The sequence below is a fragment of the Nocardia carnea genome, from assembly GCF_029868325.1.
GTDB classification, from domain to species: Bacteria; Actinomycetota; Actinomycetes; order Mycobacteriales; family Mycobacteriaceae; genus Nocardia; species Nocardia carnea_C.
In genome coordinates this window covers 1-50,709 of record NZ_JARWNW010000206.1, presented here as the reverse complement: position 1 = coordinate 50,709, position 50,709 = coordinate 1, and the positions used below count along the sequence as shown (strand labels likewise).

General features: G+C 66.4%; 46 protein-coding genes. 31 read left to right on the top strand and 15 right to left on the bottom strand.

Going from position 1 to position 50,709, the window contains the following annotated elements; all coding sequences use genetic code 11:
* From QH196_RS17355 to QH196_RS17335, 5 genes are all read right to left on the bottom strand, one after another.
* The coding region (locus QH196_RS17355; protein WP_280416839.1) for a Rieske 2Fe-2S domain-containing protein at positions 1-310 on the bottom strand (310 nt) is incomplete at its 3' end.
* Between the two features lie 260 nt (positions 311-570).
* Positions 571-1,716: an amidohydrolase family protein gene (locus QH196_RS17350; RefSeq protein WP_280416838.1), complete on the bottom strand. Its 1,146-nt coding sequence runs from the start codon at positions 1,714-1,716 to the stop codon at positions 571-573.
* A gap of 64 nt (positions 1,717-1,780) precedes the next feature.
* A complete protein-coding gene (locus tag QH196_RS17345; protein WP_280416844.1) occupies positions 1,781-2,872 on the bottom strand; it encodes an amidohydrolase family protein in 1,092 nt (363 codons plus the stop codon).
* Positions 2,873-2,937: 65 nt separating this feature from the next.
* Positions 2,938-4,302, bottom strand: coding sequence for a cytochrome P450 (locus tag QH196_RS17340; RefSeq protein WP_280416837.1), 1,365 nt, complete (start codon positions 4,300-4,302; stop codon positions 2,938-2,940).
* A gap of 168 nt (positions 4,303-4,470) precedes the next feature.
* On the bottom strand, positions 4,471-5,331 hold the full coding sequence (locus QH196_RS17335; protein ID WP_195058230.1) for a mycofactocin-coupled SDR family oxidoreductase: 861 nt from the start codon (positions 5,329-5,331) through the stop codon (positions 4,471-4,473).
* 485 nt (positions 5,332-5,816) lie between these two features.
* Here QH196_RS17335 and QH196_RS17330 point away from each other — a divergent pair, with 485 nt between their 5' ends.
* The 15 genes from QH196_RS17330 to QH196_RS17260 all read left to right on the top strand — a co-directional run bounded on the left by QH196_RS17330 (position 5,817) and on the right by QH196_RS17260 (position 23,037).
* A complete protein-coding gene (locus QH196_RS17330; RefSeq protein WP_280416836.1) occupies positions 5,817-7,364 on the top strand; it encodes an AMP-binding protein in 1,548 nt (515 codons plus the stop codon).
* A 114-nt stretch (positions 7,365-7,478) separates the two neighbouring features.
* Positions 7,479-9,128 carry an FAD-dependent oxidoreductase gene (locus tag QH196_RS17325; protein WP_432279504.1) on the top strand — a complete coding sequence of 550 codons (1,650 nt, stop codon included), beginning with the start codon at positions 7,479-7,481 and terminating at the stop codon, positions 9,126-9,128.
* Positions 9,129-9,197: 69 nt separating this feature from the next.
* Complete coding sequence (locus tag QH196_RS17320) at positions 9,198-10,061, top strand: alpha/beta fold hydrolase (protein ID WP_280416835.1); 864 nt, start codon at positions 9,198-9,200, stop codon at positions 10,059-10,061.
* A gap of 1 nt (position 10,062) precedes the next feature.
* The gene (locus QH196_RS17315; protein WP_280416834.1) at positions 10,063-11,733 is read left to right on the top strand and encodes a bifunctional 3-(3-hydroxy-phenyl)propionate/3-hydroxycinnamic acid hydroxylase; all 1,671 of its coding nucleotides are present in this window, start codon (positions 10,063-10,065) and stop codon (positions 11,731-11,733) included.
* Positions 11,690-12,637 (top strand): 3-carboxyethylcatechol 2,3-dioxygenase, encoded by a 948-nt coding sequence (locus QH196_RS17310; RefSeq protein ID WP_280416833.1) that lies wholly within the window; start codon positions 11,690-11,692, stop codon positions 12,635-12,637. The genes QH196_RS17315 and QH196_RS17310 overlap by 44 nt, the downstream gene beginning before the upstream one ends.
* 48 nt (positions 12,638-12,685) lie before the next feature.
* A complete protein-coding gene (locus QH196_RS17305; protein ID WP_280416832.1) occupies positions 12,686-14,467 on the top strand; it encodes an FAD-binding protein in 1,782 nt (593 codons plus the stop codon).
* Positions 14,464-15,765 carry an LLM class flavin-dependent oxidoreductase gene (locus QH196_RS17300; protein WP_280416831.1) on the top strand — a complete coding sequence of 434 codons (1,302 nt, stop codon included), beginning with the start codon at positions 14,464-14,466 and terminating at the stop codon, positions 15,763-15,765. Before QH196_RS17305 ends, QH196_RS17300 begins: the two co-directional genes overlap by 4 nt.
* 36 nt (positions 15,766-15,801) lie before the next feature.
* The gene (locus tag QH196_RS17295; RefSeq protein ID WP_280416842.1) at positions 15,802-16,677 is read left to right on the top strand and encodes a coniferyl-alcohol dehydrogenase; all 876 of its coding nucleotides are present in this window, start codon (positions 15,802-15,804) and stop codon (positions 16,675-16,677) included.
* Positions 16,678-16,699: 22 nt separating this feature from the next.
* A complete protein-coding gene (locus QH196_RS17290) occupies positions 16,700-17,689 on the top strand; it encodes a cyclase family protein (RefSeq protein WP_280416830.1) in 990 nt (329 codons plus the stop codon).
* 61 nt (positions 17,690-17,750) lie between these two features.
* Positions 17,751-18,362, top strand: coding sequence for an NADPH-dependent FMN reductase (locus QH196_RS17285; protein ID WP_280416829.1), 612 nt, complete (start codon positions 17,751-17,753; stop codon positions 18,360-18,362).
* A 184-nt stretch (positions 18,363-18,546) separates the two neighbouring features.
* Positions 18,547-19,437, top strand: a complete 891-nt coding sequence (locus tag QH196_RS17280; protein WP_280416828.1) for an alpha/beta fold hydrolase — start codon at positions 18,547-18,549, stop codon at positions 19,435-19,437.
* 36 nt (positions 19,438-19,473) lie between these two features.
* On the top strand, positions 19,474-20,313 hold the full coding sequence (locus tag QH196_RS17275; protein WP_280416827.1) for an SDR family NAD(P)-dependent oxidoreductase: 840 nt from the start codon (positions 19,474-19,476) through the stop codon (positions 20,311-20,313).
* A 43-nt stretch (positions 20,314-20,356) separates the two neighbouring features.
* Positions 20,357-20,554 carry a ferredoxin gene (locus tag QH196_RS17270; RefSeq protein ID WP_280416826.1) on the top strand — a complete coding sequence of 66 codons (198 nt, stop codon included), beginning with the start codon at positions 20,357-20,359 and terminating at the stop codon, positions 20,552-20,554.
* A 68-nt stretch (positions 20,555-20,622) separates the two neighbouring features.
* Positions 20,623-21,804: a cytochrome P450 gene (locus QH196_RS17265; RefSeq protein WP_280416841.1), complete on the top strand. Its 1,182-nt coding sequence runs from the start codon at positions 20,623-20,625 to the stop codon at positions 21,802-21,804.
* A gap of 33 nt (positions 21,805-21,837) precedes the next feature.
* Positions 21,838-23,037, top strand: coding sequence for a cytochrome P450 (locus QH196_RS17260; RefSeq protein WP_280416825.1), 1,200 nt, complete (start codon positions 21,838-21,840; stop codon positions 23,035-23,037).
* Between the two features lie 85 nt (positions 23,038-23,122).
* Here QH196_RS17260 and QH196_RS17255 read toward each other — a convergent pair whose 3' ends face one another.
* The gene (locus QH196_RS17255; RefSeq protein ID WP_280416824.1) at positions 23,123-23,548 is read right to left on the bottom strand and encodes a hypothetical protein; all 426 of its coding nucleotides are present in this window, start codon (positions 23,546-23,548) and stop codon (positions 23,123-23,125) included.
* 192 nt (positions 23,549-23,740) lie between these two features.
* Between QH196_RS17255 and QH196_RS17250 the strand changes: the two genes are divergently transcribed.
* Positions 23,741-23,944, top strand: a complete 204-nt coding sequence (locus QH196_RS17250) for a zinc-ribbon domain-containing protein (protein ID WP_280416823.1) — start codon at positions 23,741-23,743, stop codon at positions 23,942-23,944.
* An 85-nt stretch (positions 23,945-24,029) separates the two neighbouring features.
* Here QH196_RS17250 and QH196_RS17245 read toward each other — a convergent pair whose 3' ends face one another.
* Entirely contained in the window at positions 24,030-24,608 is a 579-nt protein-coding gene (locus QH196_RS17245; RefSeq protein ID WP_280416822.1) for a TetR/AcrR family transcriptional regulator, read from the bottom strand.
* Positions 24,609-24,698: 90 nt separating this feature from the next.
* On the opposite strand from QH196_RS17245, the gene QH196_RS17240 reads away from it, so the two are divergent.
* Positions 24,699-25,532, top strand: a complete 834-nt coding sequence (locus QH196_RS17240; RefSeq protein ID WP_280416821.1) for a class I SAM-dependent methyltransferase — start codon at positions 24,699-24,701, stop codon at positions 25,530-25,532.
* 120 nt (positions 25,533-25,652) lie between these two features.
* Here QH196_RS17240 and QH196_RS17235 read toward each other — a convergent pair whose 3' ends face one another.
* The gene (locus QH196_RS17235) at positions 25,653-27,173 is read right to left on the bottom strand and encodes an MFS transporter (protein WP_280416820.1); all 1,521 of its coding nucleotides are present in this window, start codon (positions 27,171-27,173) and stop codon (positions 25,653-25,655) included.
* Positions 27,170-28,570: an amidohydrolase family protein gene (locus QH196_RS17230; protein ID WP_280416819.1), complete on the bottom strand. Its 1,401-nt coding sequence runs from the start codon at positions 28,568-28,570 to the stop codon at positions 27,170-27,172. The genes QH196_RS17235 and QH196_RS17230 overlap by 4 nt, the downstream gene beginning before the upstream one ends.
* Positions 28,571-28,703: 133 nt before the next feature.
* On the opposite strand from QH196_RS17230, the gene QH196_RS17225 reads away from it, so the two are divergent.
* Positions 28,704-29,621 carry a TetR/AcrR family transcriptional regulator C-terminal domain-containing protein gene (locus QH196_RS17225; protein WP_280416818.1) on the top strand — a complete coding sequence of 306 codons (918 nt, stop codon included), beginning with the start codon at positions 28,704-28,706 and terminating at the stop codon, positions 29,619-29,621.
* Between the two features lie 84 nt (positions 29,622-29,705).
* Here QH196_RS17225 and QH196_RS17220 read toward each other — a convergent pair whose 3' ends face one another.
* Positions 29,706-30,536 (bottom strand): SDR family oxidoreductase, encoded by an 831-nt coding sequence (locus QH196_RS17220; RefSeq protein ID WP_280416817.1) that lies wholly within the window; start codon positions 30,534-30,536, stop codon positions 29,706-29,708.
* Positions 30,537-30,611: 75 nt separating this feature from the next.
* Here QH196_RS17220 and QH196_RS17215 point away from each other — a divergent pair, with 75 nt between their 5' ends.
* The 8 genes from QH196_RS17215 to QH196_RS17180 all read left to right on the top strand — a co-directional run bounded on the left by QH196_RS17215 (position 30,612) and on the right by QH196_RS17180 (position 39,969).
* Positions 30,612-32,189 carry a methylmalonyl-CoA mutase family protein gene (locus QH196_RS17215; protein ID WP_280416816.1) on the top strand — a complete coding sequence of 526 codons (1,578 nt, stop codon included), beginning with the start codon at positions 30,612-30,614 and terminating at the stop codon, positions 32,187-32,189.
* Entirely contained in the window at positions 32,189-32,590 is a 402-nt protein-coding gene (locus tag QH196_RS17210) for a cobalamin B12-binding domain-containing protein (RefSeq protein ID WP_280416815.1), read from the top strand. Before QH196_RS17215 ends, QH196_RS17210 begins: the two co-directional genes overlap by 1 nt.
* 90 nt (positions 32,591-32,680) lie before the next feature.
* Positions 32,681-33,637: a TIGR03564 family F420-dependent LLM class oxidoreductase gene (locus QH196_RS17205; protein ID WP_280416814.1), complete on the top strand. Its 957-nt coding sequence runs from the start codon at positions 32,681-32,683 to the stop codon at positions 33,635-33,637.
* A gap of 132 nt (positions 33,638-33,769) precedes the next feature.
* A complete protein-coding gene (locus QH196_RS17200; protein ID WP_280416813.1) occupies positions 33,770-34,816 on the top strand; it encodes a CaiB/BaiF CoA transferase family protein in 1,047 nt (348 codons plus the stop codon).
* 185 nt (positions 34,817-35,001) lie between these two features.
* On the top strand, positions 35,002-36,861 hold the full coding sequence (locus QH196_RS17195; RefSeq protein ID WP_280416812.1) for an SCO2524 family protein: 1,860 nt from the start codon (positions 35,002-35,004) through the stop codon (positions 36,859-36,861).
* Between the two features lie 4 nt (positions 36,862-36,865).
* Complete coding sequence (locus tag QH196_RS17190; RefSeq protein WP_280416811.1) at positions 36,866-37,813, top strand: SCO2523 family variant P-loop protein; 948 nt, start codon at positions 36,866-36,868, stop codon at positions 37,811-37,813.
* A 66-nt stretch (positions 37,814-37,879) separates the two neighbouring features.
* Entirely contained in the window at positions 37,880-38,875 is a 996-nt protein-coding gene (locus QH196_RS17185) for an SCO2522 family protein (RefSeq protein ID WP_280416810.1), read from the top strand.
* Positions 38,876-39,051: 176 nt separating this feature from the next.
* On the top strand, positions 39,052-39,969 hold the full coding sequence (locus QH196_RS17180) for an SCO2521 family protein (protein ID WP_280416809.1): 918 nt from the start codon (positions 39,052-39,054) through the stop codon (positions 39,967-39,969).
* A 3-nt stretch (positions 39,970-39,972) separates the two neighbouring features.
* On the opposite strand, the gene QH196_RS17175 is transcribed toward QH196_RS17180, so the two are convergent.
* From QH196_RS17175 to QH196_RS17165, 3 genes are all read right to left on the bottom strand, one after another.
* On the bottom strand, positions 39,973-40,827 hold the full coding sequence (locus QH196_RS17175; RefSeq protein ID WP_280416808.1) for a hypothetical protein: 855 nt from the start codon (positions 40,825-40,827) through the stop codon (positions 39,973-39,975).
* Between the two features lie 27 nt (positions 40,828-40,854).
* Positions 40,855-41,355: a GNAT family N-acetyltransferase gene (locus QH196_RS17170; protein ID WP_280416807.1), complete on the bottom strand. Its 501-nt coding sequence runs from the start codon at positions 41,353-41,355 to the stop codon at positions 40,855-40,857.
* A 352-nt stretch (positions 41,356-41,707) separates the two neighbouring features.
* Positions 41,708-42,424 carry a TetR/AcrR family transcriptional regulator gene (locus tag QH196_RS17165; RefSeq protein WP_280416806.1) on the bottom strand — a complete coding sequence of 239 codons (717 nt, stop codon included), beginning with the start codon at positions 42,422-42,424 and terminating at the stop codon, positions 41,708-41,710.
* A gap of 90 nt (positions 42,425-42,514) precedes the next feature.
* Between QH196_RS17165 and QH196_RS17160 the strand changes: the two genes are divergently transcribed.
* Positions 42,515-44,020, top strand: a complete 1,506-nt coding sequence (locus QH196_RS17160) for an MFS transporter (protein ID WP_280416805.1) — start codon at positions 42,515-42,517, stop codon at positions 44,018-44,020.
* A 231-nt stretch (positions 44,021-44,251) separates the two neighbouring features.
* Here QH196_RS17160 and QH196_RS17155 read toward each other — a convergent pair whose 3' ends face one another.
* Both QH196_RS17155 and QH196_RS17150 read right to left on the bottom strand, forming a co-directional pair.
* Complete coding sequence (locus tag QH196_RS17155) at positions 44,252-45,574, bottom strand: MFS transporter (protein ID WP_280416804.1); 1,323 nt, start codon at positions 45,572-45,574, stop codon at positions 44,252-44,254.
* Positions 45,575-45,632: 58 nt separating this feature from the next.
* A complete protein-coding gene (locus QH196_RS17150) occupies positions 45,633-46,883 on the bottom strand; it encodes an FAD-dependent oxidoreductase (protein ID WP_280416803.1) in 1,251 nt (416 codons plus the stop codon).
* A 139-nt stretch (positions 46,884-47,022) separates the two neighbouring features.
* On the opposite strand from QH196_RS17150, the gene QH196_RS17145 reads away from it, so the two are divergent.
* The 4 genes from QH196_RS17145 to QH196_RS17130 all read left to right on the top strand — a co-directional run bounded on the left by QH196_RS17145 (position 47,023) and on the right by QH196_RS17130 (position 50,445).
* The gene (locus QH196_RS17145; protein ID WP_280416802.1) at positions 47,023-48,027 is read left to right on the top strand and encodes a LysR family transcriptional regulator; all 1,005 of its coding nucleotides are present in this window, start codon (positions 47,023-47,025) and stop codon (positions 48,025-48,027) included.
* A gap of 35 nt (positions 48,028-48,062) precedes the next feature.
* Entirely contained in the window at positions 48,063-48,494 is a 432-nt protein-coding gene (locus tag QH196_RS17140; protein WP_280416801.1) for a MarR family winged helix-turn-helix transcriptional regulator, read from the top strand.
* A complete protein-coding gene (locus tag QH196_RS17135) occupies positions 48,478-49,902 on the top strand; it encodes an MFS transporter (protein WP_280416840.1) in 1,425 nt (474 codons plus the stop codon). The genes QH196_RS17140 and QH196_RS17135 overlap by 17 nt, the downstream gene beginning before the upstream one ends.
* Before the next feature lie 75 nt (positions 49,903-49,977).
* Positions 49,978-50,445 carry an NUDIX hydrolase gene (locus QH196_RS17130; protein ID WP_280416800.1) on the top strand — a complete coding sequence of 156 codons (468 nt, stop codon included), beginning with the start codon at positions 49,978-49,980 and terminating at the stop codon, positions 50,443-50,445.
* Positions 50,446-50,709 lie beyond the last annotated feature (264 nt).

Genomic DNA, 50,709 nt, shown 5'->3' with positions numbered 1-50,709 from the left:
CCGCATCGACCAGCTGCTGCCCACCGAAGAGCAGCGCCGTCGCGTTCAGATCGATCTCCCGCTGCCGGAACACTCTGCGCTGCGCGGGGTCCCAGCCCAGTCCCATCATCAAGAAGTCGATCCGCTCATTGCCGGCGGTAACGCTTTGTGTCCCCCGCGGGCGCCCGGGCGGCGGCCCGGAGCACAGGGGGCCGCCTTCGTGGGGGCAGTAGTTGGCGATGGCGTAGAAGGTTCCGTTGACGTTGTAGACGCCCACGCCGTGCCGTCCGATAGGCACCACTTTCGACGATCCGGGCGGGATCTCGTCCACGGTCGCGACGATATGTTCTCGCCCCTGCGCCAACCTGGGGCGAGTGCCGGGGGCTGCCCCTGTGTTCCTGGGCGCAGGCCCTTGACCAGGAGAGACCGTGTCCGGCCCGGCCGCTGCCGCCGGCCCCGTCGGTGCGATCGCCGACGGGTTTGTCTGTGCTGTCGGCGGCGTGGCCGATTGCACCGGGTAGCCGGCGCCGCCGGGCGCGGCCGGCGCATCTGCGCGCGGGGCTCGTTCCGGCCTCTCGTGACTGCCGCCCATCAGTGCACCCGTACCTGTCCGGGCAGTGCCGGTACGGTTTCCGGCAGGTGATAGGTCTCGATACCGTTGCGGAACATCACCTTTTCGCGTGCCGCCGGCGGGAGATGTTTCACCAGCCAGCGCGGATCGTCGAAGGTCCAGTGCGGGTAGTCCGAGGAGTACAGCAGGATCTTGTCGGCCTCCATCCATTCGAACGCCCGGGTGAGTTCGGTTTTGTCTTCCGGGTAGTCCAGCGGCTGGGTGGTGAACTTGATGTGTTCCTTCACGTACTCCGACGGTTTCCGCGTAATCGACATGAACGAGCCGCGGGCCGCGTAGAGGGCGTCCATCCGCCACATCAGCGGCAGGATCCAGGTGAAGGCGTGTTCCACGAAGACGATGCGCAGCTCCGGGAACCGGTCGAAGACCCCGTCGAAGATCAGGCTCATCACCTGGTTCGCCGCGAGCAGCGAGTAGGTGACCATGAAATCGTGGTTGTAACTGGGGAAGCCGACCGGCGGCATGGGCATGGTCTCGAAGGAGCCGCGGCTGAGGTGACAGCTCACGGGCAGATCGTGTTTCACCGCGGCGGCCCAGATCGGGTCGTATCGGGCGTCGCCCCAGGAGGGCCGCGGTTCGGCCTTGATGAGGATCTGCGCCATATAGGGGTGCCCGGCCCACTGTTCGATCTCGGCCACCGCGGAGTGCGGATCGTCGATCGCCACACAGATCGACCCGCGCCAGCGCTGATGCCAGTTGTTGTGCGAATCCAGCCACTGCGCGTTCAACCAGCCGTTGACCCCGGTCGCCATGGCGGCGGTGGCCTCGGGTAGCCGGGTTGCCACCACGGTGGGCTCGAGGATCACGATATCGGAGCCCGCGTCCATGATGAGCTGACGGAACGCCATATCCGGGTCGCTGCCGGGGAATTCACCGTCCGCGGGGAACGTGTCGACCCGCATGGCCTTCGAATGCGCGTAATCGGGTGCGTCGTAGACGATGGTGTCGCCGACGCGGCGACTGAGAAAGTACGAACTGCGCCACGGTTCCGGAATATGTTCCACCAGATCACCCCGGCGGGGAACCGGATGGACATCGGAATCGACGACACGTACCGGCACCAGTTCCGTGGAGGGAACTCGCGCCCGGTCCTGGGCCATGGTCATAGCGCCTCCTCGAGCACCATTGCGGAAGGATCCGGCCGGCCGCACCGCGACCGCGGAGCAGACATCAGCCGACCGCCGTCACGGCGTCTACATCGATGCTGTACAGCTGCGCGGCATTTCGCCAGTACAGTTTTTCGCGCTGCTCGCTGGTCAGCGTGGCCGGCAGGACATCGGTATCGCCGCAATGCCAGTGCGGATAGCTGGACCCGAACATCACCATGTCGTCCTTGCCGGTGAAGTCCAGCCACTCCGCCGCGAACGGAGCGTCGCCGGGCCCGTCGATCGTGGCGTGCACGAAATACACGTGTCCGGGCAGATAGTCGCTGGGCATCCGCGGCGCCCACGGTGTCTGTTCGAGGTGCGGCCGGCCGAAGGTGTCCATCCGCCAGGTGAACGGTGTCAGCAGATCGGCGCCCCCGTCCGCCCAGACGAATTTCAGGTCCGGGTATCGCTCGAAAACGCCCTCGGCGATCATATTCATCAGGTGATAGATGTAGTTCAGCCCCATGAACCCGAAGTACTGCTCATAGGTGCGCGGATGGCCGGACGGTGTCGGCGGCAGGCCGATACTTTCCCCGGTCTCGATATGGGTGGCGACCGGCAGGTTCGCCGCCGCGGCGGCCTCCCACAGCGGCCAGAACTGCGGTTTCCCGTATAGTTCGCGCGATTGCAGCGGGATCCCGAGCTGCACGATGCGGGGATGGTCGCCCAGCCGCTCGATTTCACGCAGTGCACCGCTGACGTCCTCGGGATTGACGCGCAGGGTGCCGCGGAAGCGGTCGTGATAGGTGCCGCTGTCGAGCCAGCGCGACACCATCATGTCGTTGTGGGCGGACAGGACCGCCGTGGTGAGGTGCCGGTCGGGCAGGATGCCGCGGGTCATCGGATGCAGAACGGCGATATCGACACCGCGTTCACCGAACAACTGCTGCCCCACGAAGACCGGGTCCGAACCCGGGTATCCCTTATGGGGTCCGCGGGCGCCGGCGACGTATTCGCCGCCGGGCGCGCCGTACCAGTCCATCTCCGGGTCGGGAATTCCGCGGCTCTTGAACGGTTCGCGCAGATGGGCGCGCATATCGTCGTTGGAGCGGAAGAAAATATGCACGCTGGTATCGATCACCGGGGTGCGGGCGCCGTCGGGCAGATCCTTCATCGCGGTCCTCGTCACCGAAATCGAGCGTGCCGGCCGAACCCCGCGGTATCGACCGGCAGCTGTGGTCAGTACTGGAAGTCGATCACCGCGGCTTCGGGCCGCTCGGTTACCGGCGCGGCCAGGCCCTGCTCGTCGCAGATCCGCTGCAGGTGGTCGAGGGTTTCGTCCAGGCCGGGGCCCAGCCGTTTACCCGGGGTGAAGGTGGCCGGCAGGTTCCGCATTCCCTGGATGACACCGATGGTGTCGTAGTGCACCGTGCCTTCGGGGTCGCATGTGTAGTCCGGCATCCGGTCGAGCACCGCCAGCAACATGGACTTGAACACCGTACGCGCCACATTGGATCCGATGCACCGGTGCACGCCCAGCCCGAAGCTGAAGTGCCGGTTGCCTTTTCGGTCCATGATGATTTCGTCGGCGTCGGGGAAGATGCTCTGGTCACGGTTGGCCATCGCCCAGGACAACCACAGCCGCTCACCCTCTTTGAATTCGGTGCCCTGATAGGTGCAGTCGTCGGCGATGGTGCGGCCGTCGCCCGGGGCCGGCGTGAAGTAGCGCAGGAATTCCTCGGTCGCGGAGTCCAGCAGGTCCTCGCGATCACGGCTGAGTTCCTCGCGCTGCTCCGGATTCTCCGACAGCCATTCGAGGGAATGGGCGGTGAGCGCGGTGGTGGTGTCGAAGCCGCCACCGATGAGCAGGCCCATCATGCCGAGCAGTTCCATATCGGGGGCCGGCTCACCGTCGATGCGCAGTTCGACGAGCGCCTTGATGAGGCCGGGCTTCGGGTTGCTCTTGGCCTCGTGCAGGCTGGTGAGGATATCGAGACCCATGGTCCGGTGCATTTCGGCGACCCGGGGGGCGTCGGGGGAGTCCTCCGGGGTGTACACCGAGGCGTGTACCGGATCGCTGTACACCGACCACTTCTTCAGTGGGATGCCCAGCATCGCCAGGGTAAGCACGGCGGGGACGATATTGGCGAGATCGTCCACGAAATCTATCCGGCCGGTCTCGATCTTCTCGTCGATGGTGGCCCGGACGATCTCGTTGATGAACGGCTGCCAGCGTTTCACCGCGGCGGGCGACAGGTACGGATTGAGGATCGAGCGGTAGGTGCGATGCTCGGGCTCGTCCATTTCCAGCATGCCACCGCGGACCAGCGCGGCCCGCTGCGCCTTCGGAATCGAGATGCCCTGGTAACCGCGGCGTTCGTTGTGTACGTCGTGGTCGACCGACACCTCTGGGCAGCGGGCCAGTTCGAAGACCGCGTTACCACCCGCGGCGACCCAATGCCCGTTGTAGGTATCCGACCACGCCACCGGGCATTTGGCGTGCATCTCATGGGTGATCTCGGAGAACTTCTCCCGGTACTCGGGCGTGTGCCGATCGAAATGGTATCGATTCTGCTTGCGCTGGTCGTTATCCGTAGATGTCACGGTCTTTCGTTCCTCTGCTGGTCACTGGTCGGCGAACCTTCGCCGGGGCCCGGAACTCTGCGCCGCTCCGGGAGTCGTCGGATTGCCGACTCGCCGCGGGCCGGCGGCGTGCGCGTCGATCGCCTGCGGAATGCGCGCGCCGGCTGCGCGGGGGTGGCCGGGTGCGGCTCACATCTTGTGGTCGTACCACTTCAGGTAGCCGCCGCCGTCGACGCGCATCTGCATACCGGTGACGAAGCGGGCTTCGTCGGAGACGAGATACAGGATGGCGTTGGAGATATCGACCGGCTCGATCCACGGGGTCTTCATGGCCTGCTGGACATGGAAGGCGGGTTCGGCGTCGGCGCGGGTCGGGTTCTCCAGATCCGGCCGGAACGAGCGGTACATGGGCTCGCTCTGCAGCATGTCGGTATTGCAGTTGGTCGGGTGTACCGCGTTGGCGCGGATCCCGCGGGGCGCCAGATGCCGGGCGATATCGAAGATGTAGTACGACAGTGCGCGCTTGGAGTGCACGTAGGCCATACCGCCGAGATCCGCGCCCGGATTATCCATCTTGCCCGTGTCGATCATCGCGGCGGTGGAACCGGTGGCGATGATGGACGCGCCCTCACCGAGGTGGGGGAGCGCGGCCTGGATGGCGTTGATGGTGCCGACGAGGTTGGTATTGATGACGTCGATCCACGCCTGGATATCGGGCTGACCCTTCATCCCGGCGACACCGGCCTGGGCGATGACGATATCGAGCTTGCCGAATTCGGCGACGCCGGCGTCCAGCGCCGCCTTCAGTGCGACGGCATCGCGGACATCGGTCTGGGTCGCGACGATACGGCGGCCGGTCTTCTCGACCAGGCGCACGGTTTCCTCGAGGTCTTCGGGTGTGGCCAGCGGGTAGCCGATGGTCGACATGTTCTGGCACAGGTCGACGGCGATGATATCGGCGCCTTCCTCCGCCAGTCGTACGGCGTGGCTGCGGCCCTGACCGCGCGCGGCGCCCGTGATGAATGCGACCTTGCCCTCAACACGTCCCACAGCATTCCCTTTCGATCTGTTGTCGAGATACCTGCCCGGGTGTGCCGGACCGCCGGAAGCGGTGGCACGGGGCAGGGTGCGCGGCGAATGCCGCGCGTCGATCCGGCCGCGGCCCCGATGCGGTGTCGACCCAGCGCCGCCGGGTACCGGTTGCGGACATACGGCTGTTCTCGTATGCGAAAAGAACTGCGTTTTCGCATACGAGAACGGTACTCTACCCGTGGGGTCGGCGGCAAGGTTTTGCGAGAAGCCCGGCTGGATGCGTTGTTTCGAATCGGCTCGCCGATTCGGGTGCTCTACCTCGCATGATGGCTCCAGTGCTCGGACGCCGGTCGGCGGTTTCAGCACTTTCTTTGTAAGAGAATTGAATTGTCATCAGCCGGGGGTGCCGATATCGGCGTGCCCGCCCGGGCGGTGGCCGATGACTCCGGCGGCGCGAAAGGGGTGACGGTTATGACGATCCGAGGCGTACGAGGTGAGCACCGATGACCCGCATCGTTCCGGACGATCTGCGGCAGCGCTACGAATCGGCCGGCTGGTGGACCCGCGACACCATGGGGGATCTGCTCAGCCGCTCGCTGGCGGCCGCGCCCGGCACGGCGTTCCGGGTGTATTCCGATATCCGGCCGTGGCAGGGCACATTCGCCGACGTGGAACATCTCGCGCGCCGCCTGGCCGCGGGTCTGCGTGATCGTGGCGTGGGGCCCGGGGATGTGATCGCGTTCCAGTTGCCGAATTGGATGGAGGCCGCGGCAACGTTCTGGGCCGCGTCGTTTCTGGGGTCGGCGGTCGTCCCGGTCGTACATTTCTACGGCCCCGCCGAACTGGCGCATATCCTGCGCGTTTCGCGTCCGAAGGTATTCGTCACGATGGCCGAGTTCGGCCGCCGGACCCATGATCCCGAGCTGACCGCGGACGTGCCCATCGTCGGTGTGGTGGGTAGCGATTTCGACGAGCTGCTGGCCGCGGACCCGATGCCGGGTGTACTGCCGGCGGATCCGGCCGGCCCCGCGCTGATCGCCTTCACCTCCGGCACCACCAGCGCGCCCAAAGGGGTGGTGCACAGTCATCAGACCCTCGGCTGTGAATCGCTGCAGCTCGCCGAACGCAACCGCGACGATCGTGGTGAACAGCTCACCGCGACCCCGGTCGGTCATTTCATCGGGATGGTGGGCGCGTTCCTGCTGCCGGTACTGCACGGCCGTCCGGTCCATATGCTCGATGTCTGGGATCCGGGCCGGGCGCTGGCTCTGATGAAGGGGCAGGGGCTGGTAGTCGGCGGCGGGCCGCCGTATTTCGTGACCAGTATGGTCGAACACCCTGACTACACACCGGAGCATCTCGCTCATATGAAGTATGTCGGTCTGGGTGGTTCGGCGGTGCCGGCCGCGGTGACGCGCATGCTCACCGAGCTGGGGGTGGTGGCGTTCCGCGCCTACGGCAGTACCGAGCATCCGTCGATCACCGCCTCGGCGCTGGACGCGCCGCCGCGGGAACGGCTCGATACCGACGGCCGGGCGATGCCCGGGGTGGAGATCCGGATCGCGCCGGACGGGGAGATCCTCAGCCGGGGCCCGGATCTGTGCCTGGGATACACCGATCCGGAGCTCACCGCGCGGGTCTTCGATGACGAGGGCTGGTATCACACCGGGGATATCGGAGTGCTGGATTCGTCCGGATGCCTGACCATCACCGATCGCAAGGCCGATGTGATCATCCGCGGTGGCGAGAACGTCGGAGCCCGTGAGGTCGAGGACGTGCTCGATGCGATGCCGCAGGTGGCCGAGTCCGTGGTGATCGCCCTGCCCGACAGCCGGTTCGGTGAGGTGGTGGGGGCCGTGCTGCGACTGAACCCGGGCTGTGTGCTGCCTTCGCGAGCCGAAGTACGCGCGTTCTTCGAGCGGGCGGGGGTGGCGCGGCAGAAGCTGCCGGCGCGGTTGTTCGAGGCCACGGACTTCCCGCGGACCCCCAGCGGCAAGATCCAGAAACATTTGGTCCGGAAGGGTATTGCGGCATCCATCCTGCGAGAATAAGATTCTCAAAAAGGGAGATTAGCGTTTTACGCGAGTCGGTCCGGCTCGTGCCCCGCACGACAGCCCGCCGGACCGGCGTCCCCGACTCCGCCTGCTCGCCGAAAGGACAGCGCAGTGCCATCGCACCAGTCGCCGGTTGCCGGATCCGATCCAACGATCTGGGACGAACAGACCGATATCGTCGTCCTGGGCACCGGTGCCGCCGGGCTCACCGCGGCGCTCACCGCCGCGGTCGAAGGTGCAGCGGTGGCCTTGTTCGAGAAGGCCCCCACGGTCGGCGGAACCAGCGCGGTCTCCGGTGGATTGGCCTGGATCCCCGCGCATTCGCGGGCCGAGCGCGAACTCACGGTCGCCGACGCCCTGGCCTATCTCGGTGCGCAGTCACTGGATTCGATGGACGACGAACTGGTCGAGGTGTTCGTTCGCACCGGCGCGCGGATGCTCGATTACGTCGAACTGCACAGCGGTGTGAAATTCGAAGTGGCCGAGGGTTTTCCCGACTACAAACCGGAGCTGCCCGGCGGGCGGCCCACCGGCGGCCGGTCCATCGGCCCGGCCGCCTACGACCTGGCCCGGCTCGGGGAATGGCGGGAACGCCTCACCACCTTCCCGCTGGACTGGAGCAATGTCGGATTCGACGCCGAAACCCGCGCCCGGCTGCGCGCCGTCCTGGGTGATGCGTCCGCCGATGTCTGTGTCGCCGGTCAGGCGCTGGTGGCGGGGCTGCTCGAGGGTGTACTGGCCGCGGGGATCACGCCGCGTACCGGTGCGCGCGCGGTGGAACTGATCGCGGAGAACGGGGCGATCGCCGGGGCGCGGGTCATCGTCGACGGGCGGGAGTTCGCGGTCCGGGCGCGGCGCGGCGTGATCTTGGCGACCGGTGGTTTCGAATGGGATCCCGGATTGGTCAAAGCGTTCCTGCGGGGGCCGATGACCGGGCCGGTATCGCCGCCGAACAACACCGGTGACGGACTGCGGATGGCCATGGCCCACGGTGCCGACCTCGGCAATATGGGTGAGGCCTGGTGGGTTCCGGTGGTGCAGCTGCCGGGCGATACGATCGACGGCCGTCAGCGCAGTCGCAGTGTCCGGCTGGAACGCACCCGCCCGCGCAGCATCATCGTGAACCGGGCCGGGAAACGGTTCGTCAACGAAGCCGCCGAATACAACTCGATGGCGGGTGCCTTCCACTACCTCGATCCGCGCGGCGGCTATGTCAACAACCCCGGCTGGATGGTGTTCGATGCCGAACATCTGCGCCGGTACGGATTCCTGGGCGTGGAACCGGGTGGCGCGGCACCGGACTGGTTCTGCGAATCGGCCGATCTCGCCGAACTCGGTGCCCGGACCGGTATCGATCCGGAGGGCCTGCAGCGCACCGTGGCCGACTGGAATCGGGCGGTGGCCGCCGGCGCCGATCCCGACTTCGGTCGCGGCGCCAGCGAATACGACGGCTACTGGGGTGATCCCGATGCCGAAACCGTCGCGGGGCGCACGCTGGGGCCCGTCGATACCGGCCCGTACTACGCCGTTCCGGTGACGGTCGGCGCCATGGGCACCAAAGGCGGGCCGCGTACGGATCGCGACGCCCGGGTCCGGCATATCGGCGGTGCGGTGATTCCGGGGTTGTACGCGGTCGGCAATGCGATGGCGGGAGTGACCGGCCGCGCCTACGGCGGAGCCGGCGGAACCATCGGCCCGGGCATGGTTTTCGGGTTCCGGGCCGGATACAACGCGGCCACCGGCGAGTCGGCGAAGTGCTGAACCCGTCCTCGCCCCGGGCGTGAGGGGCGGGAGATGGGCGTGGGCCAACGGAGAGAGCGGAAGGTAGCAGTGTCGGAATACGAGAGCGTGTGGTGCGATCTGCAGGGGGTCGCGTTCAGCCAGGGATACCTGGATGTGGCGGGAGTGCGGACGCGCTACCTGCACGCCGGTGACCGGAACAAACCGGCATTGGTCCTGCTGCACGGGTCCGGCGGGCACGCCGAGGCCTATATCCGGAACCTGGCGGCGCATGGGGAGCATTTCTCGACCTGGTCGATCGATATGCTCGGGCACGGTTACACCGATAAACCGGGGCATCCGCTCGAGGTCGAGCACTATGTGCGGCATCTGATCGCGTTCCTCGACACCATCGGCGCTCCCCGCGCGCATATCAGCGGCGAATCCCTGGGCGGGTGGGTGGCGGCCCGCGCCGCCTGCGACCATCCCGGCCGGGTGGACCGGCTGGTCCTCAACACCGCGGGCGGTTCGCAGGCCGACCCCGAGGTCATGGCGCGGATCGTGACCCTGTCCATGGCCGCGGCGGCCGAGCCCACCTGGGAGACGGTGCAGGCCCGCATCAAATGGCTGATGGCGGATAAATCGAAGGATTACGACGATATCGTCGCGAGCCGGCAGCGGATCTACCGCCAACCCGGATTTGTCGACGCCATGCGCGACATCATGGCGCTGCAGGATCCGCAGATCCGGGCCCGCAACCTGCTGGGCGCGCGAGAGTACGGGGCGATCACCGCACCGACGCTGGTGGTGTGGACCAGCGACGACCCCACCGCCGACGTCACCGAAGGTAAACGAATCGCCTCGATGATCCCCGGCGCCAGGTTCGAAGTACTGCCGGACTGCGGGCATTGGCCGCAGTACGAGTCGCCGGCGGCGTTCAACGCCCTTCATCTCGAATTCCTGCTGGGTGGTTGATATGGATACCGGTAACGGCAGCACTCCCACCCGCTACGACGTTGTCGTCGTCGGCGCGGGACCGGTCGGGCTGACCCTCTGCAATATGCTGGGCCGCTACGGTGTGCGGACACTGCTGGTGGAGGAACGCCCCGCTCTCATCGACTATCCGCGCGGTGTCGGTATCGACGACGAATCGCTGCGCACCCTGCAATCCACCGGTCTCGTGGAGCAGATCCTGCCGCATACCAACCCGAACCAGATCATGCGGTTCGTCGACGGTGACCGGCGGCTGCTGGCCGAGATCGCGCCCACCGATCAGCAGTTCGGGTGGCCCAAACGCAGCGGTTTCATCCAGCCGCTGGTAGATGCCGAATTGCTGCGCGGCCTGGATCGGTTCGACTGTATCGATATCCGCTGGGCCACCGCGATGACCGACTGCGACGACGCCGGCGACGAGGTCCGGGTGCGGTTGGACACCGCCGACGGGCCGGAAACTGTTCATGCCCGCTATGTGGTGGGTAGCGACGGCGGGCGCAGCGCCACCCGGCACACCATGGGAGTGAGTTTCGAGGGCACCACGTCCTCGACTCGCTGGCTGGTGGTCGATATCGACGGTGATCCGCTGGGGCATCCGAACGTCGAGGTCGGCGCGGATCCCGTGCGGCCGAACGTCTCCATCTCGCTGGCGCACGGAATCCGCCGCTTCGAATTCCTGCTGCATCCCGGCGAAACCGATGAGGACGCCGAAACCCCGGAATTCCTGGCCCGGCTGCTCGAACCGTTCGTCCCGCACCCGCAGCGGCTGGATGTGATACGGCGGCGCGTCTACACCCATCACTCCCGTATCGCCGGTGAATTCCGGAAGGGCCGGTTACTGCTGGCCGGGGACGCCGCGCACCTGATGCCGGTCTGGCAGGGGCAGGGCTACAACAGCGGGATCCGGGACGCGGCGAACCTGGGCTGGAAGCTCGCGGCCGTGGCGTCGGGCCTGGCCGGCGATGCCCTGCTCGACACCTACGACCAGGAGCGGCGCAAACACGCGCGCGCGATGATCGACCTGTCGACCATGGTCGGGCGGGTCATCTCGCCGACGAACCAGCGGGTCGCCGCGGTCCGGGATGTGGCGGTGCGTGCGCTGGCCGCGGTGCCGCCGTTGAAACGGTACGTCCTGGGGATGCGGTTCAAACCCATGCCGCGTTACGACCGCGGCGCGGTGGTGCACGGCTGGTCCCGATCACCGAATTCGGCGGTCGGCACGCTGTTCGTCCAGCCGCGGGTGGCCACGCGGGCCCGGCCCGATGTGCTGCTCGACGATACGCTCGGGCCCTGGTTCGCGGTGCTGTGCTGGAACAACCAGCCGCGAAAGGTGCTGGGGGATATCGAATTCGCCCGCTGGAAAGCGCTGGGCGCCCGGTTCGTGGAGGCCCGGCCTGCCACCCAGCTGCACTGGACCGGCCACGACGACCCCGATGTGCTGGTGGTCGGCGATCACACCGGCGCGCTGAAGAAATGGTTCGACGCCCAGCTCGATTCCGTGCTGTTCCTGCGCCCGGACCGGTTCGTGGCCGGCGCCTGTATCGCCCAGCATGCCCCCGAACTCGGTGCGGCACTGCGGGACACGCTCACTCTGACCCCGGGAGGTACCGATGCCGCTGGCCGTATGCTGCGTCTCGCACAGCCCGCTCCTTGAACTCCCGGGACCGGGCCGGGAGCTGCTCAGCGAGATCGGCGGGGCACTCGATCAGGCCCGGGAATTCGTGCGGAACTTCGATCCCGAACTGGTGGTTTTGTTCGCCCCGGACCATTACAACGGGTTCTTCTACAAGCTGATGCCGCCGTTCTGCCTGGGCACGGCGGCGGCCGGGGTCGGCGACTACGGCACCCACTCCGGCCCGCTGAACGTTCCGGGGAAGCAGGCGCTGGCGCTGGCGGAGGCGCTGCTCGAGGCCGGTATCGATATCGCCACCTCGGCGGAGATGTCGGTCGATCACGGCACCGTACAACCGCTCCAGCAGCTGTTCGGAGAGGTCACCGCCCGGCCGGTGATCCCGATCTTCCTGAATTCGGTCGCGACGCCGCTCGGGCCGCTGCGCCGGGTGCGGGCCCTCGGGACCGCGGTCGGGCAGCATCTCGCGACCCTCGGGAAACGGGTACTGGTGCTCGGCTCCGGGGGCCTGTCGCACGATCCGCCGGTTCCGCAGCGCGCCACCGCGCCGCCGCCGGTACTGGAGCGGATCGTGCACGGCCGGCCCATGACCACCGAGCAGCGGCAGGCCCGGCAGGCCGCGGTGATGGCGGCGGCAGCGGAATTCACGGCCGGGGATGGGCCGCTGCAACCGCTCAACCCGGACTGGGACCGGGAATTCCTCGAGCTGGTCGACACCGGAGGGCTGGCGGCCGTCGACAGCTGGTCCAACAGTGAGATCACGCGTATCGCCGGTAATTCCGCGCATGAGGTCCGGACCTGGGTGGCAGCCTTCGCGGCCCTCGCGGCGCAGGGCGCGTACCGGACCACTGTCCGCTACTACCGGCCCTCGCCCGAACTGATCGCCGGATTCGCCATCCGCACCGCGCGTCCGGCCGACCCCGGGTAGCCCGCCGCCGGCACCCGCATCGACCACCCGAAGAAAGGTAAGGACATCGTGACCACGGAGGAACCGGATACTGCCGGCGCCGAGGATTCCGGCGCCGGCCACGACGAAACCGTCGATGTGCTGGTGGTGGGGTCCGGCGGCGGCGGGATGTCGGCCGCCCTGAAGGCCGAGGCCGACGGCCTCGAGGTCCTGATCGTCGAGAAGGGTGCGAAATACGGTGGTTCCACCGCGCTGTCCGGCGGCGGTATCTGGGTGCCGAACGCGCCCGCACAGCGCCGGGCCGGTTTCGAATTGGACGCGGAATCGGTCGTCGAATACCTGAAGACGATCACCGGCGGGCTCGTCACCGAACAGCGGCTGCGGATGTATGTCGAGAAGGCCCCGGAAATGATGGCTTTCCTCGAAGAGCGCAGCGACTGGATGCAATTCGTCTGGAAACCCGGATATGCCGATTACTATCCGGAGCTCGAAGGCGGCTCCGGGCAGGGCAGCACCATCAACGTCCCGCCGATAGACACCCGGGTGCTGGGGTCCGAGGAAAGTGAACTGCTCGAACCGCTCGCCTTGGCGCCCAAGGGCATCTGGCTGGGACCCATGGACCTGCGGTTGTTCTATCAGGTGCGGCAGAACTGGCGCGGTAAAGCGGTACTGCTGAAGCTGATCTGGCGGATGATGCGGGCCCGGCTCTTCGGCGATCGGATCGTCACCATCGGGCAGTCGCTGATCGCCCGGCTGCGGCTCGCGCTGAAAGAACGCGATATCCGGCTCTGGCTCGGCGCGCCGATGCAATCACTGCTCACCGACCCGGACGGCCGGGTGACCGGCGCGGTGGTCGAACGGAACGGTGCGCAGATCCGGATCCGAGCCCGCCGTGGGGTGATCCTGGCGACCGGCGGTTTCGAACGCGATATGGACCGGCGGCGCGCGGAACTCCCGGAGGTGGACACCGACTGGAGCTTCGGTAACCCGCTGAACGTCGGCGACGGTATCCGCGCCGGAGAAAAGGTCGGCGCCGCCACCGAGCTGATGGACGAATCCTGGTGGTTCCCGGCGGTGCAGTGGCCGGACGGCCGGATGCAGTTCATGCTCAACGAACGGATGATGCCCGCCCAGTTCATCGTCAACGGGGCGGGCGAGCGGTTCATCAACGAAGCCGCACCCTATATGGACTTCGGCCACGCCATGATCGAAGGCCAGCGGGCCGGTACCACCCATATTCCGTGCTGGCTGATCACCGATAAGAGGTCCTGGCACCGGTATGTGATCTGCGGGCATCTGCCGATCCCCAAGGTGCCGTTCGCGCCGGTCCCGACCGGTGGGAAGGTCCCGCAGGCCTGGCTGGAATCGGGGGTCGTGGTGGAGGCGGGATCCTGGGACGAGCTCGCGCGCAAGATCGATGTCCCCGCCGGGGCGCTGAAATCCACCGCGGAGCGGTTCGGCGAACTGGCGCGTAAGGGTCATGACGACGATTTCGGGCGCGGCGACAGCGTCTACGACAACTACTACGGCGATCCCACCCTGCCGAACCCGAACCTGTATCCGATCGGGAAACCGCCCTACTACGCCTTCCGGATCGTGCTCGGCGATCTTGGCACTTCGGGCGGGTTGCGCACCGACGAATACGCCCGGGTGCTGCGCGCCGACGGCACCGTGATCGACGGCCTGTACGCGACCGGGAACGCCTCGGCGGCGGTCATGGGCCGCAGCTACGCCGGCGCGGGCGCCACCATCGGGCCGGCGATGACCTTCGGATACGTCGCGGCCCAGCACTGTGCGCAGCGTGCGTCATCCGAAACCGAAACGATCGAATCCACCGGAGGTAATCGATGAAAATATCGCTCTTCTACGAGTTCGCCCTGCCGCGGCCGTGGACCGACGACGACGAATACCAGATGTTCCAGGACGGGCTGGACGAAGTAGAAGCGGCCGATAAAGCCGGATTCTCCACGGTCTGGCTCACCGAGCACCACTTCCTGGAGGAGTACTGCCACGCCACCGCGCCCGAGATGTTCCTCGCCGCGGCCAGCCAGCGGACGAAGAACATCCGGCTCGGTTTCGGTGTCATGCATCTGCCGCCGGGAATCAACCATCCCGCCCGCGCCGCGGAACGGGTGGCGACCCTGGATCATCTGTCCGGCGGCCGGGTGGAATTCGGCACCGGGGAATCGTCGTCGGTGGCCGAGCTCGGCGGGTTCAACATCGACCCGGCGGATAAACGCGCGCAGTGGGAGGAAGCCCTCGAGGTGACCGTCCGCGCGATGACCGAGACCCCGTTCAGCGGATTCAAGGGTGAGCACATCACCATGCCGCCCCGCAATATCATCCCGAAACCGCGGCAGACCCCGCACCCGCCGCTGTGGGTGGCCTGTACCCGGCCGTCGTCGGTGCAGATGGCGGCCCAGAAAGGCATCGGCGCACTGAGTTTCGCCTACACCGGGCCGGAGGCGCTCGGTGAGCGCGTACGCGGCTACTACGAGGAATTCGAGAACGCCGCCGCACCCTCGGTACCGCAGATGAACCCGAATATCCTGGCCATCGGCGGTGACCTGTCGATGATGGTGGCCAAAACCGACGAAGAGGCGGTCAAACGACTCGGCCTGGGCGGCGGGTTCTTCTCGTTCGGCATCATGCACTACTACATGACCGGTATGCACACCCCCGGCCGCACCGGCGTATGGGACAGCTACCTGGACGCGGTGAAGGAAGACGAAACCCTCGCCTACGGTCCCGGTCGCGGCGCCATCGGCGGCCCGGAAACAGTGCGCGAATTCCTGCGCGGCTACGAGCAGAGCGGGGTCGACGAGATCATCCTGCTGCTGAACCCGCGCAGCCACGAAGGAACCATGGAATCCATCGAGATCATGGGCAAAGAGATCCTGCCGGAATTCATCGAACGCGATGAGGTGGCCCGGGCGGAGAAAGCCAAACGGCTCGAGCCGGTCCTGGAGAAGGCCGAAGCGCGGCGGCGGCCCTGGGCGGTACCGGAATTCGACGAAAGCTATTCGATCGGCGGCCTGCCCACCGGCCGCGGCGGAAAATTCACCGCCAGCGAGATCCCCGAGGCCATGGCCGAGATCAACGAAGGCCGGGTGAAGGCCGCGCAGGCACTGAAGGAACAGCAGGGCTGAGCGGCCGCAGCGGGAGAGGAGAGCGTGGTGCCCGAGGTGGATTCGATCGACCGGCGGTGGCGTTTCGACGGTAAACGGGTGGTGGTGACCGGCTGCGCCTCCGGTATCGGCGCCTGCCTGGTGACGCAGTTGCGGGATCTCGGCGCCGAGATCGTCGGACTCGACCGGTTGCGCCCGGGCGCCGAACTCGACGAGTTCCACGAGATGGATCAGGCGGACCCGTCGTCCATCGACCGGGCCGCACGCTCGGTCGGGACCGAGGTCGACGTCCTGTTCAACATCGCCGGCGTCTCCTCGGGGATCGGCGATCCGCTGCGCGTCGCCACCATCAATTTTCTCGGGATGCGGCATATCACCGAAGCGCTCGTCCCGCATATGGAACCGGGTTCGGCGGTGGTCAGCGTCTCCTCGCTGGCCGCCTCCGGATACCTGGAAAACCGCTGGGCGGTCAACGGATTGCTGGAAACCGCCTCGATGGAGCAGGGAATCGCCTGGTGTACCGCGAACCCCGAAGCCATTGCGGACGGCGGCTACCGGCTGTCCAAAGAGGCAATCATCCTCTACACCGTGCGCAGATCGGTGGAGCTCGCGCGCCGCGGGATCCGGATGAACTGCACCGGCCCCGGCGTCACCGAAACCCCCATCCTGGACCAGCTGCGTTCGGCATACGGCCAGGACTATCTCGACGGGATCCCCAAACCGCTGGGCCGGTCCGCCGATCCCGTCGAACAGGCGTCCGCACTGCTGTTCCTGGGCAGCCGCGCCGCCGGTTACATCACCGGCCAAGTGCTGTGGGTCGACGGCGGCAACCTCGCCGCACGGCTGGCCGGTGAACTGGCTGGTCCACCCCCGCAGACCACCGGGGCGGGGTCGCCCGAATCCGCCGGGGCGGTCCCGGGCGAGCGGAATTAAGCAGCTGGAAGGAACAGGCAACGTGGCATCTCTGACCGATTTCTACAAACTCGGCGACACCGTGCGTAACTGGGGCCGCTGGGGCGCCGACGACGAACTCGGCACGCTGAATTTCATCACCCCGCAGAAGGTCGCCGCCGCGGCGGGACTGGTCCGGCACGGAAAGATTTTCCCGCTCGGTATAGATTTCAGCTCCAACGGCCCGCAGGGCGCGTTCAAATTCCGGGCCAATCCCACGCATGTGATGACCGTCGACGGCGGCGACGCCGGAACCCTCACGCAGTACGGCCCGAAATGGCTGCAGAATTCCGTCGCTGGCGAACTGGCCGGATTCTTCGCCGACAATCCGTTCCGGTTCAACGACGATATGCTCATCATGCCGTTGCAGGCCGCCACCCAGTGGGACGCCTTTTCCCACGTCTATTACGACGACAAGCTCTACAACGGTTTCCCGGCCGATTCGGTCACCAGTATGGGCGCCTTCCACTGCGGTATAGAAAAGGTCGACAGCAAGGGGATCACCAGCCGCGGCGTGCTGCTGGACCTGGTGAAATACCGTGGCGCGGAAACCTTCCTCGAGGTCGGGGAGCCGATCACCGGCGACGAACTCGACGAATGCGCGAAACGCCAGGGGGTGACCATCGAATCCGGCGATATCGTGCTGGTCCGCACCGGCTGGTGGAACCGCTTCCTCGAAGCCGGGGACGGTGCCGAACCCTATTCGGGTCTGGACTGGACCTGCGCGAAATGGCTGCACGACCACGAGATCGCGGCCGTGGCCGCCGATAACCTCATGGTCGAGAATCCCGTTTCGGGGGTCGAGGGCACGTTCCTGCCAATGCATATGCTGTGCCTGCGCGATATGGGCCTGATGCTCGGCGAATACTGGGATTTCACCGCCCTGGCCGCTGACTGTGCCGCCGACGGCGTCTACGAATTCCAGCTCATCGCCCCGCCGCTGCGCGTAGTGGGCGCGGTCGGTTCACCGATCAACCCGATCGCCATCAAATAGGAGCGGTGATGCGCTGGGAACCGGACCGGACAGTGAGTGACAACAGTCAGGGGCACCGACGATGACCGCGGGAAGCACAATGATGGACCGGAACGCACCGGAGACGGATCGGCAACCGTTCGTCGTCGGGCTCGGCGGCACACTACGCGCCGGCTCGTCGACCGAGCGAGCGCTGCGGCACTGCCTGGACGCCGTCGAGCACCGCGGTGGCCGTACCGCGCTGTTCAGCGGTGCACAGATCAACCTGCCCATGTACAACCCGCACGATCCGGTGCGAACCCCCGAGGCGACCGCCCTGGTCGAGGCGCTGCGGGCGGCCGATGCCGTGATCGTCGGCTCACCCGGCTACCACGGTGCCATCTCCGGCCTGGTGAAGAACGCCCTCGACTATGTCGAGGATATGCGCACCGATCCCACGGTCTACCTGGACAACAAACCCTGGGGCTGTATCACCTGCGCCTACGGCTGGCAGGCCGCCGTCGGGACACTGGGCCAGCTGCGCGGTATCGGGCATGCGCTGCGGGCCTGGCCCACACCGATCGGGGTCGCGATCAACTCGGCCGAAAAGGTCTGGGACGACACCGGCGCCCTTATCGACACCGGTGTGCAGGGTCAGCTCGAGCTGCTCGCAATGCAGGTACTCACCAGCGCCAAACCGATCGGCACGGCATGAGCGAGTCAGGCCCGGACGCGGTAGCGGAGCGGATCTCCGCAGGGTGCTCGCTCGTGCCCCATGGACACCGCATGAGTGAGCCAGGTCCAGCGTCGGTAGCGGGATATCGCCGGATCCGCTCCCACGACGTCCGCGCCGGAATCGGGACCGATCGCCGGCCACAGCGATACGGGAGGGGCGGAGCATGAGCGAGTTGGGCCACCCGGGAACGGTGGTTTCCGGGTATGAGCATCGTTCGATCGAGGTCGATGGGCTGCGTACCCATTTCCTCGAAGCTGGTGCGGGCGAGCCGGTTGTGCTGCTACACGGGGGCGAGTTCGGTGCGAGTGCCGAACTGGCCTGGGAACACGTCGTTCCCGCGCTCGCGCAGCGTTACCGCGTACTGGCCCCCGATATGCTCGGCTACGGCGATTCCGCGAAAGTCGTCGATTTCACCGACGGCCGCGGAATGCGGATCCGGCATATCGCGCGTTTCTGTGCGGTACTCGGTATCGAATCCGCTTTCTTCGTGGGCAATTCGATGGGTGCGGTGAATCTGCTCGCCGATACCACCGCCGCGAATCCGCGCCTGCCGGTGCGCGCCATGGTGACCATCTGCGGTGGCGGGCAGATCCAGGCGAACGAGCATATGCGTGCCCTCTACGATTTCGACGCCACCCTGCCCGCCATGCGCGCGATCGTCACCGCCCTGTTCGCCTCGCCCGCGTACCCGGCCGATGAGGACTATGTGCGGCGCCGCTTCGACTCCGCGACCGGACCCGGTGCCTGGGAGGCGATCGCGGCGGCGCGTTTCCGGCGCCCCGGTGCCGAGGCACCGCCCGCGCCGGGCGACCGGCCGTTCGAACGGATCCGGGTACCGACCCTGGTACTCGAAGGCGGCGCCGACAAACTGCTGCCCCGCGGCTGGGCCGCCGAGGTCGCCGCCCGGATCCCGGACGCCGAATCCGCGGTGATCGCCGACGCCGGCCACTGCCCGCAGATCGAACGCCCGGACGCGGTGAACCCGCTGCTCCTGGATTTCCTGGGCCGGCAGACGCGCGCCACAACGGCAGCGCAGTACGCACACAGCGGATGAGGAGCAGGGGTTTCGTGACGAAAGGATATGCAGCGCATGGGTAACGAATTGGCGGGCAAGGTCGCGGTGGTCACCGGCGGCGCGTCCGGGCTGGGCAGCGCCATGGTCGAACGGTTTGTTGCCGAAGGCGCCCGCGTGGTCGTCGGCGATATCGACGCCGGGAAGGGGCAGGCCCTGGCAGCCCGCTGCGGGGCCGCTGCCTTGTTCCGCGTCACCGACGCCGGCGATCCCGACGAGGTCGCCCAGCTCGCCGACCTTGCCGTCCAGGAGTTCGGCGGTCTGCACATCATGTGCAACAACGCCGGTATCTCCGGGAAAATGCACAAAAGCATCCTGGACGACGATTTCGCCGACTTCCAGCACGTGATGTCGGTGAACGTACTCGGCGTGATGGCCGGAACCCGGCTGGCGGCCCGGCATATGGCCGGCAACGGCGGCGGATCGATCATCAATCTGTCGTCGGTGGGCGGCGTACAGGCCGGGGGCGGCGTGATGACCTACCGCGCCTCCAAAGCCGCCGTCATCCATTTCACGAAATCCGCGGCCATCGAACTCGCCCAGTACGACGTGCGGGTGAACTGTATCGCCCCGGGAAATATCCCCACCGACCTGCTGGCCAAGGCCTCCAGCACCATGTCGCCGGAGAAAGCGGAACGGATGACCCGCGCCATGCGCGACATGATGAACCGCGACCGCCCCCTGCCACGCGAAGGCACCCCCGAGGATGTCGCCGAGGCCGCGGTCTACTTCGCCGGCGACCGATCGCGCTACCTGACCGGCACCGTCCTGGCCGTGGACGGCGGCACCACCGCCGGCAAACCCGTGCTGCGCCGCAGTGCCGAGGCGGCCAACGGTTCCGCCGCCCCGAAATCTTGAGCGGCCCCAGCCCCGACCACCTTCACCCCAGAAAGAGGACCTCATGAAAGTGTCCGTCGAACAAGGGAAATGCATTGCCGCCGGGCACTGCGTGATGGCGGCCGACGCGGTATTCGATCAGCGCGAGGACGACGGCATCGTCGTGCTGCTGGACGAGAACCCACCGGACGATCTCGCCGACGAGGTGCGCGAAGCCGCCGCCGTCTGCCCCGCCATGGCCATCCACGTCCACGAGGAGTGACAGTGACGAACACGTCTGAGTCCGAGACCCACGCCGCCTCCGATCCCGGAGCGATCCTGGAGTATCCGATGGAACGGGCCGCCGGCTGCCCGTTCGCGCCGCCGCCGGAGGTCCTCGGCCTGGTGACCGAACGTCCGCTGTCCCGCGTCCGGATCTGGGACGGCAGCACTCCGTGGTTGGTCACCGGTTACGCCGAACTCAAAGCGCTGATTGCCGACCCGAGGATCAGTACCGACGATCACCAGCCCGGTTTCCCGCATTGGAACGAGGGCATGCTCGATATGGTGAATCACCGGGCCCGCTCGGTATTCAATACCGACGGCGAGGAACACAGCCGTTTCCGCCGGATGATGACCAAACCGTTCACGGTCAAACGGGTCGACGCACTGCGCCCGGCGATCCAGCAGATCACCGACGACCATATCGATGCCATCCTCGCCGGCCCGCAGCCCGCGGATCTCGTCGAAGCGCTCGCCCTGCCGGTACCTTCGCTGGTGATCAGCGAAATGCTGGGCGTGCCCTATGAAGACCACGAATTCTTCCAGCAACACGCGACAACCGGTGTGTCGCGTTTCGCCACCGCCGAGGAATCGGCGAAGGGGCGAGTGGGTCTGGCCCGCTATCTGATCGATCTGATCAAAACCAAAATGGAGAATCCGGCCGAGGATATGGTCACCGAACTCGCCGAGCGGGTCACCGCCGGCGAGATCTCCATGAAGGAAGCCGCCCAGATCGGCACCGGTGTGCTCATCGCCGGTCACGAGACAAGCGCGAATATGATCTCGCTGGGCACACTTGCACTGCTGGAGAACCCGGATCAGCTGGCTTTGCTGCGTGATACCGACGATCCCAAGGTCGTCGCCAACGCGGTCGAGGAACTGCTGCGCTACCTGAGCATCATTCAGAACGGGCAGCGCCGCGTCGCACTCGACGATATCGAGATCGGCGGGCACACCATCAAGGCCGGTGAGGGCGTGATCATCGACCTCGCGCCCGCGAACTGGGACCCGAACCAGTTCCCCAACCCGGACACCCTCGATCTGACCCGCCCCGCCCGCCTGCATGTCGGTTTCGGCTTCGGCCCGCACCAGTGCGTCGGCCAGCAGCTGGCCCGCGTGGAATTGCAGATCGTCTTCCGGACTTTGCTGAAACGGATCCCGTCCATGCGGCTCGCGATTCCGCTCGACGAGGTCGAATTCAAACACGACAAACTGGCCTACGGTCTGTACCGCCTGCCGGTGACGTGGTGAACCCGGACAACTGCGCCGAAAGGAGACTCAGCTGTGACGACCACCGCGCCCACTGATGTCTATTACGATCCCTACGATGTCGAGCTCAACGCCGACCCGTATCCCATGTTCAAGCGGCTCCGCGAGGAAAAACCGCTGTACTACAACGAAACCCATGATTTCTACGCATTGAGCCGGTTCGCCGACGTGAATGCCGCGCTGATCGACAAGGAAACCTTCAGCTCGGCCCGTGGTGCGATCATCGAGCTGATCAAGGCGAATATCGAGATACCTCCCGGTGTCCTCATTTTCGAGGATCCGCCGATCCACACCATGCACCGCAAACTGCTGTCGCGGATGTTCACGCCGCGCAAGATCTCCGCACTCGAGGCGAAGATCCGCGAATTCTGCTGCCGGAGCCTGGACCCGCTGGTCGGCACCGGGAACATCGATTTCATCGCCGATCTGGGCGCCCAGATGCCCATGCGCACCATCGGTATGCTGCTCGGCATTCCGGAAGAGGATCAGGAAGCGGTCCGCGATTTCGCCAACGAGCAGATGCGCACCGAAGAGGGCAAGCCCATGAAGGCCTCCACGGAGGGCATGGTCAGCGGTGAACTCTTCGAGAAGTATGTCGACTGGCGTACCGAAAACCCCTCCGACGACATCATCTCCGAACTGTTGAACGTCGAATTCGAAGATGAGACCGGCACCCTGCGCCACCTTTCCCGCGACGAAATCCTCACCTATATCAACGTCGTCTCCGGCGCCGGGAACGAAACCACCACCCGCCTGATCGGCTGGGCCGGAAAAGTCCTCGCCGAACACCCCGACCAGCGCCGCGAACTGGTCCGGAACCCGTCCCTGATCCCCGCCGCCGTCGAAGAACTACTCCGCTTCGAACCCCCGGCCCCGCATGTCGCCCGCTACGTCACCCGCGATATCGAATACCACGGGCACACGGTCCCCGAAGGCAGCGCCATGATGCTGCTCATCGGCGCCGCCAACCGCGACCACCGCCAATTCGCCCCCGACGGCGATGTTTTCGATATCCACCGCGAAAGCAAACCCCACCTCGCCTTCAGCGTCGGCACCCATTTCTGCATGGGTTCCGCGCTGGCGAGGTTGGAAGGCCGGATTGCCCTGGAGGAAATCCTGAAACGCTTCCCCGAATGGGACACGGACCTCACGAACGCCAAACTCTCTCCCACCTCGACAGTGCGCGGCTGGGAAAGCATGCCGGCATCGTTCTGACCTAACAGGTTGCCGGGGCAGAAGTGGTCGATCGCTTCTCCGCCCCGGCGGGGTCACCGACAATGCCTTCCGGTATCCGCGGTGCTCACGTGCCGGAGCCGGGCGACTGGTCAACTCCGTCCTCGGCCCACCGCGGATCGTCGCTCGAGACGTAACCGGTAGCCGGGCGCGGCCTGCCGGGGCGGGCGACATCGATGAAGTCGGCTGTGTCGAACGGTCCACTCAGTTGCGCTACCAGCGCCGGATCCGTGTAGATATCGGCTGTGTGCTCCCATGCGATCAGATTGCGCAGGAACGGAAGCCGATGCCCCGTATCCGCCGCGGAGGCCAGGTCGTCGAGGAGTTCGGTGATCATTGCCTCCGAAAATTCCTCGGGCAGTCGCCGGGACCACGGTATCTCCGCCAGGATCGCGTCAGCGGCCAGTTGTCGGTTCGCTGTTGCGATCCGGCCCAGGCACCGTACGGTCAAGTCCAGCGCAGCCTGTTCCGTGCGGTGCTGATCCTCATGCATGCGGATACCTTTCCTCAGGGTTGTGCTGGGTCGCCGTAACGGCACGGGCGCCGAGTCCGCCGCGCCGGTGGGATTACGAAAGCCCATATCGCAAGTGTGTGTGCCGGGGGTATGTGGCGTCGAGGCATTTGTTCGGTTTCCGGTCACCGCCGCTCACGCTCGGCGGACCCAGGTGCCCTTTACGCTGGGCTGATGTTCTTCATCGTCGGTTTCGGGACCAAGCGGCAGAACCTGGGCTTCGGGCAGACACGGACCTGTCCGCGTTGCCACAACACGACTCAGTGGCAGCGCGTGCGGGAGTTCAAGCAGTTCACGTTGTTCTTCGTGCCGGTCGCCCGGTGGAAGCGCCGTCAGTTGGAGGTCTGTGGTATCTGCGGCGCCGCGATCGAAGCCTGACAAAAGCACCGGCCGCGTTCGTCGTTGCGCTGCCCGGTGCGTGCGCGAGGGCGATACCGCTGCCGTGCCGGCAACTCTCACCGGGTCAGAGTGTTGCGACGTGCTGCTCCAGTACGGCGCGAATCGTGGTGCGGTCGACCGAGCCGTGTGGGGTGACGGCGTCCAAGGAGAGGCCGGAGATGAGTGCGGCCAGGTGTACGGCGTGGTGTTCGGGGGCGGGGGTGCCGGTGGCGGCCAGGGCGTCGACGAGGACCTGGCGTAGGTCCGCCGCCATCTGCCGGACGACGGGTTCGAACGCGAGGTTGATACGTGCGGCGGCGATGACCTCCATGAGGATGACCGCTTCGCGGTGCCTTTCGTCGTCCAGGGGGACCAATTCTTCGAGCAGTCGCAGCAGGTGGCGTTTCGCCGCAGCGCGGTCGCCGGGCGGCGTGGTGGTGTGGCGGCTGAGGCGCCGGCCCATCCGGTCGCCGACTTCGGTGGCCACTGCCACGACCAGCGCTTCGTGGTCGGCGAAGTAGTGGCGCACCGAGCCGATGTTCAACCGGGCTTCGGCGGCGACTTTGCGGAAAGTCGCGGCGGAGGGGCCGCCGGTCACGATGAGGTTCAGGGCAGCATCGACGATATGGCGGCGTCGAGCATCGGCATCGATCCGGATAGGCACGGGCACAGTCTAGAAAACCGCTTTCGGGTTACATCACACGTGTGATACAAAATCGGCGGTACGACATCCGACCACCGAGGAGAGCCGATCATGGACGAGGCCGAAGCCGTAGCCGCCAACCGCGCGAACTGGGACGAACGGGCCGATGTGCACCGGCGGTCCGAGATGTACGACGTCGATGCCTTCCTGGCCGACCCCGAGGACGTCTCCGTGGTGGTGCGCAACGACCTCTCGGTGCTGACCCCGCACCTGCCGGAAAACGGTATCCGGGGCAGATCCCTGCTCCACCTGCAATGCCACATAGGCACGGACACGGTGTCTTGGGCGCGCCTCGGCGCGGTCGATGTCTACGGTCTCGACTTCTCACCCAATTCGCTGCACCATGCCGACCGCATCGCCCGGGCCGACGGCCGCGAGATCACCTGGGTCGAAGGCGATGCGCGGTACGCATCCGCGTTGATCGAGCGGCAGTTCGATCTCGTCGTCACCAGTGCCGGCACCATCATCTGGCTGCCCGACCTCGCCGGCTGGGCCCGCTCGATCCACGACCTCCTCGCCCCCGGCGCGGTGTTCATGATCCGCGACGACCATCCGATCCTCGGTGCGATGGACTTCGAGCCCTGGCAGATCACCGACGACTATTTCGGTGGAACCGGCCCCCGGACCTATACCGATTCGGGTAGCTACACCGATAACTCGGCCGGGCAGATCACCCAGACCACGGTCCACGAATGGCGGCACGACCTCGGCGAGATCATCGGTTCGCTGCTGACCGCCGGACTGCGGATCGAAGCGGTCCACGAGCTGCCGTACATGGATTGGCGCGCCTTCCCGGATCTCGTCCCTTGCGCGCAGGGCTGGACTCTTCCGCCCGGCGCGCCCCGGATCCCGCTGAACTTCGCGGTAGTGGCCCGGCGAGTGTGACGGTGGCCGGTCAATTGAGTTCTCGACGCCCGCTCCGCAGTGAGAATGATCAAAGCGCCAGCATCGGGACTCGGCCAGGCGTGGCGAAACACTGACTTCTGGACCGATCAGCGTCCTTGCCTACTCATGTGCCTCGAATATCTGCTGGATGGGCACGTTGCGCAGACATAAGCCGATGGCCAGGGCTGCGATCGCCAGGACAGCGGCGCCGAGGCGGGCGGCAACGATGAACCCATCGGTGTACGCGGCGAACGCCTGCTGGAGGAATTGCGCCGAAACCGCGTCCGGCAGGCTCCGGGCGACGGCAACAGCCGCTCCGATGGATTCGACCGAGTTCTCTGCCGATGTGGGGTAGGCGTGCATCGCGGCGCCGTAGATCGTTGCGGTGACAGCGCCGAGAACGGCAATACCGAGTGCGCCTCCGAATTCGCTGCTCGTCTCCGCGAGCGCGGATGCGGCACCTGCCTTCTCCGGCGGCGCCGTGGCCAGCACGAGGGTGGTCGCCAGGGTGGCGGTCAGGCCGACTCCGAGCGTCAGCGCGCTGTAGCCGGCGACCAGTGTGCCGATATGTGAGCTCGGAGTGACGAAGCTGATGCCGACAAATCCGGCGGCTGCGATCAGGAGCCCGAGGGCGACCAGGATCCCTGTAGGGGTGGTTCGCGCAAGCATGGAGGCACAAGCCGCACCGATGAAACTTCCGGCGACTGTGGGCAGCATCCACAATGCGGCCGTCAGTGGCGTGTAGCCGAGAACGGTCTGGGTGTAGCTCGCCGTCAGCAAACCCGTCCCGGCAGCGGCGAAGACAACGACAGCGTTCGACAGGATCGAACCAGCGAACGCGGGCCGGCGAAGCAGGCGTAGATCGATCATGGGGCTGTCGGCAGTCAGCTGACGTGCTACGAAGAGTGCGAAGAAGGCCGCACCGACCATGATCGGTACAAGGGCAATCCAGTCGACGCCGCCCTCGGCCATCTTCTTGATGCCATAGACGATCGGCAGGATCCACGACGGCGTCAGTGCCGCGCCGAGGAGATCGAATCTGCCCGGCTCCGGGTCGCGGGACTCGCGAATCAGCAGCGGTGCGACGATCAACAGCAACACCATGACCGGGACGTTGACGAGGAAGACCGAACCCCACCAGAAATGCTCCAGTAGAAGACCGCCGATGATCGGGCCGATCGAAACACCGCCGATGAACGCGCTGGTCCAGACCCCGATGGCGAGGCGTCGTTGAGTCTCGTCGAGGAATATTCCGCGGATGAGCGATAAGGTGGACGGCGCAAGAGTCGCGCCGCCCAAGCCGAGAAGAGCACGCGCGGCGATGAGCATCTCCGCGCTGGAGGCGAATGCGGACAGGATCGAGGCGGCGCCGAACGCCGACGCGCCGATGATCAGCAGTCTCCGTCGCCCGATCCGGTCGCCGAGGTTGCCCATGGTGGTCAACAGGCCGGCCATCATGAAGCCGTAGATATCCATGATCCAAAGCAGCTGGCCGGCAGTGGGGTTCAGGTCCGCGCTGATCGACGGTGACGCCATGAACAGTACGGAGAGATCCATCGAGGCCAGCAGCGCGGGGAGCACCAGCACTGCCAGTCCGGCCCAGTCACGAGGGGATGCGTTGATGCGGGCCGGGCTGTTCACCGGTCGCCGCCCGCAATCTCCTGCACGGTCGCCAGCAGGCGCTTCCGCTCGTCGGGGCCGAGGTAGTATCCGTCGACGACAACGGCATGGATTCGCTGCGTATTTCGGATATCGGCCAATGGATCGGCATCCAGAATCACCAGGTCGGCGACACGGCACTCCTCGACCGTGCCGGCCCAATCCTCGCGACCCAGGAACCTGGCAGGTTCCAGGGTCGCGCATTGCAGGGCCCGCAGCGGGGTCAAGCCGGAGGCGACGAGTTGCTCGAGTTCGAAGTGCAGACTGAAACCGGGAAACAAGCCGGGGCCGACCGAATCCGTGCCGGCGAGCAACCGGACCCCAGCCTCGGCCATGGCACCCACGGTGACACGGCGCCAGTCGAGCAGATCGCTGTAATACGCGGCTTCCTCGGCCGGCCGGCCGCCGCCGCAGTAGATATGTGTTCTGAGGAAGTCCCAGGACTCCGGAGTGTGCGGGACCATGTAGTCCATCCGTTCGTCGTCGAGCCGGAACGACTCGGGCCGATCGACGACCGCGTGGACCGCAAGGGTCGGCGTGCACGCGACATCGGCCGCTATGAGCCGTTCGAACAACGAACCCGCCGCAGCGTGGTCGTACGAGGCGATACCGTCCGACTCGATCTGGCCGACCTGGCGTAACCAGCTGCCGAGGTGGAACTCCGGAGAAGTCTCGATCCCGGCCAGCGCGGCTTCGAGCCGCTCGACGTCCGACGATGTCGCAGCCCAGATGCCGAACATGTGTTCGAATGATCGCTGACCTGATTCGATCTGCTCCAAGAACGGCACATTGTCCGATCGATGGCCGGCTACGGGGATATCCCGGCGGTGTGCCTCGGCAAGAACTGCCCAGTATGCGTCGGGCGCGAGTCGCGAGTAGACCTTGATGAAATCCGCGCCGGAGTCGATCGCCTCGGATACGGCCCGTCGTGCCTGTCCGGGGGAGCTGATGGTCACGATCGGCGTATCGGGGACATCGGACCACAAGCCGGGGTTGCCGTCGAGGAGGGGGCTGGCGATGGTCATCCGTGGTCCGAGTATCTCGCCGGACTCGATCTTCTGGCGGATCCGGTGAAGCACCGGCCGGCCCCACATCTCCCGTACGGCGGTTACGCCATTGGCGACGTACAAGCCGGCGAAGTGCCTCGGGTCATCGGTCTCCGATTCACTGTGCACATGCATATCGGTGAGACCCGGGATGAGGTACTTGCCTCGCAGATCATGCACGTGAGCTCCGTCCGGAATCGGAACCTGCGCCGACGGCCCCACCGTCGTGATCATTCGGTCGATCGCGATCACGGTCTGGTCGGGCCGTGGCGCAGCACCGGTAGCGTCGATCACTGTAGCGCCGACGTATGCAACGATCTCGGTATGTGTCATGAGTACAGCGTATTTACGCACTAGTCACACGAAAGTCCATGCAGTGCACTTCCTTCTACTGTTGCCCGTCTGCGCGTCGAAAGGAAAGTCAGCGCCCAGTCCGCCGCCCCAGTGCACTAGTACACTTTCGGATGTGCCCGAATTGAATGACCTCCCATCCCAGCGAATTGCGGCAGCGTTGCGGCAGAAAATCGTCAGCGGAAAGCTCGGGCCCGGTGATCGGATTCCGTCCACCCGCCAGCTCGTACGCGACTGGGGAGTGGCCATGGCGACGGCGAGCCGCGCCTTGGCGATCCTTCGGGACGAGGGGTTGGTAACCACCCGGACCGGTTCCGGCACCGTGGTCCGTGGTGGTCACGGGACAAGTCGCCCGGCCCTCACTCGGGATCGAGTCCTCGGCATGGCTGTTCAGATGGCCGATCGTGAAGGCCTGGAGGCGGTGTCGATTCGCAAACTCGCCGGCGTGTTGAAAGTGTCCCCCATGTCGTTGTACCGGCACGTTGCAGGGCGCGACGAGCTGGAGACTTTGATGGTCCGCACCGTTTTCAAGTCGAGTCCGCTACCCGACCCCATGCCTGCCGGATGGCGCGAGCGACTCGAAACAGTCTATCGACGGCAATGGCGGCTGTATCGGGCTCATCCCTGGCTCGCGGAGCTGACCTTGGTGACCCGTCCACCGCTGGCCCCGGAGGCCATGCTGCACACCGAATGGGCCCTCGAAGCCCTCGCCGAACTACGGCTCGACGCGCCGACACGAGTCCGCACCGCATTGGCCCTGGCGGCGCTGGTTCACGGCCTGGCTCTGGGGGTGCTGCACGAAGTCCGCGCCGAACAACAGAGCCGCCTGCGCAACGAAGAGTGGTGGGCGACAATCGACGCCGAAGCATCCGAATTGCTCCATGGCGCCGACTTCCGCCGGCTCGCCGAACTGAACATGCTGCCCACTGAAACATTCGGCCTCACCGGGGTGGACGAAACATTCGAACTCGCCCTCGGGCACTATCTGGACGGGCTCGAGGCCCGGCAACAGTATCGCCGGCAGCATCCCTGATTTCGGGGGGGTGCCGAAACCCGCGGCGGGTACGTGCTGGTAGGAAACGGGATCGCCCACCACGGTGCTCTGGTGCCGACTGCTTCAGTCGAGGAACATATCGGGAATCGGATTCGCGCCGCCGCCATATTCCGACAGGTCGGTGCGGCCCGACTCGAGAAGCGCCGCGGCATCGATGTAGGTGTTGCCGGTGTTGAACTTGGCTTCGCGGGAAAGGATTTCGGCGGCTGCATCGCCCATGATCTGCGGGCTGCGGGAGGATTCCAGCAGGTTCGTGCCGTCGGGCAGGTTCGCGACAGCGGAGGTCGCGATATAGGTCTGCGGCCACAGGCAGTTCGCGGCGATTCCGGCGTCGGCGTATTCCGCGGCCCAGCCGAGCGTCAGCAGCGTCATCCCGTACTTCGAGAGCGTGTAGGAGGGGTGGGCGCCCAGCCAGCGCGGGCTGGTGTTCAGCGGCGGCGCGATGGTGAGGATGTGGGGGTTCGGGGCCTGGCGCAGATGCGGTAGGCAGGCCCGGGTCAGCAGGAAGGTGCCGCGGAGGTTGATCTGCTGCATCAGGTCGAACTTTTTCGCCGAGAGGTTCTCGGTGGGGTCGGTGGCGATGGCGCTGGCGTTGTTCACGCAGTAGTCGATGCGGCCGAAGCGTTCGAGTGCGGTCTCCACGACCCGCGCCACATCGGCTTCCTCCCGCACATCACCCACGACGGCGGCCGCCTTACCGCCGGCCGCCTCGATATCTGCGACTGCGGTGTGCACGGTGCCCGGCAGCTTCGGATGGGGCTGGGCGGTCTTGGCCAGGAGTACCACATTCGCGCCCCGGCGCGCCGCGGACAGGGCGATGGCCAGTCCGATACCGCGGCTGGCGCCGGAGACCACCAGGGTCCGGTCGGTGAGGTTCTGCTGCTCGGTCGACATATCACTCCTGGTCGATTACGCGTTCGCACGAAGCGGTATTGGCATTCTCATTTTCTGCAAGTATCGTATTCAACGATGAACGATGCAGTCCATACCTCCTCGGGTATCCCGCTCGAACCGGTCTACGGGCCGGCCGACCGGCATACCGAACCGCCCGCGCCCGGCGCGTTTCCGTTCACCCGGGGCAACTACGCCACCGGCTACCGGGGACGGCTGTGGACCTTCCGGCAGTACTCGGGATTCGGCACGGCCGAAGAGTCCAACCGGCGCTATCGCTATTTACTCGACCAGGGCGGCACCGGGTTGTCGGTGGCCCTGGACCTGCCCACTCAATGCGGGTACGACTCCGACGATCCCGAAGTGGGGGAGGAGGTCGGGCGGGTCGGTGTCGCGGTCGATACGCTCGCCGACGCCGAAATCCTGTTCGACGGCATCCCGCTGGACAAGATCAGCACCAGTTTCACCATCAACGGCACGGCCGCGATCCTGCTCGCCTTCTATGTGGCGGCGGCGGAGAAGAAGGGTGTGCCACGGGAGAAGCTCACCGGCACCATCCAGAACGATATCCTCAAGGAATACGCCTCCCGCGGTACCTGGATCTGGCCGCCGCAGCCCTCACTGCGGTTGATCGCCGACACCATCGAGTTCTGCGCCGCGGAGGTTCCGCGGTTCAACGCGATCTCGGTGGCGGGCGCGCATTTCCGTGATGCCGGCGCCACCGCGGTCCAGGAGATGGCGTTCACCCTCGCCGACGGTGTCACCTACTGCGATACCGTCGTCGAACGCGGCCGGATGAGTATCGAGAAGTTCGCCCCGCAGATCTCGTTCTTCTTCTACACGCACGGCGATTTCTTCGAAGAGGTCGCGAAGTATCGGGCGGGCCGCCGCCGCTGGGCGACCATTGTGCGCGAACGCTACGGCGCGACAACGGATAAAGCGTCGATGTTCCGGTTCGGCTGTGTGGCCGGTGGCGCCTCGCTCTATGCCCCCCAGGCGCAGAACAATCTCGTCCGCATCGCCTACGAGGCGATGGCCGCAGTACTCGGTGGCGTTCAATCGATGTTCACCGCGGCCTGGGACGAACCGTTCGCGCTGCCCAGCGAGGAATCGGCGACCATGGCGTTGCGCACCCAGCAGATCCTGGCCTACGAAACCGGTGTCACGCGGGTGGCCGATCCGCTGGGTGGTTCCTATTTCGTCGAGGCGCTCACGGACAAAACGGAGGAGGCGATCAAGGAGATCATGACCGACCTGGACAACCGGGGTGGGATGGTCCGGGCGATCGAAGACGGTTATCTGCAGGGCCTGATCGCCGACGAAGCATACAAACTGCACAAGGAGATCGAATCCGGCGCGAAACCAGTGGTGGGCGTGAACACGTTCGTCTCCGACGAACCGGCCCCGGAGATCTCTACCTACGAACTGGACGCCGACGGCCGGGAAACCCAGCTGAAACGGCTGGCCAACGTGAAGGCCGAACGGGATTCCGCTGCCGTACGCGACACCCTGGCCGCGCTGTCGCGGGCCGCGGAAGGAGACGACAACCTCATGCATCGGCTGATCGACTGTGCCAACGCATACTGCACGGTGGGCGAGATGACCGCCGCCCTCAAATCGGTATGGGGCGAATTCCGGCAACCGGTGGTGTTCTGATGACCGCACGCGTACTGGTCGCGAAACCCGGTCTGGACGGCCACGACCGGGGCGCGAAGATCGTCGCACGCACCCTGCGCGACGCCGGATTCGAGGTGGTCTACACCGGGATCCGGCAGCGTATCGAGGACATCGTCTCGATCGCGGTGCAGGAAGACGTGGCCGTAGTGGGTTTGAGCATCCTGTCCGGCGCCCATGTGGCCCTGACGAAACGAGTGGTCGACGCCCTGCGTGCCGCCGACGCCGGGGATATCGCGGTGGTCGTCGGCGGCACCATCCCGCAGGGCGATATCGAGAAGTTGCAGGAGGTGGGTGCCGCCGCGGTTTTCCCGACCGGCACCCCGCTCGACGTCCTGGTCACCGCGATGCGGGAGCTCACCGGGACCACGGCCCCGTCCTGATCTCCTGGACGCCCGGCGTCCGGGTTCGGAGCCGCCGCCGTGACGGTGGGCGGCGGCTCCCCTTAATTCGTTTGTGAGAGTGGAGGAACCGTGCGTATCGGTGTGATGATCGGTCCCGAGCGCGGCGATACCGTGCGTAAGGCCGCCCGGATGGTCGACGACATCAAATGGGCCGAATCGGCCGGTATGGACACCGCGTGGATTCCGCAGATCCCCACGGATTTCGACGCGCTGGTGACGGTCGCACTGCTCGGCGCGGCAACCGAGCGGATCGAACTCGGCACCGCGGTGGTGCCGTTACAGGCACAGCACCCGATTGCCCTCGCCCGGCAGGCGTTGTCCGCACATGCCGTGGCCGGCGGCCGGCTCGCGCTGGGAGTAGGGCCTTCGCACCACTGGATCGTGCAGGACATGCTCGGTCTGCCCTACGAGAAGCCGGCCGCGTATTCGCGCGACTATCTCGAGGTGCTGAATCCGGCGTTGAGCGGGCCGGGGACGGTGGAGGTCTCGAACGGCAGCTTCACCGTGCACAACCAGCTGGATCTCGGACCGGTGGCCCCGCTGCCGGTGCTGATCGCGGCGCTCGGACCGGTGATGCTGCGGATCGCGGGTGAGCACACCGACGGCACGATCCTGTGGATGGCCGATGAACGTGCCATTGCCGATCATGTGGTTCCCCGGATCACCAAGGCCGCCGCCGATGCCGGCCGCGCAGCCCCGCGTATCGTTGCCGGCCTGCCCATCTGCCTGTGCGCTTCCGGTGAGATCGATACCGCCCGCGAACGCGCCAACCGCATCCTCGGTGAAGCCGAAGTTTCCCCGAACTACCAGCGGCTCCTGGAAAAGGGTGAGGCCAGGGATATTGGCGATATCTGCATCGCCGGCGACGAGGAAGCCATCGCGGCGGGCCTGCGCCGCTATGCGGAAGCCGGCGCGACCGACCTGTCCGTGCGCCTGCTGCCTATCGGGGACAACCGTGACGAGCTGGTCGCCTCCAAACGCCGGACCCGCGAGATGATCGCGCAGATCGCGAAAGACCTGCGATGAAGCGATCAGTCCGCCCTCGCCAGGGTTTCCGGGAAACGCGCGAGCCCGCGCCGAAGGAGCCTCGGTGAGGCAATACCTCCGCTTTCGCCGCGGCCTGTGCGGGCCGTATCAACTCGCACCCGAGGAGTTCAGATGAATACGGGGCCCTTGAGCGGTATCCGGGTGCTCGAGGTGGGCACCATGCTGGCCGGCCCCTACGCCACCATGATGCTCGCCGACCTCGGCGCCGAGGTCACCAAACTCGAACCCGCCGGCGGCGATATCTCCCGCAAGGTCGGCGATTCGTACTTCGCCAGTCTCAACCGCGGCAAGCGCAGTATCTGCCTGGATCTGACCTCGGCCGCGGGACAGCGTCGGCTGGGTGAGCTGGCCGCCGAATCCCACGCGCTCCTGGTGAATCTGAAACCCTCCGCCATCCGCAAACTGGGCCTGACCTACGAGGCGCTGCGTCACCACAACGAACGTATCGTCTGCGTCGCCCTCACCGGTTTCGGGCTGAACAACGGGGACGATCCCGCCTTCGACTACGTGGTCCAGGCCGCCACCGGCATCGCCGCCCTCACCGGCGATCCGGCCGGCCCGCCCACCCTGCCCGGCTACTCCTCCGCCGACAACTCCACCGGCCTCACCGCCGCCCTGGGCCTGCTCGCCCAGATCGTCTCCGGTAACGGCGGCCAGATCGACGTATCGCTGCGCGATGTGATGCTCTCCCAGCTGAACTACCATGCCGCCGCCTACCTCGACAACGGAATCGAGCCTCAGCGGCGCCCGCACGGCGCGCACTCTTATTACGTTCCCGCCCAGCTGTTTCCGACCTCGGCCGGCTACCTGGCCCTGTTCATCACCCACGACACCTTCTGGCGGACGTTCTCGAAGGAGGCCGGGATCACCGGCTATGACACCATGGCCGAGCGGACGGCCCACCGCGACGCTGTGCTGGAGTCGGTGACGACCGCCCTGCGCACCGATACCGCCTTCTCCTGGGAGGCCCGCCTGCGTCCGCTCGGCGTTCCCGCCGCCGCGGTGCGCACCCTGCCGCAGGCACTCGACGACGCCCCGGAAATGGTGGTCCGGGCGGGCGGGCACCGGCTGGTCGCCTCGCCCATCCGGGTGGCCGGCTGGACCCCGGATTACCGTCCGCCGCCGCGGCTCGGCGAACACGGCCGCATCGGGGAATAGGACGGCCGCGGCCGCGGCGAGGCCGAGCTCGGGAAGTCCGGCGTGGAAAGCCGGACCGTCCGCTGATGCCAAGCAATACGATGGAATTCGGCGCATGCTATCTTTTGCCCACAATCGCCGGCCGGGTCGGTATCACGCGACTGGAGCCCGGTGGACCGCTACGAGGGGTGTGAGGACGCCGGCGGATGAGAATTCAACCGAGAGAACAGATTCTGGGTATCTGGAAGGCGATGATCGACGCCTGCTGGGACGGCGAGCAGTGGCAGTGGGGCGGGATCCGCTCCGTCAACTCGATCAGCGATTCCGAGCAGTTGCTCTGCCTGCTGTACCCCGCAACCGAAATCGACGTGTTCGCCCTGCACGACCCGGACCGTATCGAGAAGGATGTGCAGGCCGTCTTCGAACCCATCGGCGGCACAACCCGTATCGGTGCCTTCGTGGTGTCCCTGCTGGCGTCCTATATCCAGAACAATTCCGCCGCGGACGGTCAGCCGATCTTCGCCGGCGGCAGTTATCTGCGCTCGAGCGAGGACCGGCCGGCGACCGATGTGCAGCAGCGGCTCGATATCGTCGACTCCTATTCGATGTCGCTGACCCTGTGCATGGCCGGCCTGCGGTTCCTCCGCGATTACCGGGCGCGCGTCCGGCCCGGAGCTTCGACCGCGCAGATCGAAGAGTTGTCGGCCCGTCTCAGCGACAGGCTCACCGCCGCCATGACCGGTCTGGTCCGTAGTTTCGTCGTCAACACCTTCCGCCCGGCCTCGCCCGAGGGGCAGGCGATCCTGCGCATGCTGAACCAGTCCGGGAATACCGAGCGCACAGTGCTCGCCGGTATCCGGACCGGCCTCGCCCGGGTCCGGGCCCGCCTGCGCAGCGATATCGCGCTCGGGCAGGAAAAGGCGGTGGAGGAGCTCGAAGACGATTCGCTGCTCTTCGAGTGCGGCTGGACGTGGGGGATCGCGAAAGACGCCTCACCCGTCGATTTCGTGCCCACCCCGATCGCGGACACTCCCGGCGTGGCCCAGTCACGGCCCTATCTGTATTTCACCGTTGTCGCGCTCGACGGCATCAACGACCTGGTCTCCCCGCGTGCCGGTGAACTGGGCCTGCTCGACGAAACCCAGCACCGGCTGGCCCAAGCGCTGCGCACCCGCTGGGAGCTGACCCAGCGTTACTGGTCGAATGTGGCCCGGTTCGGAGAAGGTCGCTGGCCGCTCGAGGACATCCCGTGGGAGACCTCCGACGGCGAACAGTCCGACTACTACAGTCTCATCGTTTCCGCTGTGCTGATCCAGGATCTCGTCGCGCGGACCGCGTCTGATGACGATTTGACCAGGGCCGTGGCAATTTTCGACGAGCTGGCAGGCCGGGGCCGGATCATCCGGCGGCCGATGCGCGGGGATCCGGCGGTGCAATTGCACCAGCCCGGTGTCCTGCTCGCGCTGCGGGGTACCGAGGAAGTGGACAACGGCCCGCAGCTGCAATGGCAGGTATCGGATTTCGCGGCGGTACTGCTCAAGCGGATGATGCAGGCGGCCCGTCTGTCGAACAACGTCGCCGCGCGCGATAAGCTCATGGAGCTGTCGAAGGCGACCATGGACCATCTCAACGCGCGCATGCTGCGCGCAGGTGCGATCGGCCTGTGGGACGATCCCGGCGGGGCGTTCGCCGGCCATCCGGGCAGCGATAATCGGAGCACTGGCGAGACGCGGCCCTCGTGGTACATGACCGAGCGCATGATCGAGTGTTTCGTCGTCGCCGACCGCACCTACCGCGAGCCACCACCGAACTGGCCCGATCTGCAGTCCATGGCGCGGATCATGCTCAATACCGCCGAACACCGTTTCGACCAGGAGATGCTCGGAGTCCGGATCGACGACTACTCCGACAACCGGGAGGCGCTGTACGGCGTCGAACGTCATATCGACGAGGCCCGCCGGCTTATCCGGGAGGATGCGGCGACCGCCTTCGTCCACACGCTCGACGCGCTGCGCGAACTCGACGAGCTCGCCGCGGGACGCCGCGACGCCACGAGGAACATGTGATCCCATGATCGTCTTCGCGACCTCCGACAAGGGGGGCACCGGGCGCTCGGTGACGAGTTGCAATCTCGGTTACCGGCTGTCGTCCAGGGGCAAGAGGGTTGCCTATCTCGACTTCGATTTCGGTTCACCCACCGCGGGTGCGCTGTTCGAACTCGGTGGCTACGAGCGCGGGGTCGCGCCCGACGTCGATCGCGACGGCGCCGAACAGGGCGTCGGCTTGCACGCGTACCTGCTGGGAACGGGAGGCGCGCCCGCCCGTGTCAATGTTCGCGACCGGACCGATCGGGAAGATGTCCGCCGCAGGCGCGGCCGCGGCGGGCAGCTGGTGCTGTTTCCCGGCGATCAGGGTGGGGGAGAGTTCGATCGGCGCTGGGACCCGGAGGTTGTCGAACGATGCGTCCGCCTGCTGCATACGGCGGACAAGGAATTCGATCTGACGATCGTCGACCTCAGCGCGGGACGTTCCATCGCCCTCGACATCGTGGTGCACGCCACCGCGCAGGGTGTGCTGGCCGCACGGACGGCGCGCTGGCTGGTATTCCATCGTTGGACGCGCCAGCACATCTATGCCGCGAGCGGCCTCGTCTACGGCCCCCACGGGCTCCTCGAATGCGGCGAACGTGCTGGGCACGACCGCGACGAACTGCTGAGCAATATCCGTTTCGTGCGGACCGCGGTGCCCCAGGTCGACCGGATTCGCGGGGGAGCGGCCCCGCAGGCCGCGTGGTTGCACCGGCAGGATCGAATCCTGAACGAACTCGCCGGTGAGTTGCAGATCGGTGCGAGTTCCCTGCTGGGTACGATTCCGGTCGAGCCGATGCTGCAGTGGCGAGAGCAATTGATCCTGGACGTCGATGTGCAGAAGCAGATCGCGAACCGTTCGACCGTCGAGGCTTTCGACCACCTCGGTGATCGGTTGCTCGACCCGCGCACCTGGGTACCTCTGAACTAGACAGCCGTCCAGAACCATTCGACCGCGACATCGTTCGCAGAACAGGCATCCGACCACGTGGAGAATGTGGCAGATTACAGCGAGGCGAGCGAACTCGGACGAGTCAGCGCTGTGCCGTTGTCGCATATATCGGTCGAGGTAGGCCACTTCCTCATGCAGGATCTGGTCAACGGGGTGGACCGTATCCAACAACAGTTCCGGCGTATCGTGCCACTGCTCGACGCGTTCACCCGGTCCGCGCAGGCCGAGTTCGGGGGGCGGGCCCGGATCAGCACCTGCTTCCTCGTCGATGACTATTTCCGGCCGGATACCGACCCGGGCGTAATCCTCGACAAGCTGCTGGGCACGGCCGCCGAATGTGGGCTGAGGATCGACTACCTGGCCCGGGAAGCGGGGTGTGCCGATGTTCCCGAAGTGGTTCGCGACGGGGTCGTGCGCACTCCCTCGATAGCGCTGGCCGAAATGGTGCGGCACCGGATCGTCGCCGAGCCCGATCAGAGCGCCAACGGCCGCCGGCCGCCGACCGCGGAGTCCGGGTGGCTGTGCAACGGCAAACGGGCCACCGACCAAGAACCCGGGGCGGCTTTGCATCCGATGCAGGAGTATCGGCCGCCCGAGGAATTCGGCCGCCGCGGGCATTCGATATTCCTCGATGTCGAGATGTGGGACCACCCGAACCCGGATGCGGACATCCCCAAGTGGTCGTGTCCGTACCTGGCGGCGATCTGGCAACTGCTGCGGTTGGGCATGCTGCGATATGAGGGCCGGCCCCCCGTGGAACCGCAGGTGTGGAACCGGCAACGGTGGCCGGACCGCTGGGAAGATCTCCCCTCGGTCGTTCAGCTCGAGCCGAACGCCAAACCGTTCGCCGCCTACCGTTCGCTGTCGATTCTGCCGATGCGTTACGTCGGTATCGAACACGCGGTCCGGGTCATTCTCGATCACATCCAGCTCGACCACGAGGTGGTCGAGCAGGTGGTCGCACGTGGCAGGGCCGAGAACATCACCGTGTCCCGGCGGGTCGCGGAGCGGCTCGAGCATCATCTGCTGGCCGGATCCTGATGTCCGGATCCGTTGCCGCAGAGCCACCGCGTGGCTCTGCCCGCCGTTCTGCCCGCGCACAGGGAAGAGGCCGGGCTGTCCGGGTTCTCGCCCGTGCCGCGGCCGGTCAGCCGCGCACACCGTCGCCACCGGCTCCGCCGCACGCGCCGCCCGGCATCCTGGCAATGTTCGGTGAGGTGAGCACTTCCCTGCTGCCCACGGCCACCGCGCTACAGCACGGCGAGGTCCGGGAGCTGCTCGAGCTGAGCCCCGATCATCGTGTGCGGTGGCGGGAACGGCCGGTATCGCTGGGGATTTCGCCGCCGATCGCCGAGGGGGTGGATTGCGGGCTCGCTGTCGCGCGGCATCCGGCCGTGCGCGCGATCGGCACCATCGCCTTGCGCGCAACCGTGGTCGGGGGACGGATCGTGCAGAGTTCGGCCCGGTGTGCGGTGACCCGATCGGCATCGGACAAGCGGCAGGGATGGTTCCACTATTTGAGCCGGGTCGGCGTTCTCGAGGTGATGACCAGGGTCACCCATGAGACACCGGCACGCCTGGCCGAGGGTTTCCTCGGCGACCGTCCGAGTTCGGCGACACTCGATCTGACCTCGCCGACCGACCGGCTCCTCGGCCGGATCGGGCTGCGCAGGCTGGACAACGAGGCCCCGCTGCGGGCGGGGACGCTGCGGCTGCGCTGGGCGGCCCGGGTAGGCGACCTCACGCGGCCACAGGTGGCGTTCCGAGTTCACGACGATATGACGAGGACGGCGCTGATCGTGGTGCCCACGGAAGCGGAACTCGATGCTGTGCAACGCTTCTGTGAGGATCTGGCCGCCCACGATTGGCTGCTGACCGTGGCGTCCGATGCCGTCGAGCGCGCGGATCTGGCCGGTCCGGGTACGTGCGAATCCGTGGAAATCCTCGCCCCGGTACTGGAACATCTCGCGCATCTGTGGGTCCCCGGCGCCCACACACCGGCGGGTCTGCGTGACCTGTGGGCCCAGCTGGCCGAGGAACCCGACCTCGCCGCGCAATGGCTTCGTACGGTCGGGCATATGCGCAACCGGCTGCTGGTCTCGACATGGAAGGCCATGCACGAGAACACCCTGTGAGGATCAGAACCGGAACCAGCGGCGCACCAGCAGCGCGAAAAGCACCGACAGGAAGATGATTCCGGTCCAGGATTCGACCAGCAAGAGGACCTGGGCGCGGGCGTTGAGGTCGTCGACGCCCACCGGATTGAGATAGTTGGTGAAGCATACTCTGGCCGCATCGGCCAGCGAGTGCCAGGTCAGCTGCTTTCCCTCCCATATCCAGTACAGAACGGTGAACAGGACAAGTTGTACCGCGATCCAGGCCAGCAGCTGGAAGGGTTTGAACCCATAGCCGCACAACATATCCGAGATGAAGCCGGGAATACGCCGCCACCGCGGCATGGTGGCCTGCCGCTTGGCCCGTGCCCGGGCCAGACGGCAGCGGTCCTGGGCCGTGACATCTTCGGCGACATCGAAACAGTAGGTGGCGCGTTTGTAGGCGAGTGCCGCGTGCGCGGGCAATCCGCTCTTCTTCAATACGCCGCCGAGCACTTCGTACAGCTCGGCGAGGTACATGTTCTGCGTCCCGCTGAGCCGGCGTGGCCCGCGGAATTCCACCTCCAGCGCGAGTAGTTTCCGGATGCTCGCGGCCGGGCCGTGCAGCACATCGGGATCGTCCGGGCTCGGCCGGTGCACCTGCTCGAATACGAGGGCATCGCCGCGTAGCGGAACATTGGATTTCTCGTACTCGACGACGACCTGTTCGACCCGATGGTGGAAATTGGCGAGCAGATTCCGCTCGGTCAGTGGTTTGCCGTTGTCCTGAATCGTTCCCAGCTCGTCCAGACGTAGCGCGTAGTGAGCGGCTTGACGACCGATCAGGTCGATCATGGACCGCACCGCGGGTGGGGTCTGGTCGGCGCTGTTTTCCGGCATAGGGGTCCCCTCGAACGAGTAGATGAGTCAGAACTGCCGGCCGCGTGGGCGTTTGACCCATTGGGCGCCGTCGGCCGCCGAAGCGTCCCAGCGTCGCGGGGCCGGATCGAAGCGGAGTTCGAGCACATCGCGTGGCTCGTCGGTCCCGAAATAGTTCTGGTCGCGTTCGATCTGCCGGAAGCCCGTCTTCTCGTACAGCTTGACCGCAGCGGTGTTCTCCTCACGCACGGTGAGGCGGACGCGGTACACCTGTGCGTCCCGGCACCGATCGAATACATGCTCCAGTAAACGAGTTCCGATACCGTTGCGGCGGGCCCGTTCGGAAACGGCCATACTCAGCACCCAGGCGCAGCCCTGCCCGTCGACGCCCACCACGGCGTAACCGAGGATTGCGCCCGCCTCTTCGGCAACGACCCAGTGCGATCTGTGCAGTTCGAACAGCTGACGCAGGATGAAGAACGGATAGGCCAGGTCGGTGAACTGGGCCTTTTCCATACCCGACAGGATGGGCAGGTCCTCCAGTCGCACAGACCGGAGTCTGGCCTCACCTGTTGTGGCGAGTGGAGCTCCGCCGAGGAACTGCGGCCGGTCTGCTGGTCGACGGGTCATATCTGCTGCCTCACCCCCGAGTTCGGCTATCGGTGCCGAACGTCGTCGTTATATAGAGTGTGCATCGGTGATCGAGGTCCGTCCACAAAAGTGAGCAGTTCGCCGGTAGCCGCAGAATAGCCTGTGCGACAGTGCAATACGTCCCATCTGCGTCTTTGCTGTTATCCCGGCACGCCGGTTCCGGTCGGTATTCGCGCAGAATCCTGCCAGCTATCGAGCAGCCTCCGTGGGTGGGAATCGACGGAGGCCGCCACGTCGAAGGTTTCGGCAGTCACCGCCGCGGGATCGGCTGCCCCATCGTGCTCGTAGAGGAGGCCTCCGGAGTGGTTCGGCCGGTGCGCAGGGCGAAACCGTCGCACAGGGCGGTCAGGCCGAGGTGGAGCAGGTCCAGCTGGGCGAACTGGTCGCCGGTGCCGTGTAGTTCCGAGAGTGCGGTTGGGGTCGGGTGCACCGGGTAGCCGGCCAGTAGTGACCGCAGCCCGTTCTCGTCCGCGCTGTCGCCTCCCTTGCGGGTCATCAGGGAGGAACTGATGTGGGGGAGGGTGGCGCCGGAGATGTAGTTCCAGACCGCGAACGACATCTCGGTGGCCTCGTGCGTGGTGACCCCGAGTTCGCGGAACCCCTCGACGAGCCAGGCCAGGCAGGCGAGGCTGCTGGGCCCGAAACCGTAGCGGGGGGTGGCGAAAGCCAGCAGTACCCACGGATGCCGCTGGTACAGCTCCCAGTCGATCTCGCCGGCGATCCGGACCCGGTCCCGCCAGGTCCAGTTCTTGCCCTCGACCGCCGGGTAGGGGTAGCGGCCCGCCACCTCGTCGGCCATGGCGGCGATCAGCACATCCTTGTTCGCGATATGCCGGTACAGCGACATCGCGCCCACTCCCATCCGGTCGGCGATCCGCCGCATGGACAGGGCGTCGAGCCCGTCGGTATCGGCGAGGGAGATGGCGGTATCGACGATGGCGGCTCTGGTGAGCTTCGGTTCGGTCATCGGATCCCTGACTTCGACCGCGGAACTGACATGCGTACACTGTACCCCGGCTCATGCGTACGCCGTACGCGACAGGGAAGGGAATGGTTGATGACGAACGTGGAGGCAGCGCACGCCGCGTCGGAGACGGGCGGCTCGCGGCGCGCCTGGCTCGGTCTGGCGGTCCTGGTGCTGCCGGTGCTGCTGGTGTCGATGGATATGTCCGTGCTGTTCCTGACCCTGCCGACACTGACCGTCGACCTGGACCCGTCGGCCGCCCAGCAGTTGTGGATCCTCGATATCTACGGATTCCTCATCGCCGGCCTGCTCATCACCATGGGCAACCTGGGCGACCGGATCGGGCGGCGGCGCATCCTGCTCGCGGGTGCGATGATGTTCGGTATCGCCTCGGTCCTCGCGGCGTTCGCGCCCAGCGCCGGGGTACTGATCGCGGCGCGGGCCCTGATGGGTATCGGCGGCGCGACTCTGCTGCCGTCCAGCCTGTCGCTGATCACCACCCTGTTCCCGGACGCCCGGCAGCGCGCCACCGCGATCGGCATATGGACGGCATTCTTCGCGGGCGGTTCGGCGGTCGGCCCGATCATCGGCGGAGTGCTGCTGCACCACTTCTGGTGGGGATCGGTATTCCTGATCAACGTCCCGGTGCTGCTGGTACTGCTCGTCTTCGGGCGGATACTGCTCCCGGAACACCGGGCGACCGCACTGGGCCCGCTGGACCTGCCGAGCGTGGCGCTGTCCATCGGCGGCATCCTGCCGGTGGTGTATGCGGTCAAGCACGCCGCCGAATTCGGCATCGACTCGATGGCCTTGATATCGGCCGTGATCGGCGGCGCACTCCTGACCCTCTTCGTGCGGCGGCAGCGGCGCATCAGTGAACCGCTACTGGATCTGCGGCTGTTCGGGAACGGGCCGTTCTCGGTCGCGATCGGGTCCAGCCTCGCCGGAATGATGTCGCTGGCCGGGCTGAGCTACCTGGCCAGCGTCTATCTGCAGTCGGTTACCGGCCGCAACCCGCTGGCCGCCGCGCTGCTCGGTATCCCGATGGCGGTGACGGTGTTCGTGTTCTCGATGACGGGATCGCGGGTGGCGCAATGGCTGGGTGGCCGGGGCGCGTTCGCCTCGGCGCTCGTGGCCGCCGCGGTCGGCAACCTGATGCTGCTCGGTATCGGCGTGGACGGCGGTGTCGGCTGGTACGTGGCGGGTTCGGCGATCGCCGGTGTCGGCTACGGGATCGTCTTCACGCTGGTCTCGGAAGTGGCCGTCTCCTCGGTGCCACCGGAGCGGGCGGGTTCCGCGGTGGGAATCTCGGAAACCAGTTTCGAACTCGGTAACGCTCTCGGGCTGGCGCTGCTCGGATCGCTGGCGGCGGTGATCTTCAGCTCCGGCGGCGATTTCGCCCCCACCATCGGCGAGACCATCCAGTTCGCCGGGGACGATCCCGCGCTGGTACACGCGGCGCGCGAATCGTTCGTCGACGGTATGCATGTGGCGACCACCACCGGGGCGGCCGTACTGCTGGTGATGGCGGTGGTCGTGCTGGTCAGCCTCCCGCGCCGGTCCCGTGCGGCCGAGCGGAAACAAGTCGAGCACGTATAACAGCAGTTTCCTCAACGCCCGGCCGGTCGCCGACTCACCGGAGCTCTGGTGGTCGGCGAACCATATGTACTCCTCACGCAGTCGGCGCAGGATTTACGCGATCGGCGCTGGACCGACCGTACGCAGTCGGTGCTGGACCGACCGCCGGCAGTGCCGACCAGGTGGACCTGGGACGCGGATCGACCTCGCCGCCGGATATCGGCGGCGAGGCCCGGCCTTGCTCGTCTGCCGCTAGACGGTGACCTTGTGATCGGCGGGGCCCGGGCTCCCGGTACGTCCGGCGGACCGGGGCCTATCGGATCGGATGAAGCAGCAGGTGGCCGCACCGGCGAACGGACCGATCGCCAGCACGATGAACGCCGCGTAGAACGAGCCGGTGGCATGGAAGACGAAACCGACCACCGCGGGCACCACCACACTGCCGAGCTGCCAGATCGCATTGACCCCGCCCGCCGCGGAACCGACCAGATCGCGTCCGGCCAGGGCCGGGGTCAGTGCGGCGGTGAGCGGTGAGTAGGCATAGGCGCCCAGCCCCAGCAGTGGCGCGCACCAGAGGAACTGGGTGAGGCTCGACAGCGATCCGAAGGTGAGCAGGGTGCCGCCGAAGACCACCAGGATCACGATGATCGGTAGTTTCTGGCCCAGCCGGAGTTGATCGGTGATCCATCCGACCATGGGTTTCGCCACGACGGCGACCCCGGCGAAGATCACCAGAACTGTCCCGGCGTCGACGGGATCGATACCGTTGGCCTTGATCATCAGCGTGTTCGACCAGGTCACGAAGCCGTAGGTGCCCCACAGTCCGCCGAAGCCCGTGATGGCGAGCAGGAGCAGATCGCGGTTGCGCAGCAGCGGCCGCAGATCCGGTAGCGCGGCGGCACGGGATTTCTGTGGCGTCTCCTGCTCGGCGACTCCTTGCGGCCGATCGCGCAGCAGCACGAAACACAGGACGCTGATGACGACGGTGACGATGCCGAACACGTGATACGACTCGCGCCACCCCGACGCCTCGATCAGCCGGGGGACGACGGCATTGGCGATGACCGTGCCGAGCGAGGTCGCGGTCATGAACACGCCCATCGCGAACCCGCGTTGCGCGGGGGTGAACCAGGTCGCGATGAGTTTGAGCCCGCCCGCGTAGTCGGCGCCGGCGAACAACCCCACGATGCCCTGCACGATCAATCCCGCGGTGATCGATTCGATGGTGCCGAAAACGATCATGAACGAGCCCGCGACCAGTCCGGTGAGCGAGAGGATCATCCGCCCGCCCAGCCAGTCGGTGAGGAAGCCGCCGAAGGCGTTGGACGCGACGTAACCGATATAGTAGCAGGTCGCGAAGATACCGATGGCGGCGATCGGCACGGCGAGGGAATCGCTGACCGACGCCGAGGCCGGCCCCCAGGTCGACCGGTCGACCGAGGTCATGGTGAAGGCGGCCCAGCACATCGTGAGGACGACCCACCGGTAGGCGGAGGAGTGCCGGACGTTCGTGCCGAGTCCAGGGTGCACTCCGTGGTTACGCGGCGCGGCCGCCTCCGGCCCTGACTTGCTCATGCGGTGTGCTCCGATTCGCGTGATGACGGCAGTGGGTGGGGTGTCCGGTGCGGCCGGCTCATACGATCGCCCCCTGGGCGAGCAGGGCGCGGCGGATACCGGGCAGATCGTGGCGCCGGCCCTCGCTGTACTGCGCGGCGGCGATACCCGCGGCGTGTCCGGTGGCGAAGGCGGTGCCCATCACCCGTACCGAGGCGAACGCCTCGTCGTCCGAGCTGGTCAACCGGCCGACACCCCACACATTGCCGGTGTCGGCGCACCGGATGGCATCGTAGGGGACGTCGTACCAGCGCCCGCCATCGATCTCCTCGTAATGGGTCACCCCCGGCCCGGCGTGATCCTCGATCGGCCAGCCGCAGCGTCCGATGGATTCGTCGGGACGTTTGCGGGCCCGCCGCACATCATCGGCGGTGATCATGGTCTTGCCGACCAATCGCCGGCTCTCCCGGATGCCGATCTGCGGTCCGGAGGTGACCAGGTAGGCCTGCTGCCATCCGGCCATACCCTTGCGCATGGCGTCGAGATAGCGCCAGGACTGCGCCCGGGCACCGGCTTCCGCGGCACTGATCTGCTGGGCGTCGAGGGTGTCGAAATGTTCGTCGACCAGGAGCGCCATCACCTCACCGGTGACCGGGAGCCGGACGGCGATCCCGTGGTCGCGGGGCAGCTCGGCACCCGTTTCCTCGTTGTAGGCGGCCACCGCGGCACGCATACCGGCGGTCGAGAGATCGGCGTCCTCGGCGACACCGCCGAAGCGGCAGGCGAGGGTGTTCGTCTGCCGGTCGGCGAGGTCGACCGTGCGCACCGCTGCCCCGGCGAGCGCCAGTAACGCACCGTCGCCGCTGGCGTCGATGAAGGCGTCGGCCGTGAGCCGTTCGGTGCCGCCGCGGTGGGCGACCTCGACCTCGGTGATCACCCCGTCGCGCCGGGTCGCCCCGATCAGGGTGGAATGCAGCCGGGTCTCCACCCCCGCATCGGCGACGATCTCGTCGCAGACGATCTTCGTGGTCTCGGCGTCCAGCAGCACGATCCGGTTACCGGTCCAGCCCATGACCTTCTCCGCGTACACCCCGCGAGCACGCAAGCGGTCCAGGACTTCGCCGCCCACCCCGGCGACGACGGTTTCGTGGGTCTGGTCGAAGAAACCGCAGAAGGTGAGCACCGAACTGTTCGTCGCCGCACCGCCCAGGAACGGGTACCGCTCGATCAGCCGGACCCGCGCCCCGCTGCGTGCGGCCCCGACCGCCGCCGCAATCCCGCCGGCGCCACCTCCGACAACTACGACATCGACATGCTCTGTGAGCGTCACCGTTGGGCTCCTATCCCTTCCCGGCGGCCGGCCGGGAAACACCTGTGGACTGAGTCACACCATGAGGGATACCTTCGGTCCGCGTCCAATGCCCATTTCGGCGACCGGGTATACCTGGTAGGTATGGCAAGCTGAACGGGTGGAACTACGGCACCTCAGATACTTCGTGGCGGTGGTCGAAGAACGCTCGATCTCCCGCGCGGCGCAGCGCCTCGTGATGTCGCAGCCGGCGCTCACCCGGCAGATCAAAGAACTCGAACGCGAATGCGGTATCGATCTGCTCGAGCGCATCCCGCGCGGAGTGGAACCGACCGCTGCCGGCGCCGCCCTCTACCAGCACGCGGCACATCTACTCGGGCTCGCCGCCACCACCCGTGACGTGGCCCGCTCCGCCTCCGCTGCCCGCGAACTGATCTCCATCGGCTTACCGCCGGGCCTCCCCGCCGACTGGCTGACCGGGCTCATCTACGCTTTCCGCGACGAAACCCCCGATATCCGTATCGATTTCACCGACGCGAACAGCAGTGTTCAACTGCGCTCGGTGCAGGAAGGGCGCCTCGATATCGGAATCGTCCACCAGCATCCGCCGTCGAACCTGCACTCGGCCACACTGTTCGAGAAACCGTTCGGTCTCGCGGTCCGGCCGAACCATCCTCTCGCCGAACGGGTTACCTGCCCACTGGTCGAACTGGACGGTCTCCGCGTCCTCGCACACGCCCGCGAACAGATCCCCGCCGAACACGACCGGCTGATCTCGGTTGCCTACGAGACCGGTATCGCACCGATCTGGCAGTTCGCGTCCTTCGTCGAAAATGCCCTGGCCTGCGCGGAGGTCACCGGCTCACACGCGGTGCTGCTCAGTGAGGCCAGCGCGCACCGGTTGCTACCGGGCTGGCCGTGGATCGAATTGGTGGAACCGGCGTTCCCGATGCGGACCTGGCTGGTACGCGCGGAACGGGCCCGTGCCGCGGTCGAGGCGAGCGGGGAATTGATCGTCCGATACGCCCGGCGCGTGAACGAACGGGTACCGGCCGCGGAAGTTCGAGCCTCGGCGATGGCCTCTGGGGTCGATCGAGGTGTGCCGGACGAGGGACGTGAAAGTTCCTGCGCGGCAGCCTTATGGCCGCGTTCCGAGAACCAGTAAATTAAATTGATCAACCTAGTTGTATATTATTGGGTGTGGTCACGAACGAAACAGCACTCGCCCTGGCATTGCGCGAAGCCTTGCGGCCCCTGTGGCGGCAGCTGAACGTCCACAAGACCCTCTCCACAGGGAAGCTGGGCGTGCTGGGATATCTCGCCGAACACGGCGCCGCGACCTCCTCCACGCTCGCTTCGGTCGAGAAGATCAGCCCGCAGGCAATCGCGACCGCGGTGCGGGAACTGGAGGGCCTCGGCCTCATCACCCGAACCCCCGATGACCAGGACCGTCGCCGGGTGTGGATCGACCTCACCGACGCCGGCCGGGAACGGCTCGCCCTGGAACGTTCGACGGGCAACAGCTGGCTGGAGCAGGCGGTGACCGAACGGTTGACCGCCGAAGAACGAGAACTCCTGGAATCCGTCGTCCCGCTGCTACAGAAATTGACTGTGGATACGCCCCGTGCGTAAGCCGCGGCTACGGCCGACGCTGCTCCCGGCGCTGGTCTACACAGCCTTGACCACCGCGGTCGTCAGTTCGCTGGGCATGCTGCTGGTTCCGACGCTGTCGCAGGAGATGTCGGTATCGGTCAGTGCCGCGCAATGGATGCTCACCGTGAACCTGCTGGTCGGGGCCGTGGCCACCCCGATCATGGGCCGGTTGAGCGACGGCCCGCACAAGAAACGTCTACTACTGGGGTCGCTCGCGATCATTCTCGCCGGGTCGGTCCTGGCCGCGTGCGCCCCGAACTTCGCCGTATTTCTGGTCGGCCGGGCCCTGCAAGGCCTGTCCTACGGCATCGTGCCGATGACGATCGCGCTCGCTCGCCGCTACCTCCCGGAAGAACAGATCAGGCCGGGGCTTTCCAGCTTGTCGGTGACCGCCTCGACCGGTCTCGGTATCGGCTATCCACTCACCGGCATCCTCGCCGGCGAAGCCGGTTTCCGCGTTGCCTTCGCCTTCGCCGCCGTTTTCCTGGTGAGCGCCGTGATCGTGGCCTGGCGGGTGATTCCGGACGGGCCGGATGAACAAGCCCCCCGCACCCGGTTCGACGCACCGGGCGCCGCACTGCTCGGTCTCGGGCTCACCGCGCTGCTCATCGCGATAAGCGAAGGGCCCAATTGGGAATGGACCTCGGCGAAAACCCTCGGCTTCGCCCTCGCCGCAGTGGTACTGCTCGGCGCGTGGGTGCTCGTCGAGCTGCGTACCGACACCCCGCTGATCGATCTGCGGGTCTTCCGCCACCGCGACGTCGTACTCGCCAACGGCACCGCGATCGGGCTCGGCGCCGCAATGTATATCGGACTATCCGTCAGCAGTCTCATCGCCCAGGCCCCGGCCACCACCGGATACGGAATAGCGCTACCCGTGTTCTGGGCGGGTTTCGTGATGCTCCCGCTGTCCATCGGAAGCCTCGGCGCCAACCGGGCGGTCCGTGCCGTCTCGCACCGAATCCAGCTGACCACCCTGCTCCCACTGGGTGCCGGGGGCATGACCGCATCCGCCATCCTGCTCTGGCTGGTCCACGATCAGCTGTGGGAAATCCTGGTCGGCATGCTGCTGTTCGGCCTGGGGATCGGAACGACCTACGCCGCCATGCCCGCACTGATCGCCAGGCGGGTCGCCGACACCGAACTCGGCAGCGCCGTCAGCTTCAACCAGGTATTACGCACGGTCGGCGGCGCCTTCGGCAGCGCGGCCTCCGGCGCGGTGCTCGCCGCACATCTGGGCTCGGACCTGCATCCCTCGGATACCGGTATCACCCTGGCCCTCGCTCTCGGCGTGTGTGGCTGCGCAATAGTTTTCGCCGCACTCTCGGCCAACTATGTGCACAGCCGCCGGGCCCACACTGCACCGGAGTTGTCCCGGATACCGTGACAGCAGAGCAAGGACCGAGATCGGCAAGGAGGCGGCGCCGCGCGGCCGCGGTGCGCGCGATAGTAGATTCCGGATATGAGTTTCCGGCTGGCCGCGTACGCCGTGTGCGTCACCGACGGACGGGTGCTCCTGGCCTGCCATAGGTCCCGCGACGGCGAGTCCACTTGGACTCTTCCGGGTGGCCGAGTCGAACATGGCGAGGACCCATTCGACGCCGTGACAAGGGAACTCACCGAGGAAACCGGCTGCCACGGCATCGTCGAACGCCTGCTCGGCGTCGATTCGAGAGTTATCCCCGCGGCCGTCGCCCGTGCCGGGGCCGAACACCAGAACGTGGGAATTTTCTACGGCGTCCGCATCATCGGCGGCGAACTGCGACCGGAACCCAACGGCGAGACCGCCGAATCGGTGTGGACGCCGATCCCTGACGTCACCCACCTACGCCGCTCATCGCTCGTCGACATAGGCCTCACGCTCGCCCGGACTCTGCCGGCGACCGGCCATGTGGCTCCGATGGAGGTCGGCGGTTTGATACAGCACTGAGCAACTCCCTCTCGATACGTGAACGGGCCGTCGACGCGAACCCTGGCAAGGCCATGGAATGAGATGCGAATCGGCTCGTCGGTCACTGGAGGTGTGGTGACGATCGGAGATCGACACAAGCACTTAGAGGACGTCTTACGTGGGTGTAATTCGTTGTGCGGCATGATGTGACCCGTGGTCGACAGGCTTGCTCAACGGCTGGTCCCGGATGCGTTGTGGGACATCGTGAAACCGCTGCTCCCCGAGTTCACGCCGAGACCTCAG

Excerpts from the sequence above, each read along its gene's own strand:
- QH196_RS17350 (WP_280416838.1), bottom strand. The coding sequence starts at position 1,716 with ATGACCATGGCCCAGGACCGGGCGCGAGTTCCCTCCACGGAACTGGTG.
- QH196_RS17345 (WP_280416844.1), bottom strand. The coding sequence starts at position 2,872 with ATGAAGGATCTGCCCGACGGCGCCCGCACCCCGGTGATCGATACCAGC.
- QH196_RS17330 (WP_280416836.1), top strand. The coding sequence starts at position 5,817 with ATGACCCGCATCGTTCCGGACGATCTGCGGCAGCGCTACGAATCGGCC.
- QH196_RS17315 (WP_280416834.1), top strand. The coding sequence starts at position 10,063 with ATGGATACCGGTAACGGCAGCACTCCCACCCGCTACGACGTTGTCGTC.
- QH196_RS17310 (WP_280416833.1), top strand. The coding sequence starts at position 11,690 with ATGCCGCTGGCCGTATGCTGCGTCTCGCACAGCCCGCTCCTTGAACTC.
- QH196_RS17300 (WP_280416831.1), top strand. The coding sequence starts at position 14,464 with ATGAAAATATCGCTCTTCTACGAGTTCGCCCTGCCGCGGCCGTGGACC.
- QH196_RS17285 (WP_280416829.1), top strand. The coding sequence starts at position 17,751 with ATGACCGCGGGAAGCACAATGATGGACCGGAACGCACCGGAGACGGAT.
- QH196_RS17280 (WP_280416828.1), top strand. The coding sequence starts at position 18,547 with ATGAGCGAGTTGGGCCACCCGGGAACGGTGGTTTCCGGGTATGAGCAT.
- QH196_RS17275 (WP_280416827.1), top strand. The coding sequence starts at position 19,474 with ATGGGTAACGAATTGGCGGGCAAGGTCGCGGTGGTCACCGGCGGCGCG.
- QH196_RS17270 (WP_280416826.1), top strand. The coding sequence starts at position 20,357 with ATGAAAGTGTCCGTCGAACAAGGGAAATGCATTGCCGCCGGGCACTGC.
- QH196_RS17265 (WP_280416841.1), top strand. The coding sequence starts at position 20,623 with ATGGAACGGGCCGCCGGCTGCCCGTTCGCGCCGCCGCCGGAGGTCCTC.
- QH196_RS17255 (WP_280416824.1), bottom strand. The coding sequence starts at position 23,548 with ATGCATGAGGATCAGCACCGCACGGAACAGGCTGCGCTGGACTTGACC.
- QH196_RS17250 (WP_280416823.1), top strand. The coding sequence starts at position 23,741 with ATGTTCTTCATCGTCGGTTTCGGGACCAAGCGGCAGAACCTGGGCTTC.
- QH196_RS17240 (WP_280416821.1), top strand. The coding sequence starts at position 24,699 with ATGGACGAGGCCGAAGCCGTAGCCGCCAACCGCGCGAACTGGGACGAA.
- QH196_RS17230 (WP_280416819.1), bottom strand. The coding sequence starts at position 28,570 with ATGACACATACCGAGATCGTTGCATACGTCGGCGCTACAGTGATCGAC.
- QH196_RS17220 (WP_280416817.1), bottom strand. The coding sequence starts at position 30,536 with ATGTCGACCGAGCAGCAGAACCTCACCGACCGGACCCTGGTGGTCTCC.
- QH196_RS17215 (WP_280416816.1), top strand. The coding sequence starts at position 30,612 with ATGAACGATGCAGTCCATACCTCCTCGGGTATCCCGCTCGAACCGGTC.
- QH196_RS17210 (WP_280416815.1), top strand. The coding sequence starts at position 32,189 with ATGACCGCACGCGTACTGGTCGCGAAACCCGGTCTGGACGGCCACGAC.
- QH196_RS17200 (WP_280416813.1), top strand. The coding sequence starts at position 33,770 with ATGAATACGGGGCCCTTGAGCGGTATCCGGGTGCTCGAGGTGGGCACC.
- QH196_RS17195 (WP_280416812.1), top strand. The coding sequence starts at position 35,002 with ATGAGAATTCAACCGAGAGAACAGATTCTGGGTATCTGGAAGGCGATG.
- QH196_RS17190 (WP_280416811.1), top strand. The coding sequence starts at position 36,866 with ATGATCGTCTTCGCGACCTCCGACAAGGGGGGCACCGGGCGCTCGGTG.
- QH196_RS17175 (WP_280416808.1), bottom strand. The coding sequence starts at position 40,827 with ATGCCGGAAAACAGCGCCGACCAGACCCCACCCGCGGTGCGGTCCATG.
- QH196_RS17165 (WP_280416806.1), bottom strand. The coding sequence starts at position 42,424 with ATGACCGAACCGAAGCTCACCAGAGCCGCCATCGTCGATACCGCCATC.
- QH196_RS17160 (WP_280416805.1), top strand. The coding sequence starts at position 42,515 with ATGACGAACGTGGAGGCAGCGCACGCCGCGTCGGAGACGGGCGGCTCG.
- QH196_RS17155 (WP_280416804.1), bottom strand. The coding sequence starts at position 45,574 with ATGAGCAAGTCAGGGCCGGAGGCGGCCGCGCCGCGTAACCACGGAGTG.
- QH196_RS17130 (WP_280416800.1), top strand. The coding sequence starts at position 49,978 with ATGAGTTTCCGGCTGGCCGCGTACGCCGTGTGCGTCACCGACGGACGG.